The organism is Nitrososphaerales archaeon, assembly GCA_032906765.1.
Lineage (GTDB): Archaea > Thermoproteota > Nitrososphaeria > Nitrososphaerales > Gagatemarchaeaceae > DASPPF01.
This window is the reverse complement of sequence record JAJTZB010000002.1, coordinates 57,672-114,862: the sequence shown is the minus strand read 5'-3', so window position 1 is coordinate 114,862 and position 57,191 is coordinate 57,672. Positions and strand designations below refer to the sequence as shown.

Annotated in this window: 56 protein-coding genes and 1 tRNA gene (2 of these 57 cut by a window edge); 27 read left to right on the top strand and 30 right to left on the bottom strand. The window is 58.0% G+C overall.

What is annotated here, in order from left to right; all coding sequences use genetic code 11:
* Window positions 1–230, bottom strand: the 5' portion of a protein-coding gene (locus tag LYZ69_02895; GenBank protein ID MDV3277399.1) for a THUMP domain-containing protein. Its footprint begins 283 nt before the window's first position; only the first 230 of its 513 coding nucleotides appear in the window; the start codon lies at window positions 228–230; its stop codon lies beyond the left edge, outside the window.
* The gene (locus tag LYZ69_02890; protein MDV3277398.1) at window positions 227–835 is read right to left on the bottom strand and encodes a threonylcarbamoyl-AMP synthase; all 609 of its coding nucleotides are present in this window, start codon (window positions 833–835) and stop codon (window positions 227–229) included. Before LYZ69_02890 ends, LYZ69_02895 begins: the two co-directional genes overlap by 4 nt.
* Window positions 836–1,075: 240 nt before the next feature.
* Here LYZ69_02890 and tpiA point away from each other — a divergent pair, with 240 nt between their 5' ends.
* Together tpiA and LYZ69_02880 are read left to right on the top strand one after the other, a co-directional pair.
* Window positions 1,076–1,741 carry a triose-phosphate isomerase gene (gene tpiA / locus LYZ69_02885; protein ID MDV3277397.1) on the top strand — a complete coding sequence of 222 codons (666 nt, stop codon included), beginning with the start codon at window positions 1,076–1,078 and terminating at the stop codon, window positions 1,739–1,741.
* Between the two features lie 44 nt (window positions 1,742–1,785).
* A complete protein-coding gene (locus tag LYZ69_02880) occupies window positions 1,786–3,039 on the top strand; it encodes a Glu/Leu/Phe/Val dehydrogenase (protein MDV3277396.1) in 1,254 nt (417 codons plus the stop codon).
* A 7-nt stretch (window positions 3,040–3,046) separates the two neighbouring features.
* On the opposite strand, the gene LYZ69_02875 is transcribed toward LYZ69_02880, so the two are convergent.
* The gene (locus tag LYZ69_02875) at window positions 3,047–3,943 is read right to left on the bottom strand and encodes a fructose-1,6-bisphosphatase (GenBank protein ID MDV3277395.1); all 897 of its coding nucleotides are present in this window, start codon (window positions 3,941–3,943) and stop codon (window positions 3,047–3,049) included.
* Window positions 3,944–4,037: 94 nt separating this feature from the next.
* Between LYZ69_02875 and LYZ69_02870 the strand changes: the two genes are divergently transcribed.
* Window positions 4,038–4,790 carry an aldolase gene (locus LYZ69_02870; protein MDV3277394.1) on the top strand — a complete coding sequence of 251 codons (753 nt, stop codon included), beginning with the start codon at window positions 4,038–4,040 and terminating at the stop codon, window positions 4,788–4,790.
* Between the two features lie 77 nt (window positions 4,791–4,867).
* On the opposite strand, the gene LYZ69_02865 is transcribed toward LYZ69_02870, so the two are convergent.
* From LYZ69_02865 to argS, 8 genes are all read right to left on the bottom strand, one after another.
* Window positions 4,868–5,827 (bottom strand): ABC transporter permease, encoded by a 960-nt coding sequence (locus LYZ69_02865; protein MDV3277393.1) that lies wholly within the window; start codon window positions 5,825–5,827, stop codon window positions 4,868–4,870.
* Window positions 5,827–6,837, bottom strand: coding sequence for an ATP-binding cassette domain-containing protein (locus LYZ69_02860; GenBank protein MDV3277392.1), 1,011 nt, complete (start codon window positions 6,835–6,837; stop codon window positions 5,827–5,829). Before LYZ69_02860 ends, LYZ69_02865 begins: the two co-directional genes overlap by 1 nt.
* A 1-nt stretch (window position 6,838) precedes the next feature.
* Window positions 6,839–7,288, bottom strand: a complete 450-nt coding sequence (locus LYZ69_02855) for a PadR family transcriptional regulator (protein MDV3277391.1) — start codon at window positions 7,286–7,288, stop codon at window positions 6,839–6,841.
* A gap of 195 nt (window positions 7,289–7,483) precedes the next feature.
* Window positions 7,484–8,425, bottom strand: coding sequence for a Rieske 2Fe-2S domain-containing protein (locus tag LYZ69_02850; GenBank protein ID MDV3277390.1), 942 nt, complete (start codon window positions 8,423–8,425; stop codon window positions 7,484–7,486).
* A 117-nt stretch (window positions 8,426–8,542) separates the two neighbouring features.
* A tRNA-Gln gene (locus LYZ69_02845) sits at window positions 8,543–8,615 on the bottom strand.
* 67 nt (window positions 8,616–8,682) lie between these two features.
* Complete coding sequence (locus LYZ69_02840) at window positions 8,683–9,840, bottom strand: alanine--glyoxylate aminotransferase family protein (GenBank protein MDV3277389.1); 1,158 nt, start codon at window positions 9,838–9,840, stop codon at window positions 8,683–8,685.
* Window positions 9,841–9,859: 19 nt separating this feature from the next.
* Window positions 9,860–10,495, bottom strand: a complete 636-nt coding sequence (locus LYZ69_02835; protein MDV3277388.1) for an HAD-IB family phosphatase — start codon at window positions 10,493–10,495, stop codon at window positions 9,860–9,862.
* The gene (gene argS, locus LYZ69_02830) at window positions 10,492–12,396 is read right to left on the bottom strand and encodes an arginine--tRNA ligase (protein MDV3277387.1); all 1,905 of its coding nucleotides are present in this window, start codon (window positions 12,394–12,396) and stop codon (window positions 10,492–10,494) included. The genes LYZ69_02835 and argS overlap by 4 nt, the downstream gene beginning before the upstream one ends.
* Before the next feature lie 928 nt (window positions 12,397–13,324).
* On the opposite strand from argS, the gene LYZ69_02825 reads away from it, so the two are divergent.
* From LYZ69_02825 to LYZ69_02815, 3 genes are all read left to right on the top strand, one after another.
* The gene (locus tag LYZ69_02825; GenBank protein MDV3277386.1) at window positions 13,325–15,151 is read left to right on the top strand and encodes a hypothetical protein; all 1,827 of its coding nucleotides are present in this window, start codon (window positions 13,325–13,327) and stop codon (window positions 15,149–15,151) included.
* 37 nt (window positions 15,152–15,188) lie between these two features.
* Complete coding sequence (locus tag LYZ69_02820) at window positions 15,189–16,493, top strand: MBL fold metallo-hydrolase (GenBank protein MDV3277385.1); 1,305 nt, start codon at window positions 15,189–15,191, stop codon at window positions 16,491–16,493.
* 565 nt (window positions 16,494–17,058) lie between these two features.
* Entirely contained in the window at window positions 17,059–19,386 is a 2,328-nt protein-coding gene (locus LYZ69_02815; GenBank protein MDV3277384.1) for a hypothetical protein, read from the top strand.
* Here the strand turns inward: LYZ69_02815 and LYZ69_02810 are convergent.
* The 5 genes from LYZ69_02810 to LYZ69_02790 form a co-directional block, all read right to left on the bottom strand.
* Window positions 19,383–19,592 (bottom strand): hypothetical protein, encoded by a 210-nt coding sequence (locus tag LYZ69_02810; protein ID MDV3277383.1) that lies wholly within the window; start codon window positions 19,590–19,592, stop codon window positions 19,383–19,385. The two genes, LYZ69_02815 and LYZ69_02810, sit on opposite strands and share 4 nt — an antisense overlap.
* 17 nt (window positions 19,593–19,609) lie before the next feature.
* A complete protein-coding gene (locus LYZ69_02805) occupies window positions 19,610–19,975 on the bottom strand; it encodes a hypothetical protein (protein ID MDV3277382.1) in 366 nt (121 codons plus the stop codon).
* Between the two features lie 77 nt (window positions 19,976–20,052).
* Window positions 20,053–20,412 (bottom strand): hypothetical protein, encoded by a 360-nt coding sequence (locus tag LYZ69_02800; GenBank protein ID MDV3277381.1) that lies wholly within the window; start codon window positions 20,410–20,412, stop codon window positions 20,053–20,055.
* The gene (locus LYZ69_02795; GenBank protein MDV3277380.1) at window positions 20,396–22,435 is read right to left on the bottom strand and encodes a GMC family oxidoreductase N-terminal domain-containing protein; all 2,040 of its coding nucleotides are present in this window, start codon (window positions 22,433–22,435) and stop codon (window positions 20,396–20,398) included. The genes LYZ69_02800 and LYZ69_02795 overlap by 17 nt, the downstream gene beginning before the upstream one ends.
* 33 nt (window positions 22,436–22,468) lie before the next feature.
* Complete coding sequence (locus LYZ69_02790) at window positions 22,469–23,131, bottom strand: HAD family hydrolase (GenBank protein ID MDV3277379.1); 663 nt, start codon at window positions 23,129–23,131, stop codon at window positions 22,469–22,471.
* A gap of 218 nt (window positions 23,132–23,349) precedes the next feature.
* Here LYZ69_02790 and LYZ69_02785 point away from each other — a divergent pair, with 218 nt between their 5' ends.
* The 5 genes from LYZ69_02785 (at window position 23,350) to LYZ69_02765 (ending at window position 28,094) form a co-directional block, all read left to right on the top strand.
* Window positions 23,350–24,711, top strand: coding sequence for an MBL fold metallo-hydrolase (locus LYZ69_02785; protein ID MDV3277378.1), 1,362 nt, complete (start codon window positions 23,350–23,352; stop codon window positions 24,709–24,711).
* A gap of 68 nt (window positions 24,712–24,779) precedes the next feature.
* On the top strand, window positions 24,780–26,219 hold the full coding sequence (locus LYZ69_02780) for a TldD/PmbA family protein (GenBank protein MDV3277377.1): 1,440 nt from the start codon (window positions 24,780–24,782) through the stop codon (window positions 26,217–26,219).
* A 2-nt stretch (window positions 26,220–26,221) separates the two neighbouring features.
* On the top strand, window positions 26,222–27,553 hold the full coding sequence (locus LYZ69_02775) for a TldD/PmbA family protein (protein MDV3277376.1): 1,332 nt from the start codon (window positions 26,222–26,224) through the stop codon (window positions 27,551–27,553).
* Between the two features lie 31 nt (window positions 27,554–27,584).
* Window positions 27,585–27,827 (top strand): DUF2683 family protein, encoded by a 243-nt coding sequence (locus tag LYZ69_02770; GenBank protein ID MDV3277375.1) that lies wholly within the window; start codon window positions 27,585–27,587, stop codon window positions 27,825–27,827.
* A complete protein-coding gene (locus LYZ69_02765) occupies window positions 27,828–28,094 on the top strand; it encodes a type II toxin-antitoxin system RelE/ParE family toxin (GenBank protein MDV3277374.1) in 267 nt (88 codons plus the stop codon).
* Window positions 28,095–28,384: 290 nt separating this feature from the next.
* Here LYZ69_02765 and LYZ69_02760 read toward each other — a convergent pair whose 3' ends face one another.
* From LYZ69_02760 to LYZ69_02750, 3 genes are all read right to left on the bottom strand, one after another.
* Window positions 28,385–29,752 (bottom strand): TrpB-like pyridoxal phosphate-dependent enzyme, encoded by a 1,368-nt coding sequence (locus LYZ69_02760; GenBank protein MDV3277373.1) that lies wholly within the window; start codon window positions 29,750–29,752, stop codon window positions 28,385–28,387.
* Window positions 29,753–30,254: 502 nt separating this feature from the next.
* Window positions 30,255–31,997, bottom strand: coding sequence for a group II intron reverse transcriptase/maturase (gene ltrA / locus LYZ69_02755; protein MDV3277372.1), 1,743 nt, complete (start codon window positions 31,995–31,997; stop codon window positions 30,255–30,257).
* Between the two features lie 230 nt (window positions 31,998–32,227).
* Window positions 32,228–32,548, bottom strand: coding sequence for a hypothetical protein (locus tag LYZ69_02750; protein ID MDV3277371.1), 321 nt, complete (start codon window positions 32,546–32,548; stop codon window positions 32,228–32,230).
* A gap of 734 nt (window positions 32,549–33,282) precedes the next feature.
* Here LYZ69_02750 and LYZ69_02745 point away from each other — a divergent pair.
* The 3 genes from LYZ69_02745 (at window position 33,283) to LYZ69_02735 (ending at window position 35,763) form a co-directional block, all read left to right on the top strand.
* Window positions 33,283–34,038 carry a hypothetical protein gene (locus LYZ69_02745; protein ID MDV3277370.1) on the top strand — a complete coding sequence of 252 codons (756 nt, stop codon included), beginning with the start codon at window positions 33,283–33,285 and terminating at the stop codon, window positions 34,036–34,038.
* 245 nt (window positions 34,039–34,283) lie between these two features.
* Window positions 34,284–34,796: a hypothetical protein gene (locus LYZ69_02740; GenBank protein MDV3277369.1), complete on the top strand. Its 513-nt coding sequence runs from the start codon at window positions 34,284–34,286 to the stop codon at window positions 34,794–34,796.
* Window position 34,797: 1 nt separating this feature from the next.
* Entirely contained in the window at window positions 34,798–35,763 is a 966-nt protein-coding gene (locus LYZ69_02735; GenBank protein MDV3277368.1) for a carbohydrate kinase family protein, read from the top strand.
* On the opposite strand, the gene LYZ69_02730 is transcribed toward LYZ69_02735, so the two are convergent.
* Window positions 35,764–36,294: a hypothetical protein gene (locus LYZ69_02730; GenBank protein ID MDV3277367.1), complete on the bottom strand. Its 531-nt coding sequence runs from the start codon at window positions 36,292–36,294 to the stop codon at window positions 35,764–35,766. It abuts the gene before it with no gap.
* A 103-nt stretch (window positions 36,295–36,397) separates the two neighbouring features.
* Between LYZ69_02730 and LYZ69_02725 the strand changes: the two genes are divergently transcribed.
* Window positions 36,398–37,132, top strand: coding sequence for a hypothetical protein (locus tag LYZ69_02725; GenBank protein ID MDV3277366.1), 735 nt, complete (start codon window positions 36,398–36,400; stop codon window positions 37,130–37,132).
* A gap of 42 nt (window positions 37,133–37,174) precedes the next feature.
* Here the strand turns inward: LYZ69_02725 and LYZ69_02720 are convergent, their stop codons facing one another.
* From LYZ69_02720 to LYZ69_02710, 3 genes are read right to left on the bottom strand one after another with little or no spacing between them, the layout of a single operon-like run.
* Window positions 37,175–38,389 carry a hypothetical protein gene (locus tag LYZ69_02720; GenBank protein ID MDV3277365.1) on the bottom strand — a complete coding sequence of 405 codons (1,215 nt, stop codon included), beginning with the start codon at window positions 38,387–38,389 and terminating at the stop codon, window positions 37,175–37,177.
* Between the two features lie 60 nt (window positions 38,390–38,449).
* Entirely contained in the window at window positions 38,450–38,731 is a 282-nt protein-coding gene (locus LYZ69_02715) for an acylphosphatase (GenBank protein MDV3277364.1), read from the bottom strand.
* Window positions 38,728–39,348: a MarC family protein gene (locus LYZ69_02710; GenBank protein ID MDV3277363.1), complete on the bottom strand. Its 621-nt coding sequence runs from the start codon at window positions 39,346–39,348 to the stop codon at window positions 38,728–38,730. The genes LYZ69_02715 and LYZ69_02710 overlap by 4 nt, the downstream gene beginning before the upstream one ends.
* A gap of 60 nt (window positions 39,349–39,408) precedes the next feature.
* On the opposite strand from LYZ69_02710, the gene LYZ69_02705 reads away from it, so the two are divergent.
* From LYZ69_02705 to LYZ69_02695, 3 genes are read left to right on the top strand one after another with little or no spacing between them, the layout of a single operon-like run.
* A complete protein-coding gene (locus tag LYZ69_02705; GenBank protein ID MDV3277362.1) occupies window positions 39,409–39,723 on the top strand; it encodes an iron-sulfur cluster assembly protein in 315 nt (104 codons plus the stop codon).
* 15 nt (window positions 39,724–39,738) lie between these two features.
* Window positions 39,739–40,215, top strand: coding sequence for a YbaK/EbsC family protein (locus LYZ69_02700; protein MDV3277361.1), 477 nt, complete (start codon window positions 39,739–39,741; stop codon window positions 40,213–40,215).
* Window positions 40,216–40,239: 24 nt separating this feature from the next.
* Window positions 40,240–41,250, top strand: a complete 1,011-nt coding sequence (locus tag LYZ69_02695; protein ID MDV3277360.1) for a phosphate uptake regulator PhoU — start codon at window positions 40,240–40,242, stop codon at window positions 41,248–41,250.
* 9 nt (window positions 41,251–41,259) lie between these two features.
* Here LYZ69_02695 and LYZ69_02690 read toward each other — a convergent pair whose 3' ends face one another.
* A complete protein-coding gene (locus LYZ69_02690; GenBank protein MDV3277359.1) occupies window positions 41,260–41,679 on the bottom strand; it encodes a ferredoxin in 420 nt (139 codons plus the stop codon).
* 146 nt (window positions 41,680–41,825) lie between these two features.
* Here LYZ69_02690 and LYZ69_02685 point away from each other — a divergent pair, with 146 nt between their 5' ends.
* On the top strand, window positions 41,826–43,469 hold the full coding sequence (locus LYZ69_02685) for a CTP synthase (GenBank protein MDV3277358.1): 1,644 nt from the start codon (window positions 41,826–41,828) through the stop codon (window positions 43,467–43,469).
* Here LYZ69_02685 and LYZ69_02680 read toward each other — a convergent pair.
* A complete protein-coding gene (locus LYZ69_02680; protein ID MDV3277357.1) occupies window positions 43,458–44,393 on the bottom strand; it encodes a hypothetical protein in 936 nt (311 codons plus the stop codon). The genes LYZ69_02685 and LYZ69_02680 overlap by 12 nt on opposite strands.
* 53 nt (window positions 44,394–44,446) lie before the next feature.
* On the opposite strand from LYZ69_02680, the gene thiT reads away from it, so the two are divergent.
* Window positions 44,447–44,998, top strand: a complete 552-nt coding sequence (gene thiT / locus LYZ69_02675; GenBank protein ID MDV3277356.1) for an energy-coupled thiamine transporter ThiT — start codon at window positions 44,447–44,449, stop codon at window positions 44,996–44,998.
* 42 nt (window positions 44,999–45,040) lie between these two features.
* On the top strand, window positions 45,041–46,072 hold the full coding sequence (locus LYZ69_02670) for an AIR synthase related protein (GenBank protein MDV3277355.1): 1,032 nt from the start codon (window positions 45,041–45,043) through the stop codon (window positions 46,070–46,072).
* A 1-nt stretch (window position 46,073) separates the two neighbouring features.
* On the opposite strand, the gene LYZ69_02665 is transcribed toward LYZ69_02670, so the two are convergent.
* Complete coding sequence (locus LYZ69_02665) at window positions 46,074–47,018, bottom strand: nucleoside hydrolase (protein MDV3277354.1); 945 nt, start codon at window positions 47,016–47,018, stop codon at window positions 46,074–46,076.
* A gap of 43 nt (window positions 47,019–47,061) precedes the next feature.
* On the opposite strand from LYZ69_02665, the gene LYZ69_02660 reads away from it, so the two are divergent.
* On the top strand, window positions 47,062–48,003 hold the full coding sequence (locus LYZ69_02660; protein ID MDV3277353.1) for a hypothetical protein: 942 nt from the start codon (window positions 47,062–47,064) through the stop codon (window positions 48,001–48,003).
* Here the strand turns inward: LYZ69_02660 and LYZ69_02655 are convergent.
* Both LYZ69_02655 and LYZ69_02650 read right to left on the bottom strand, forming a co-directional pair.
* A complete protein-coding gene (locus LYZ69_02655; protein MDV3277352.1) occupies window positions 47,995–49,203 on the bottom strand; it encodes a methionine adenosyltransferase in 1,209 nt (402 codons plus the stop codon). The two genes, LYZ69_02660 and LYZ69_02655, sit on opposite strands and share 9 nt — an antisense overlap.
* Before the next feature lie 16 nt (window positions 49,204–49,219).
* Complete coding sequence (locus LYZ69_02650; GenBank protein MDV3277351.1) at window positions 49,220–49,468, bottom strand: U6 snRNA-associated Sm-like protein LSm6; 249 nt, start codon at window positions 49,466–49,468, stop codon at window positions 49,220–49,222.
* A gap of 86 nt (window positions 49,469–49,554) precedes the next feature.
* Between LYZ69_02650 and LYZ69_02645 the strand changes: the two genes are divergently transcribed.
* A complete protein-coding gene (locus LYZ69_02645; GenBank protein MDV3277350.1) occupies window positions 49,555–50,265 on the top strand; it encodes an AAA family ATPase in 711 nt (236 codons plus the stop codon).
* 518 nt (window positions 50,266–50,783) lie between these two features.
* Window positions 50,784–51,089 carry a hypothetical protein gene (locus LYZ69_02640; GenBank protein ID MDV3277349.1) on the top strand — a complete coding sequence of 102 codons (306 nt, stop codon included), beginning with the start codon at window positions 50,784–50,786 and terminating at the stop codon, window positions 51,087–51,089.
* On the opposite strand, the gene LYZ69_02635 is transcribed toward LYZ69_02640, so the two are convergent.
* Window positions 51,064–51,411: a hypothetical protein gene (locus LYZ69_02635; GenBank protein MDV3277348.1), complete on the bottom strand. Its 348-nt coding sequence runs from the start codon at window positions 51,409–51,411 to the stop codon at window positions 51,064–51,066. The two genes, LYZ69_02640 and LYZ69_02635, sit on opposite strands and share 26 nt — an antisense overlap.
* 204 nt (window positions 51,412–51,615) lie before the next feature.
* Here LYZ69_02635 and LYZ69_02630 point away from each other — a divergent pair, with 204 nt between their 5' ends.
* From LYZ69_02630 to LYZ69_02620, 3 genes are read left to right on the top strand one after another with little or no spacing between them, the layout of a single operon-like run.
* Entirely contained in the window at window positions 51,616–53,490 is a 1,875-nt protein-coding gene (locus LYZ69_02630) for an NFACT family protein (GenBank protein MDV3277347.1), read from the top strand.
* A gap of 23 nt (window positions 53,491–53,513) precedes the next feature.
* Complete coding sequence (locus LYZ69_02625; GenBank protein ID MDV3277346.1) at window positions 53,514–55,529, top strand: respiratory nitrate reductase subunit gamma; 2,016 nt, start codon at window positions 53,514–53,516, stop codon at window positions 55,527–55,529.
* A complete protein-coding gene (locus LYZ69_02620) occupies window positions 55,526–56,278 on the top strand; it encodes an aldolase/citrate lyase family protein (GenBank protein MDV3277345.1) in 753 nt (250 codons plus the stop codon). Before LYZ69_02625 ends, LYZ69_02620 begins: the two co-directional genes overlap by 4 nt.
* 39 nt (window positions 56,279–56,317) lie before the next feature.
* Here the strand turns inward: LYZ69_02620 and LYZ69_02615 are convergent, their stop codons facing one another.
* Window positions 56,318–57,191: the 3' portion of an electron transfer flavoprotein subunit alpha/FixB family protein gene (locus LYZ69_02615; GenBank protein MDV3277344.1), read on the bottom strand. The gene runs 62 nt beyond the window's last position; the window shows 874 of its 936 coding nt (coding positions 63–936); its start codon lies off the right edge, out of view; its stop codon occupies window positions 56,318–56,320.

Genomic DNA, 57,191 nt, shown 5'->3' with positions numbered 1-57,191 from the left:
TCGACGGGAAGCACACGCATGATGTACCTAACCTTGAATGGCTCCGACTTCACGAAATCCGCAAGAAAGGCGAGCAAGGTCTTTGAGTTCTCAGCGTCTACTTCGACTACGCCGTCGTAGGGTGAGCGTTCGATGGTCACCTTCCTGATGCCTGAAAGGAGAGCAATCTCCTTGAACTCGGCCGAGGCCTTTGCTTCCAGACCTTTGGCAGAGGTGACAACCAGGTTCATCTCGTCTTGACCTCGTCGTTGACCCCGACTGGTCCCTTCCTTAAAACCTCAATACCCTCCCCCAGCACGCGGACCACCGTGGAGGCCTTTCCTTCGAGGCAGCCTCCGTCGAGAATCAGGTCGACCGCGCCACCCAGCTCCTTCATAGCCTCCCCGGCAGACCTGCACGGCGGCCTCCCCGAGATGTTGGCGCTGGTGCCCGTCAGGTAACCTCCGCAGAGCCTGATCAGCTGTGCACACAGCTTCGAAGCAGGGACTCTCACGCCGACCGTCCCGCTCCCTTGGTGTACTTGGAAGGGAAGCTCCTCCTTCAGGGGGGCCACAATCGTCAGCGCGCCAGGCCAATGCCTCTTAGCAAGGTCGACTGACCGGGAGTTCAACCAGACTAGCCTGAGGGCTGACTCGAGGCTGTCACAGAGGATTGGTATCGGTCTCGCCTCCCTCCTCTTGACAGCGAAGAGACGCCTTACCGCATCACTGTCCATAGGATCTACCCCGAGCCCATAGACGGTGTCCGTGGGGTACACAACGAGTCCTGCAGCCTTCACAACTGCTGCAGCATCTTCCACGCCAGAGCGCGTGAACAGAACCAGTCGGGCGGTCAACTCCAATTTCGTCACGTCACCGAGAGCTTTAATAGGTTAACAGAAATCGCGCTGGCCGTCAAAATGTCCGAAGAGGACCAAGAACTCGACGAAGAACTCGACGAAGACCTCGACGAAGACGGTTGGGAAGAGGACTCGGACGAAGAAACTCTCTAGAAGTCGCCACTGACGCTTCTTCGCCGGAGACAAGTCCAGCCCACTCTTTAAGTCAGTTACGCGCCTCCCCTACGCGCACTACCCATGAGGACTCTGATAATCAACTTCAAGAACTATCCCCAAGCGCTCGGCGCCGGCTCCGTGAAGCTTGCGAAGACTGCCGCAAAGGTGGCCGCTGACCTCGATGTTGAGGTCATCGTGGCTCCGCCAAACCCGATGCTCGCGCTAGTAGCCTCGAAAGTCGAGATAGGAGTGTTCAGTCAATCGGTCGCAAGCGTTGTCGGAGACAAGACCACTGGGTCAGTCCTGCCCGAGGCCGTGAAGGGGGCGGGCGCGACAGGAACGATACTCAACCACAGTGAATCTCGGCTGCCGCGTATAGCGATAGAGACTCTCGTCCCTCGACTAAAGAAACTGCGCCTCGATGTTTGCCTCTGCGCGAGGAGCAGCACTGAGGCCGCGTCGCTTGCGGGGCTGAAGACGGAGTACATTGCAGTTGAACCGCCCGCCCTCATCGGGTCAGGAGTGGCGGTCTCGACAGCGAAGCCCCGGCTAGTAAGCAACACGGTCGCAGCCGCCAGGAGCGCTGGCTACAGGGGGAAGATCCTGTGTGGCGCCGGGATAGTGAGCGGGGACGATGTGAGGAGGGCCGTGGAACTCGGAGCCGACGGTGTCCTCGTCGCAAGCAGCGTCGTGAAGGACCTCAACTGGGCGGCCAAGATTCGAGAACTTGCTCGTTCTCTATGTTGAGAAATACGGAAACCCGTAAATAAACTACGAAAGCGGGCGGTCACATGAGTCACTTGGAGACTAGCGCGTTCGATAATGCTCTCGAGCAGCTTAGGATTGCTGCCGAGTATCTGAAGCTTGAAGACGGAATCCATCAGATGCTCGCGCACCCGAAGCGCGAGGTCACCGTTTCCTTACCCGTTAGGATGGACGGCGGCGAAACGAAGGTCTTCACTGGGTACAGAGTGCAGTACAGCGACGCCAGGGGGCCATCGAAGGGCGGAATCAGGTACCACCCGAACGTCTCGCTCGACGAGGTCAAGGCGCTAGCCGCCTGGATGACCTGGAAGTGCAGCATCGCTGACATACCATTCGGCGGCGCAAAGGGCGGAATCATTTGCGACCCGAAGCACATGTCACAGGGAGAGATCGAGAGGATGACCAGGCGCTACACGGCCGCGATCGCGGACTTCATCGGACCCTACAGGGACATCCCGGCTCCTGACGTCTACACGAACGCTCAGATCATGGCCTGGATAGTCGACACCTACAGCGCTTTGAAGGGATACATGGTGCCCGAAGTGGTCACGGGCAAGCCAGTTGCCATCGGAGGGTCTCTGGGGAGGGACACAGCCACCGGCAGGGGGGCAGTGTTCTGCACCGTGGAGGCCGCCAAGGTGAAGAAGATGGACCTCAAGAGGTCAACATTCGCGGTGGAAGGGTACGGGAACGCAGGCGCCAACTACGCAGACATCCTGCAAGGATACGGGGCAAAGATGGTCGCCGCTAGCGACTCCAGGGGGGGAGTCATGAGCAAGGCGGGGATTGACGCGAAGAAACTCCTGCAGTTCAAGGAGAAGAACGGCTCCGTGGTCGGGATGCCGGGAACGCAGCAGATCTCCGACCGCGAGCTACTGCAGTTCGACGTGGACATCCTCTGCCCAGCCGCTCTCGAGAACACCATCACGCCGGACGTGGCGAAGGGCATCAAGGCGAAGATGATAGCGGAGTGCGCAAACGGCCCAACCACCCCGGAGGCAGACAAGGTCTTCGAGAAGAACGGCGTCTTCCTCATCCCGGACGTGCTCGCGAACTCGGGCGGAGTGATCGTGAGCTACCTGGAGTGGGTCCAGAACTTGGACAGAGTCAGGTGGACCGAGGAGGAGGTCAACACGAAGCTAGAGGCCAAGATTACAGGAGCCTTCAGAGACGTCCATGCCACGGCCAACAAGCACAGCACAACCATGAGGACGGGCGCGCTTGTCGTCGGCGTTGGCAGAGTGGCAGACGCGATAAGGACTCTCGGCATCTGGCCGTAGGGCGCATTCACATCGCGGCCGACAACATGCGTTCCACCTCACGTGCCAGTGGGGCACTTCCGAGGTAGACAGGAGAGGGCTCTGAAAGGGACTTGGGCTCGACGTCAAGGAGGTCCCTTCGGCCGTCCGTCGCATAACCCCCCGCTTGCTGGGTGATGAAGGCCATAGGCGCGGTTTCGTAGAGGACCCTCAGCTTGCCCTGCGGCCTACCTCTGAGGGCAGGGTAAGCGAAGATACCGCCGTGGGCGAGGACCTGATTGTAGTCGCCGACGAAGGTCCCGCAGTATCTCATCTTCAGGCCCCTTTCTTCGAGCGAGTCGACGAATCTCTGGACAGAAGGGACCCAATCCCTCCGTCGGCCGCCGAACCCGTAAACGCCACCCTCCTCTGGGATGCGAATCTTCGAGTCAAGAAGCTCGTAAGAGAATGCCGACCCGTGTCTGACCGCAACGAATCTGTGGGTTCCCTTCCCGAAGGACAGAGTGAGAGTCAGCATCCCTCCGTAGGTCACGAACAACGCTCCCAGGAGGAACCGACCGGAGCAGGGTAGAGCGCGCGAGTAGAAACCGAAGATGCTGCCGACTGGGTTGTTCGTCCCCACGTTCGAGCTGCCGTCGAGTGGGTCCATCGCAACGCTCACCTCCCCGTCCCCCTTCGCGGGCTCAGCCATCTCCTCGGACGCAACCTCGGAGACTGCGCCCGAGGCGAGGAGTGATTCCGTGAAGACGCCGTTTGAGAAGACGTCTATTTCTTTCTGCTTCTCGCCCGACGGGTTGACCGCCGCGAGCAACCCCAAGTTGGACGGGATGCCCTCCCAGACCTTGACGCTTGAAGCTGCCACGGCAGATGTGATCTTCGAGAGCGGTTCAGACGCGTTCAACAGAAGGAATTCCTCGAGCTTCAATGGCGCCGAGTTTCGGTTGCAGATGGGCAGCTTTTAGGCGTGATGCTCAGGAACGGGACACCGTTAAATACGGAAGGGCTTCGTTGCGCCGCAGATGAAACAGGACAGGATGGCCCCATTCCTCAAGGGAGGGAAGAGCATCCTACTCGCGTACGACCAAGGCCTCGAACATGGTCCCTCGACAGACTTCGACGACAGGAACGTGGACCCCTCCTCCATCATGGAGATCGCGGCGAAGGGCGGGTTCAACGGTGTCGTCTTCCAGAAGGGAGTCGCCGAAAGGTTCTACGACGGAAAGGTCCCGCTGATAGTCAAGGTGAACGGCAAGACGAGTCTCCCGAAGGGAGAACCGATTTCAAGGCAGGTCTGCTCTGTGGAGCACGCCGTTTCCCTCGGGGCCAAGGCTGTCGGCTATACCATCTATCTCGGGAGCGGATTTGAGGCTGAGATGCTCTCAGAGTTCGGCAGGATTCAGGAGGATGCCCACAAGAGGGGCATCGCAGCTATCGCTTGGATTTATCCCAGGGGAGCGGCTGTGCAGAACGACACGTCGAAGGAGATAGTTGCTTACGCCGCCAGGACGGGGTTGGAGCTCGGTGCAGACGCTGTGAAGATCAAGTACACCGGGGAAAGCGCCACATTCGCATGGGCCGTGAAGTCCGCGGCCGGGGTGCATGTCTTCATGTCAGGGGGCCCCAAGGCGCCCACGGACGATGCGTTCCTGCAGCAGGTGAAGGGTGTAATGGAAGCTGGTGCGACCGGACTTGCAGTGGGAAGGAACGTCTGGCAGAACAGCGATCCGCTGAAGATGGCGGAACAACTGAAGCGCATAATCTTCCAAAAGTGACTCGGTCGCGTCCGCGCCGCCTGCGCAAAGAGTTGCCTTGAATGAAATGACCCCTGCTTCACGGGATAAGAGAGCTACTACTTTGTCAGAAGCTTCCAGGATAGGAACACGCCTAGTGCTGACAACAGGATGGCGAAGCCAGCGAGGTAGGCGAAGTCGAAACCTAGAGAAGCGAATCCTGTTGTGCCGAGGAGCAGCTGCCTCCCGGCATCCGTGGCGTAACTGATTGGGTTGATGCTTACGAACGCCTGCAACCAGTCGGGCATGAGCTTGGAAGGGAAGAGTGCGTTGCTCCCGAACAGGAGAGGCAGGTTCAGTAGGTTCATGATTGCCATCTGTGACTGCCAGTCGGTCGACCTCAGCGCGAGAGTGAGGAAGAGAGCGGAGAAGCCGAGGGTCATGAGGAACATGGCTGCGAAGGTTCCCAGAACACCGAAGAGTGTGATCTTGCCGAGGTCCAGTCCCAGAGGGATTGCTATCAGAAGCACGACAGCCGCCTGCGCGAGAGAGCGGACGACGCTCGAGAGCACCTTGCCCATGATGATGGTTCCTCGGGACACAGGAGTGCTGAGTACCTTGTCTAGAAAGCCAAGCCTCCTGTCCCAGAGTATTGACATTCCGCTGAACATTGCAGTGAAGAGACACACGAAGGCTAGCATTCCAACGGCCAGGAACGAGAAGTAGTCGGTCGTCCCGAAAGTGCTCTGCATGATTGTGCTGGAGAGGCTGTCGAGGACCTGCTTCGGGATGTTGAGCCCGGGTATGTTGAAGGACCCGCCTGAGAAGATGGCGCCGAAGTTCATCGCCTTGCCGAATAGCCCAAGCCAGATGATCGGCTGGATGAGAGACATGAGGAGCAGCACCGGAACCTTGTACCACTTCTGGAGCTCCCTGTTTGTGAGCGCCCAGAGACCGTGCATCGTGCTTCGGTTGACGCGCTCGCTGCCCCATTGGGTCGGCTGCGACCCTTCAGTGCCCGCGGCGGTCGCCCTCGAGCGACGCTCGGCGGCTGTCTTCTCACCCAGCTCGTCCGCCACTATGACCTCGCCCTCCGCATGGTTACCCGCTGGGTGAACATCTCTGCCCTGCTGGCTTCCTCGTCCCTTATTGACTTGCCTGTGTACTCGAGATAGACTTGGTCCATGCTCGGCTTGGTGACGGAAATCTTCGACACGTGGTATCCCTTCGCCCTGATGGCGTCGATTATCCTCGGTGCGGTCTCCTCGCCAAGCTTGGCCTTGATCCTGTAGTCGCTATTCGTTTTCTTGACCTCCTTGACTCCGCTGGTCTGCATTATCATCGGTGTCAGATCCTCACCTGCCTCTTTGATTCCGAGCTCGATGACGTCTCCACCGAGGCTCGCCTTCAATTCCACGGGGGTCCCGATCTTGATTATCTTGCCGTGGTCGATTATCGCGATCCTATCGCAGACGCCGTCAGCCTCCTCCAAGTAGTGCGTTGTCATGAATAGCGTCATCCCGTAGTCTTTCTTCAGCTTCTGAATGTACTCCCATACAGCAGTCCTGGTCTGCACATCGAGCCCCAGCGTAGGCTCGTCCAGGAAGAGCAGCTTCGGATGGTTGACCAGCCCGGTGGCGATCTCCAGCCTTCTCCTCATGCCTCCAGAGTAGGTCATGACCTTTCTGTCGGCCGCTTCGGTCAGTCCGACCATAGTCAGCAGCTCCACCGCCCGGTCCTTGGAGACACCCTTCGGAATGCCGTAGAGGTCGGCCGCGAAGGTGATGTTCTGCCTCCCGGTCATGTCCTCGTCGGCGGTGTACTCTTGGGGAACAATCCCGACAGAGGCCCTGACGTCGCTCGAGTGGTGGGAGACGTCGTAACCGCAGACTGTCGCAGTGCCGGATGTAGGCTTGAGCAACGTTGTGAGCATTTTGATTGTCGTTGTCTTGCCCGCGCCGTTGGGGCCGAGGAATCCGAAGATTTCCCTCTCCTTGACTTCGAACGAGACGCCGTCCACTGCCTTCAGGTGCTCGTTGAACACCCTAGTCAGGTCTTTGACCTCTATGATTGAACCGTTGCCGCTCATCCTAGTCCACTCCTAGCTTCGCCAGGCGAGAGCCGAGCTGCCTGATTCTGTCCGCGTTCTGCTCCAGCTTCGCCTTCTGTGAACCTGAAAGGTCTTCGAGATATGAGACGTAGCTCGACATCGTAGTAAGGACCTCCTCCACCGTCCTCGGCTCGCTTCTGCGGAAGTGCGACGGCCACTCTGTCTCTTGACTCCCAGCTTCGGTGAGCTCGTATTTCTTCTCAGCACTCTTCTTCTCGCCAGCCTTCTCGGCCGCTTCTTTGATTAGGCCTTCCTTGGCCATCGACTCGAGCATTGGGTAGACCGAGCCCGGTGACGGCCTCCACCATCCTTGACTCATCGCTTCCATCGAGTCCATTATCTCTGCGCCGCTCTTGGGGGAGTCCTTCAGGATGTAGAGTATCCACGTCCGAAGGCCTCTGTGTGCCCGCTTCGACCAATCAAGCCACATCGATATCTATTCTCCGATAATCGAAAACCCGATATGAACCACTATTTGAATATTTCTCTCCCGTTCCCTACCGAAGGGGAAGCTCACGGACCTAGACGAGATTGCCCGTCAGACAACCAGCCTGTGCCGAGTTCATTGATTGACCCTAGAAGGAATTTCGCCTCAGACTAGCGAAAGGGTCTCGTCAGGTCCGCGTCACACCTGGCAGGGCCCGGCCGAGCTCACGCCGGTCGGGAACACGTTTCCGCTCCCGTCCGTCCTCAAGCTTATGGATGGTAGCGGCACGATCGCGGGGCCGGTCAGTACGTTCCCATCCAGGTCGAAGACAGAGCCGTGGCATGGACACGCTATGACGCTGTTGGACTGGACGTATTCGCACTCGCAGCACACGTGCGTGCAGAGGATGCTGAGAGCCGCGAGCGAGCCGTCAGCCTTGATCGTCAAGATGTTCGGGTAACCCGCGGGGTACTCAAAGTAGACGGGCGAGCCAGGCTTCATCGCGTTGACGTTGGCGATTGCGCCGCTCGGAAGACCGGACTGCGTTTGAGAGGTTGTTGGAGTGCCGGTGGCCGTAGGGAGCTTGACCGACCCGAGCACAACCCCGACACCGATTAGTCCGGCAAGGGCGACGACGGATTTCAAGAAGCCGCGCCGGCTGTAGTCAAGTTCCCTGCCGCGCCTGGACTTGCGCCTTGCAAGGTAGACCGCGTACGGTCTCCCCACTGCGCCAAGAACTAGAATCGCCGCCTGCAGACCCAAGAGAAGGTCGAATGCCCAGAGTCCAAAGAGGTAGGAGGCGAAGTATGCAACGGTCATGTTGTACTGGGGGGCTGTCGCGATATCGCCCAGTTGGAGGACGATTGCGAGCACAGCCGCAGCGATCGTCGGAAGGTAGACGCGCCTCGAAGAAAGGAGATTCATGAGGCCAAGGACGGCGTCAATAGCCACAATCAAGACGAGCCCCAGGGCGTGCGAGACAGCAAGGAGCCAGAGAGAGCCATCAGTGTAGAGGAGGTACGCCCCAGACAGCGTGGAAGCCAAAAGGAGTACGCCTGTGAAAGCCTGCAGCCTGCTGAGGCCCGACCTCGCGCGTTCCTTGTTCATGCCGGTAGACGGGCGCGGAGCGCCGTTTGACATTGCGACGCGGACTCTCAAATGGGATTTAAGCGTTGGAGAACAGGAGCATGTTTGAGATGTGGGATAATGTCTCATGGAAGAGCAATGAGAGTGAACGGGGATTGGCGACAGAAAAGGTAGCCCGGCTAGGATTCGAACCTAGGTCGAAGGCTCCAGAGGCCCCCATCCTTGACCACTAGACGACCGGGCTTCAGCGGGCTGGGGCGCACCAGCCATCGACTGGTTAAAAGTGTTTAAGGGAAATCGGTCGTTTGCGGCTATCGCTGCTTAGCAAGCGGGGCGCCCCTCAACTTGGCTGCATCATGCTCGACAAGCACCTCCTCAACCGAGTCGAGCGCAGCCTTCAGCCTCTGGACCGTGAGGATGCCGAAGTGACCGATGCGAATCATCTTGTCGCGGGCTTCGGATATGCCCCTTGCGACGACAATACTGTGCCGTTCCTCGAGATCTTTCTGAATCCCACCGGCAGTCCCTTCTTTGACCCAGAACGAGGTGACCGTATCGGACCTGAATCCCTCTTCAGCGACTAGGTTGAGCCCGAGTGCCGAAAGCCTCTGCCTCGTCTCCCGACCGAGAGCCCTGTGGCGCTCCCAACGGTTCTCCAACCCTTCCTCCTTCGTCTCCTTCAGAGCCTCCCTCAGGGCGAGCAGGACCTGCACAGCAGGGGTGGCGAGGTACATCCGGGGGTCGTCCATGATGGGCTTCCACCTGAGGAGGTTCATGTAGTAAGCCTCGATCGAATCCTTTCTCTTCTCGAGGTGGTCAAGGACGCGGCCCGACACTGCGACCATCACCGCCCCAGGTGGCCCAGCCAGCGCCTTCTGGGACGCCGTGAAAGCGATGTCCGCGCCCAGCCTGTCGAAGTCGAGCTCCTCGCCGCCCACTCCGCAAACGGAGTCAACCACGGAGAAGATCCCCGCTTTCTTGCATTCACCAACGAGCTCTCCGATTGGGTTGACGACGGAGGTTGAAGTGTCGACGTGGGTTACGAAGACAGCTTTGTACTTGGCCGCCTTGAGCTGCTTCCTGAGGTCGTCAGGGTCGGCGGGACGGCCGTCGGCGTAGTCCAGCACGTCCGCCTTCGCACCGTGGACCTGGTTCAGCATCAACATTCGCTTGCCGAAGTAGCCGTTGCTCACGGTGAGGGTCCTGTCGCCGTGGCCGACCAGGCTGACGACAGAGGACTCCATGCCTACTGTCCCGGAGCCGGTGAAGACGAATTGGAACCCTTTCTCGTTCTTGAACGCATACCGCGCGAGCGCCACAGTCTCCTTGAAGGCTGAATAGAATTCCGGCCCTATGTGGGATATCTGCGGTCTGGCCATGGCCTCCCTCACGCGCCGGGAAAGGTTGGTAGGCCCTGGAATAAGCAGGAGGCTCTCGCTGGACGAGTCCACGGCGGCGCGAGCTGGCAAGCGAAATTAAAAGTTCTCCCTATATGTGTTCGAAGATGTCAGAGAGCTTTTCGATGTGGATTATCTTCGGGTCGTCGACTCTTGTTGTGTGCGCAAGCATGAACCCCAGCCTGGCAGTCCTTAGGAACGCAAGGTCGTAGATTGTGTCGCCCACGGCTATCGTGGCTTCGCGTGGGATTCGGAGAGATCGAAGCATGGCCAGATAGGCCACATCCTTCCTCGTCGGGTCCACCCTAGGGATGCCTTCAGGCAGGATTCGCCCCTGGCCGTCGAATCGCAGGCCGTTTGCCACCCAGTGTTTGATGCCCAGCTCTTCGGCCACCTTCTTGGCCAGGATGTCTATGCCTGACGTGACGAGCGCAAGCTCGATTCCCCTCCTGCGCAACTCGCGGAGGGTCGCTGGCGCCTCCCTCCTGACCTTGTATCCTGAGAGGATGGCTTCTACCTCTGCCTGCGTCACCCCCTTGGGCCACGCTGCTATGTCTCGACGCATGAACTCCTGGTAGTCAATCTTGCCTTCGGTGTACAGCTTCAGCGACTCCTTGCCCATGTGTGAAGTTCCGAAGAACTTGTGGAGCGCCACCCAGCTGCTGTCCTCCTCCAGGACTGTGCCGTCCATGTCAAATGATGCGAGCCTCAGCCCGTGTTCAGTCATATCCTCGCCTTGTAGGGCAGACCCATGAGCTGAAGTGACTGCGCGAGCACCCTGCTCGCGGACTCCACCAGCGCCACCCTTGCGTCCCTGAGACTGGAATCCTCCTCCCTGTTCACCTGGACCTTCTCATAGAACTCGTTGAAGGCGACCGCGAGGTCGTGGGAGTATCGGGCTACCTCCTTGGGCGACAGGTACTCGCCCGCTGAAACAACGGCCTTGTCTAGCATCGATAGTCGCTTCACCAGCGCCCTTTCCACAGGTTTCGAGAGCTTGGCTGCAGACTCTGCGTCAATCTTCGGATGTCCCGCTGTCTTGTCGAGGATGCGCCTTGCTCTTGCGTATGTGTACAGTAGGTACGGACCTGTGTCTCCCTCGAAGCGGAGCGACTCCTCGATGTCAAAGACTATCATCTTGTCAGGGTCTTGCTTCAGCAGCTCGTACCGAAGCGCTGCGACAGCAACGGCCTCCGCCACGTCTTCCACCCATCCGTCGCTCTCTGTCGGGTTCCGCTTCCTTGTCTCTTCCCTCGCCTTCTTCTTGAGCGCCTCCAGCATGGCGTCCACGTTCACGTAGAGCCCCTTCCTCCCCGACATGTGCGCGAACTCTCCCTCTATCTCGAAGCCGAGCTGTTTCGCAGTCTTCTTCGAGACAGCGACTACCTCATAGCCCCTGTGGAGGTACCTCTTCGCTGAACCGGGTTCCATCCCCTCCAAGACCTTGGCCACGATTCTCTGCAGGTAGCTCTGCCTCGCGTCGATGACAGAGACGGCGAGGTCAACCGCCCCGAACCTTGGCTCCTTGCTCCCACCCTTCAGAGTGGTGGTGTAGAGAGTCCTCCCTCCAGGCTGTGCCCCGCCGTACTTCACATACCCGAAGGGGTCGTCCACCAGGCCTATCTTCCAAGCGGCATACGGTATGTCCTTCGCAATGTAGACCACAGTCCCATCGGAGCGCACCACGACCTTCTGCTCACCTGTCTCGGGGTCAGGAATCACCCAGCAGCCCTTGTTCTCTCCCTCTGACTCGTACCTGACCGTTCCTTTCTTCTTGAGAGTCTCGAAGAGCTTCGACCACATCCCAGAGTGGACGATCTGAGACTCCCAGTTCAGGAGGTCGTAGGTCGCGCCCAAGCGCCAGCAGGTGAGCAGTTGGGCTGCGAGGATCCTGTCCACGATCGAGCGGGCGTACTGGGCCATCTCGCCTTCGCCTTTCTCTATCTCGCGCAGGACAAGAGATTGCTTTTCCTTCAGGGCCGGGTTCGAGGAGTACTCCTGGGTGACCCTGATGTAGACGCTTTCTCCACTGTAGGAGTCGAACTTCGAGCCGGGGGGTGCAACGTCGCTCATCCCCAAGAACTTGTACCCCACTATCATGTCGGCGACCTGCGCGCCGGAGTCGTCGATGTAGTTCAGGGCCTGCACGTCGTAACCTAGGTGGCGCATCACCCGGACGAGCGAGTCACCGAGCACCAAGTTCCTGGCGTGTCCGATGTGGAGGGCCTTGTTCGGGTTCACGTTGGTATGCTCTATTGCTACCCTCTTCCCACTTCCAGACTCGGACCCCCCGATCGGACCCTCGGCCATCCCCTCCGTGATTGCGTCGAGCGTGAACTTCGGGTAGTTGAGGGTGAAGTTCAGGTACCCTCCTGGGTGAGCGGTGACAGACGCGACATACGTGTAACTCTTGGACTGTCTCATTACCCAGTCTGCCATCCTGATGGCCACCTCGCCTGGCTTCTGCCCTAGCGCCTTTGCCAGCCTGAGCGGAGCTGCGCTCGCGAGGTCTCCGTAGGACTGGTTGGGAGGTCCCGAGAGGTCCGGTTCGACCTCTGGGTGGCCGAGGGACTTGCACGCGCCGACCACTAGCTTTCCGACCTCCTCTTCGAACTCGCGGAACTTCAATCGGGTCGCTTCTCGTGAGAGCTGATAAAAGCTGTTGTGTTGCCCCTGCGATGGAGAGCGGCTCCAGAGCAACTTAGGGAAGCCAGTGGGGATGTCGAGCCGTCATATCCGCCAACGCAGTACACGTAGTCGTCCTGCATCGAGGAGCGACGTAAAGCATTATCTACCGAAGCCTGCAGGACGAAAACGGGCCCGTAGCCTAGACATTCGTAGGGGAAACGAGCGTCGTCTCCTCGTAGCGTGCTCACGCCAGACACGGATCAGGGCATCAGCCTCCGAAGCTGAAGATCGAGGGTTCGAGTCCCTCCGGGCCCGCATCCTTTCGGGTTCAATTCCCCTGTCCCCCTTCGGACCTGCCTCCGTCCGCTCGTTAATACAATCTTGTATTGTCGCCACACGACATAGACACTAACGAGAACAATGTTGGACTTGGGTTCGTCTTGGCTCGACAGCGCTTCATAGATCTACGCCCTACAAGTCCACGAAGGGTAAGCGGGTATGGACCGGGGGAGTCGGAACTCGGGGGCGTCTCGACCCTAGCATCAGCAGATTCATTGGGTTCCATTGTAACAGGCCTAACGTTGGCCTGCAAGTACGCCCCGTTTCTAGTCCCCAAACCACGGACGAGGCCGTGGGTGCGGGCGGAAGGGATTCGAACCCCTAGGGGTATCTTCTTGTTTTGAAATGGTCATCCGAGTCTCGCCTGATTGACATGGGATCAGATGCCGTCCCCTCCGGCTTCCCTCCTGAAGTGTGGCCCAAGTTGGCCGCAGCCCGAAACGGGTTCGAACTCGAAGGTTTTGGGTGGGCGACTTGAGCCCCCTGCACGAACGGGCCAGCGAAGACGACAATCGTTGGGCGGGAAGTCAGAATTCGCATAATTCTATTGCTTAAATATTACAAATATGCTTAACAATCTAGACAAGGCTTGAGAAGCCAGGGCAGAGTGTCGAGATCCGACCAGCCGTTGTACAGGCCCCTCAGAGTCTATGCCTTCGACCCAACTCTAGGTCGCACCCTGGGAAACTACATGACTGTCAATGTTCCCTTCGAAGATCTGGACAAAGGGCCGATCGGCCAATACCTGGAGATCATCGACTACGACGCTAGCAACGATTGCTACTATCCACCCGTCGACTTGAATCAGCGGAGCATTCTGCTCGAGGACGGCCTAGCCCCGGACGAGTCGAACCCGCAGTTCCATCAGCAAATGGTCTACGCAGTGGCAAGCGAGACAATAAGGCGCTTTGAACATGCGCTTGGTCGTCGAGTTAGGTGGGCCTTCGGCAGACACTCCAAGCACAAGCGACTGCGAATCCTCCCGCACGCGATGCTGGAAGCGAACGCATTTTACTCCGAAGAGCTGGCCGCCCTCGTCTTCGGCTATTTCGCAGCGACAGAGGAGGACGAAGGACTCAACCTCCCTGGTCAGACCGTGTTCACCTGCCTGTCTCACGACATAATTGCTCACGAAACGACGCATGCACTTGTTCACAGTCAGCGTAGTTTCTTGACCGAGCCAACAGGGCCCGACGCCCCCGCGTTTCACGAGGCGTTCGCTGACATGGTCGCTCTCTTCCAGCATTTTTCCTACAAAGACGCTCTTCTCGAGACGATCCAGCGGACAGGCGGGAGGATTTATCGAACGGACCTCCCCGCGGAAAGCACGTCTGGTCCCGGAGGACCTCTGCTACAGTCCGAACTTACGGGTGATAATCCAATCGTAGGACTCGCACGACAATTCGGCTACGCAGTGGGCCTCAGGAAGAGCTTGCGCGCCGCTCTAGGTACGCCACCGAACACGAGGGAGCTTGAAAAGTACTCCGAACCTCACAGACGAGGGTCCATCCTTGTGGCAGCGATCTTCGACGCGTATTTCAGCGCCTATGTTCGACGAATCTCGGACTTGATGCGAATCTCGCAGGCGGCCGGAATGCAGCTGTCGTCGGGTAATTTGCACCCTGACTTGGCGAACAGACTGGCGGAAACGGCGGCGAAGACCGCCGGGCACTTCCTCAACATCTGCATTAGAGCACTGGACTATTGTCCGCCAGTGGATATCACGTTCGGAGACTTCCTCCGCGCCATGATCACGGCTGACTACGACATGGTACCTGATGATGAGCACGAGTATCGAACCGCCGTTATCCATGCATTCCGCTCCCGAGGGATTGTTCCTGGAGGAGCCGCCTCGTACTCAGAGGAATCATTGCTGTGGCAGCCTCCAGAAGTAGGCGCTAATCGAGTCCCCCCCGTGTGCTCGGGCTTGGATTTCGACGTCTGGAAATCCGAAAGCGCAGGTCAAGAGCAGGCTCGCGAAGAGAACAACGCCAAAGTGCTCCACTCGTTTGCAGATGACAACCGCACCCTGCTCCATCTCTCGCCAAGCTTACCGATTGAAACACACACTTTCCACGTGGTGAATCGCGTCAGTGTCGATGGCAAGATTCTCGCTGATGTTGTGACGGAGCTGATACAGCGAAGAGCCGTCCTGACCGACCCAGATGACCCGGACTCGCCGAAGTTCAATTTCCTTGGTGGCACGACGCTAATCTTGGCCAAGAGTGGCGAACTACGTTACGCGGTCTACAAACCTGTGGGCGAAGAAAAAGACGATGCCGATAACGCGCGGCTCAAGCGACAACGTGATTATCTAACTAGTAGCGAGGCCGACATCAGCTCGGCCGCCTATGCAACTCCCGAGGAATTGCAGCAGCGTCTAAAGAATTTCGCTGCGATTCACAGAGGGTATTAGCATGGCAGGCAGTAGTACGGCTCTGAAAACTTCCCCGGTGGCCACGGGATCCGTTTCCTCTCTCGCCCTCAAGGGAAGCATCGTCGGGACGAGCAGGGGGACCCTCAGAATCAGGATGTACCGCGTAGGTTTCGGCGACTGCTTCCTGATTTCTTTTCCCCTGACCAAGGGAAGCATGGCCGGAGAGCCATACGCGCACGTTCTGGTGGACTGCGGAGTCCATTCAAGCGGCGATATCGGAACCCTAGGCAAGGTTGTGGATGACGTTGCCACTGTCACGAACAAGAAGCTAGAGCTAGTCGTCGTCACCCATGCGCATCAAGACCATGTCGCGGGCTTCGACAGGTTCGCGAGCAAATTCAAGGCATTCGACGTGCGTAGTGTCTGGCTGCCGTGGACCTGGGATCCGAACAACCCTCAGGCGGCAGGTCTCCAGGAAAAGCACCAAGCGCTGACAGCGCGACTAGCTCAGGACTTGCAAGCTGCTGCCGCCGCCGACCCGAACGCAGTAAACGCAGTCGAGAACTTGAAGGGGAACGAGCACGCGATCGCGCTGCTGAAGTCCGGATTTGAAGGTAAGGCGAAAGTTTCGTACATGAAAGCCGGCCAAGCACTGACTGGTCCCAAAGACGTCCCAATTCCCGACCTTTCAGTCAAGATCTTAGGACCGCCCCAATCGGAAGAGTTCCTGGCGAAGATGGACCCTCCAGCAAGCGAGCACTACTTGCGATTGGGCCCCGACCAACAGACCTCTGGCGCCCTCCAACCCTTCACGAAAAAATGGAGGCTCGAAAAGCCCCCGGACGAGCTGATTCGATCACTATTCGCCGAAGACGACAGAGAGCTGCTCCAAAGGGTCGCCACCTCGCCCCTCAACGAGTTGGCGTTTGCCCTCGACCAGGTGAGGAACAACGAGAGCCTGGTCGTCCTGTTTGTCTTCCGAGGTCAGTATCTCCTCTTTCCCGGCGACGCCCAATACGGCAACTGGTTGTGGTGGTTGGAGAACTTGCACCCGGAAAGCATCTTGCCTGGAATTACCTTCTTCAAGGTTGCCCACCATGGCAGTGTCAACGCGACACCCAAGAAAGCCCTTGAGAATATGAGCGCCGGGAAGTTCGCCTCGATGGTCTCTACCCAAAGCGTGCCATGGCCATCGATTCCTTGCGTTCCACTGATGACGGCAATTGGCAAGAAATCCAAGTCGAATATTGTGCGGAGCGATTGGGTCAAACCCAGTGGTCTCCCCAAGCCCATGGCTGACGCTACCCCGCCTATTCCCCCTAAACTTCCCAAAGGATTCAGCAAGGGTGACTTCTGGTTCGACTATCTGGTTCAAGTCTGACCGACTGGCGCGCTCCTTCGGCTGCCGGGGAGTGAACTGGCTTCACACGGGGTGTGGTCAGCCTATCTTCACTGCAGTTCGTGGCTCGGCATTGATCACGGACGCCTCGCTTCTTCTGAGGCCGACCGTTGAGAGTGACTAGCGGGCTCTGGGGGCCTCGAACAGGGTGCGATCGCCGGGATCATGGCACAATAAGCTGCGTTGAGGAATTCGAAGTCGGAGTGGAGGCAGCGGCTTTTCCATCCCATCCGGGGGCCGATCCCTCTGGGCCGGCACTCCGTGCGCGATACACTGGCCCAGCGTGGGATTCAGGATTCTTGGCACTCATCGAGGCTGCTTCCTCTGTACAAGGTCCGCGATTCATGCTGCATGGCCTCCCAGCCGAATCGGAGGAGTGATGATCATCTTCAACCCATCCTCAAGACGTCCTTCATCTTGGATTTGCTCGCTACGCGATGGAGGACCCATCTCTGTTGTTCAGCAAACAACCGGATTCATTTCGTCCACGGAACGCGCTTTACACGAGATTTGCGAATGATTAATAAGTCGTGAAAATCATTTTTCGATGAAGATGAAGTTCCTCTTCGTAACGTACGAAGCTCTCTCTGCGGACCTTGCATGGCAATTGAAGAAGGAAGGGCACGATGTGAAGTTCTACTGCCACGACCTACCGGAGAAGGATGTCGGCAATGGTTTCTTCGACAAGGTGGACGAATGGGAACCTCACAAGGACTGGGCGGACGTGATAGTCCTCGACGACATCGGCTTCGGCTCGAAGGCGGAGCAGCTCAGGAACGAGGGGAGGCACGTCATTGGAGGTTCCGCCTACACAGACAAGCTCGAGCTCGACAGGGAGTTCGGCCAGGCTGAATTGAAGCAGGCAGGGGTCAACACGCTCCCGAGCTGGGACTTCACGTCGTTCGACGAGGCCGTGGCGTTCGTGAAGGCAAACCCCGAGAGGTACGTCATCAAGCCGAGCGGCAGTGCCCAGGACGAGAAGGAGCTGCTCTTCATCGGCCAGGAGGAGGACGGAAAGGACGTGATTCAGGTGCTCGAGCATTACGAGGCGAACTGGTCGAAGAAGATCAAAGAGTTTCAGATCCAGAAGTTCGCCGAGGGCGTGGAGGTAGCGGTGGGGGCTTTCTTCAACGGGAAGGACTTCGTCCGGCCAATCAACGTGAACTTCGAGCACAAGAGGCTCTTCCCGACGGAGCTCGGGCCGAGCACCGGAGAGATGGGATGCTACGACGACGAGACCGAGGTTCTTACGAACAATGGCTGGAAACTCTTTAGGGACCTTTCGGCATCGGACGAGATCTGCACACTGAACCCATCAACGCATGTCATCGAATACCAGAGGCCTTCTGCCATCGTTTCATTCAACCATCACAAAAGGCTAGTCTCAATCAGCAATAGGTCCATAGACATAATGGTCACGCTCGACCACAACATGTACGTAGAATCTCAGCAAGATGCCAAGAAGAAGAGAAACAGATTCAAGTTTGTCAAGGCGAGGGACCTCCAGTCACAATCCCTCATCAAGAGAACGGGAACGTGGGTCGGCGTGGAACGTGCGACTTTCACCCTCCCGTCAGTAGCTTTGGGCCATTACGAGGGAAGGCAGGTGGTTCTCCAAGAGACGGGACCCCTCGAAATCCCCATGGACACGTGGCTGGCGTTCTTCGGCGTATGGCTGGCTGACGGGTATGCTTCGGACAGGACTGGAAGCTTCAGAATAGGAATCGCTCAGAAGCAAGGCTACAAGTCCGAGAAGATTGCTCGTTTGCTGACCCGTTTCCCGTTGGATTTCGCCGCTAGGAAGGGTGAATTCCTGTGTTACAGCAAACAACTCGGTTCCTACCTCGCGCAATTCGGCGGCGCACTGGAGAAGTTCGTCCCCGATTTCATCAAGCAACTGAGCCCGCGACAGATTGCTACCTTCCTCGAATGGTTCTCACTGGGAGATGGCACGAATATGAGAAACGGCTATCGGATCTTCTACACGTCGTCAAAGCGGCTCGCTGACGATATCCAAGAGACATTATTGAAAGTCGGGAGGCTTGGCATCGTCAAGACACGACAGCGACCCGGAAGGAGATGGATTGTTGACCACTATGCGGATGCGTCGCGAGCCCAGTATGAGGTCATTGAAAGAGTCAAGAAAGCTAATTCCTGGATAGACGCGAGGGATGTCACAGTCGTTAGCTACGCCGGAACCGTCCACTGTGCAACTGTTGAGAATCATGTGATGTACGTGCGAAGGAACGGGAAGCCCTACTGGTGCGGCAACACCTCGATCTACTGGGCGCGGAGCAACCCAGTCTTCGAGAGCACGCTCCTCAAGATGAAGGACAAGCTCGCAGCGAGCAGGTATGTAGGTTACATCGACATCAACTGCATAGTGAACACCAAGGGAATCTGGCCCCTCGAATTTACATCGAGGTTCGGGTACCCTACCATCAGCATCCACATGGAAGGCATCACGAGCGAATGGGGGGCGTTCCTGTTTGACCTGGCACAAGGCAAGGAGGCACAGCTGAAGACGAAGAAGGGTTACCAGGTCGGGGTGGTGGTCTGCATTCCCCCCTGGCCTTTCCAGGACGACAAGGCGTTCAGGAAGTACTCTGAGGGCGCGACGATACTCTTCCGCAGACAGAGTCTTGACGGCATCCACATCGGAGAGGTGAAGCTGGAGGAAGGGGACTGGCACATAGCAGGAAACTCGGGGTATGCCTTGGTTGTCACCGGGTCTGGCGCGACGATGTCGGACGCGATCAGGCAGGCGTATCAGAACGTGAGGAATGTGATGATACCGAACATGTTCTACAGGACGGACATAGGCCAACGCTGGACACACGACAGCGACAAGCTGCTGAGCTGGGGCTATCTCTAGCCTTGGACTTCGAGCCAAGCTTCGAGGTCTTTCATGACGTCACGTAGGTCGTTGTACGTCCTGCGTCCCAGAGCCTGGTCGAGGAAGAATGACAGCTCCCATCCCTCGACTTTCTTTCCGTTTACAGCAGAAAGGATCCTCGACCTGCTCGCCGGATAGGCAACCTCATTCAGGGAGCTCGAGACCGCGGCTGTGAGGCTGCTCACCTTGCACCAAGCCAAAGCTATCTGGCAGTCCTCCGTTCTTTGATGAAGTGATAGGGGACGAAGATGAGCAGCAGGACCTGGGCGAGCGTGCCAAGGATGAAAGTCGCTGAGGGCAGCAGGACTCCGTTCTCGATGAAAGTGTAGTGGGCTGATTCGGGGAGCGAGGAAAATAGGGCGAGGATTGCGAGCACGAAGGCCATGTAGTAGGAAACCTTCGGGTTCGTGAATGTCAGAATGCTGTCGATAACGAAGAGGACCCATCCTATCGCAACGAAGTCGAAGACGTTCGCGGGAAGGACTCCGTAGACCTGCGCCAAGAACACAACCCCGAGGACTGTCGAGAAGATGACAAGGTACTGGACAATACGGCCCGTGGCGGGCATGAAACTGCGCCAGTTCATGTCCTATATGAGAGTATTCGACAGGCTGTCGCTGCCGACAGTTTCGGATTGTGAGTCCCCTAGTCGTGCTTCCTTCTGCTGCCGCCAGATGAAGCTGTGACCCTGGACTGCTTGGAGGAGAGCATCCTCTTCATCTTTGGGCCCATTGCGTCGGAGACAGAAGCGAGGTTGTAGCCAGTCTCGGTGAATGAGTGCCTGTCCTTGGGAGTGTAGACCTCCACGGAGACTTCGTAGCGGGCGTGGGACTTTGCGGGCTTCTTGGACTTCACGACAGCCCTGATCTCCTCAACGTAGGGGAATGCCTTGGCCAGCTCGCCCGAGAGCCTCTCGAACTTCAGCTTTGCCTCGGATGCCTCGATTGGCTCTTCGGGAAGCCCAACGATGTAGAAAGGAGGGGTCTCCCTATCTTTGGGTGCCAACTCGACTAGAGTCGGGCCCGTTGAGCGCGGTTATTATGGATTCTGCGGTCCTTCGCGCCATCGCCATTATCGTGATCATGGGGTTGACTGCAGGGGTCGTGGGGAAGACGCACGCGTCTCCGATGTAGAGGCTCTTGACGGAATGCAACTCCCCGCTGGGGGATGTCGGTCCTTTAGAAGGGTCGGAGCTCATCCTGCATGACCCCATCAGGTGGGCGCTGAATAGCATCAGTCTGTTGGAATCGATTCCCTCCGCCTTGACCCCGTCGCAGAACCTGTCCAGCTCCTGGGGGGTGACCGGCTTCGTCCCGTTTCCTGCAGTCACAGGCTTGTTGTGCGTCGTCCAGACCTGCAGCGCGCCAGCAGCAGCGAGTATCCTCGCCGTCTCTTCCATGCCGCGCACAAGCATGTCCTTGTCCTTCTGCTCGAGCTGGTAGTCCACGACCGGATACCCTGCACCGTCCACAGACACGACGCCCCAGCTTCGCTCCCTCAGAAGGACGATCGAGTCCGCGGACCTGGCGTAGTACTGCCTCATGAAGTCCTTGTGCTGCCTGCCGTCGACCCAAGGGGTCCCCAGTGCGAAGAGGCCGGGGTGTGCTGGGGCGGCCTCCACCCAGAAACCATGGTACGCCCCGTCCAGGTTGATGAACCTCCACACAGCGACGGTCTGGGGGGGACCAGCCCAAGCGGAGACCGCCTTCGGATACAGCCCTGACACCGCGACGGTCGGGTCGAGCCGCAGGTACTTGCCAACGTTCCCGTCCTTCACCCCCGAACGAAGGAGCAGGGCGGGCGTCTCTATTCCGCCACACGCCGCCACGACCGCTCTGGCATTCACTTCGACGTTCAAGCTCTTCCCGCCCGATGTGCACGTCGCGACGACGCCTTTCGCCGCCCCTGCCTCGACTACCACGCGGTCGACCCGGGTGTCGAAGAGGAACCTCGCCCCTCTCCTGAAGGCGGACGGCAGGTAGTTCATGGAGGTCGACTGCTTGCATGCGTATGTGCAACCGTAGGTGCAGTAGTCGCACCTTTGCTGGCAGCCGACAGCGTTTCTCTGGATGACCTCGTAATCAACCCCCTCCCTGAATCCCAACGCCTTGCATCCGTCCCAGAGGGCTTGGTTGTTCCCGTTCCTTTGACTCTCCGCATCGTTGACCTTGAGAGCTGACCAGACGTCGGAGACATAGGCCGCGAAGCGCTTGCCCATCAGCCCGTGAATCCCGAATGCCGATTCCCACTCCTGAAGGACGGTCCAGGGGGGCTTCAGGCATGTGTTCCAGTTGACGGCCGTGCCACCTCCTACGCCCCGACCCGCCAGCAGCACGAACGAGAGGTCCTTGGTCGCGGCAGTGCCGCTCTGCTGGAACAGCTTCTGCATCATCGTGAACTCGCTCCGCTTGTACGTCTCCGAAGTCTCGTAGGGCCCCTGTTCGATGACAAGTACGGACAAGCCCGCCTCGGATAGTCTGTCGGCGATTACGCTTCCACCCGCACCCGACCCGACGATGCAGACATCGCACTCCAACCTCGTTTCGTCCTCAAGCCTCAGGGGCGTGATCCGAAGATCGTCGGGCGTAGGAACAGCGGGTGAGTCGCTCGGCAAAGGATAACCGATGTCTGCCCAATTGGGATTGACCCCGTTCGCGTCTGACATGCTGTATGCGAGGAAGCAGGTTAGGCGCTTGAGCGCTTGAAATGCCGTCCTCTTCAGCCCGATGCGGCTATCCCTCCATGACTGGAGGTAGCTCTGCCGTTCTGCTGCGTCCAACTCCGAGAACTTTGACCTCGACCCCGTGAGGAAGAGGTTGTTCACTGTGCTTTCAAACGTCCTCAGCATCCTCGCGAAGTCTTCTGCGTTGCCAGGCTGAAGGGTGTGTTCGATGGTGTCGGCGAGGACCTGGTCGATGCCAAGGTCAGATGCCTTTCGCCTGTAGAACGGGTCAGGGTCGTCTATCTGAGGGAAGATCGTGTCGCAGACCGCGCGGAGGGTCGTGCGCTCTTCCGGTGTCAGCTTCATCGGTGCCAGTTTGGCTATGGTTCTAATTAAGGCCTACAAGCGAAGGACTCTTGGCAGCGACGGGAGCGAGTCTATCACGATGTCGGCACCCTCTTCCCTGAGCTTCTGGGCCGTGTAGTTGCCAGTTGCCACGGACACAACCTTGAGGCCCGCCTCCTTCGCTGCAATGATGTCGTACAAGCTGTCGCCAACATAGTACAGGCTCTCCTTGGGCAACGAGAACATGGAGACGGCCCTGTGTATGCCTTCAGGACTCGGCTTCATTTCGTCGACGTCCTCCCTAGTGAGGACGAAGTCGAAGAACTCTGCTAGGGAGTATCGATTCAGGACCTCCTCGGCTGACTTCCTTCCGCTGTTTGTGAGAACACCGAGCTTCGCAGATCGGCTCCTCAGAAACCTAAGCGTCTCAACCGTGCCCGGAAAAAGGGAAGCATTCATGCTGCTCTCCATCTCGAACCTGTCGAGGATGGAGTAGAGCCTCTGCTTGAGGGACGGGTAGTCGGTCCTGACCTTCCCCGCGACGACCTGGCCCCTTGCCGCGTCCATTATTCGCTGAGTGGGAGAGGACAGCGTGAGGTCCGAAGTATCGAACCCATCCTTGGTGAGCTCTGCAATCAGCTCCCGCCTCGTGCCTCGGACGTCGAACCTGAACGTCACTAGCGTACCATCGATGTCGAAGATGAGGCCGAGGGACATTTCGGTCTAGACCTTTCTCTTCGAGAAGAGAATCAGAATGGCGACGCCCGCTATCCCGACGGCAACAGCGAGGATTGCGAATGCGTCGAGAGTATCTGGTGGGAGCATCAGGATGGACAAGTTTGGAATGCCGGGCTTCGCCTTCGTATTTATCCATTGTAGCGAAAAGTCATGGCAATTGAAACCGTTAAGTAAGTTGACCAGCTTCTTTCATATGGATGGCTGTCCGAATAACTTGCTACGGCGGGGTGGCCGAAATCGGCGGCAACAAGTTCCTGCTTGAGGACAAGGACACCAAGGTCCTGCTCGACTTCGGCACGGGTTTCTCCGAGGGCTCCGAATACTTCAACGGCATGATCAAGCCTAGAGGTGTGAACGGGGCGGGGGACCTCTTCGAGTTCGGGCTCTTACCCGAGATTCAGGGCCTTTACTCCGAGGAAGCGCTCCAGAACACTGAGCTGAAGCACAAGGAACCCGACGTGGCCGCGGTAATCCTCAGTCACTACCACTGGGACCACATGGGCAGAATACCGCACATTGACCGGGAGATACCTGTTTACTGCGGCGAGACCACTGAACTCATCGCGGAGGCGTACAGCAGGGCCGGAGGTTCTCCGCTCGACGGACACAAGCTGAAGACATTCAGAACGGGCGACAGGTTCCGAGTAGGGCCGATGGAGTTCGTCCCAGTCCATGTGGACCACTCGATACCAGGCGCGTATGGGTTCGTGATTCATACATCCGAGGGCGCCGTCGCCTACACCGGCGACTTCCGATTTCACGGCCGCGCAGGCTCAATGACAGGTGACTTCGTGAAGGCGGCAAAGGAGGCCGAGCCCCAAGTGCTGCTCAGCGAGGGGACGAGGGTCAACGAAGACGACACTAAGAGAGCGATGAGCGAGGAGGACGTGCTGAACGAGACGCTGAATGTGGTCGGGTCGAGCAGGAGGCTCGTCCTCTCCTCGTTCAAGGGGAACGACGTCGACAGGATAAACACGTTCAGCGAGGCTGCAGAGAAGACGGGCAGGCGACTGTTGGTCTCGATGAAGACTGCTCTCCTCTTGGAGATGCTGAGCAGAGACAGCGGCATAGAAGTGCCGAAGGTGGGAAAGGACGTGCTGGTCTACGTTAAGAGGAAGAGGAGCGGAAAGATAGACGATAAGGACTACTTGAAGTGGGAGAGGCCCTTCCTCAACCACGGCTCCACGGCGGAGGACGTCCACCGCGAGCAAGGGAAGCTCTTCCTTCATCTCGAAACGTGGAACCTTCCTGAGGTAATCGATATCAAGCCAGAGAGGGGAGGCGTCTATGTCCATTCTTCGACTGAAGCCTTCAACGAGGAAGGAGAAAGGGAGGAAGACCTGGTCAAGAACTGGGTGGACCATCTCGGCTTCAGCTACCATCAGATTCACGCGTCGGGACACGCGCCGATGACCGGAGTCAAGGAGCTGGTGGTCGAAATCGGAGCCAGGAAGGTGGTCCCGATCCACACAGAGCACCCCGAGATGTTCCGAGGCTTCCGCGGTGGCAGGGTTGAGCTTCCAGTACTCGGGAAACCCCTAGCAGTCAGCGGGAACTAACGCGCCAAAGAAGCCGAGGCCCGGGGAGGGGAAAACGCAGAAATAACTACCGACGAGCACACGCCGCGTTGAAGCTCGAAGAAGCGAAGCAGCTGGCCGAGAAGGCTGTCTCGCGTGCCGCGTCGGCAGGCGCGTCCTACGCAGAGGCGAGGGTCCAAGAGACCCGTGGGCGGGAGTTCCTACTCAAGAACGGAGAGCCTCAGCCTTCTTACTTCGCTGAAAGCTTCGGCATTGGCCTGAGGGTGCTGTGCAAGGGCGCACTCGGCTTCACGGCCACGAACAGGTTCGACAGGGCATCCGTGAACGAGATGAGCCTGAAGGCGGTGAAGCTGGCGCGCGCCTCCGCCTCAATCCTGAAGAAGCCGATAGTCTTCGACTCATCCAAGGCAGTCAAGAGAAAGTGGGCTGCGGAGGAGAAAGAAAAGGTGGAGAACGGAAACGCAGCGTGGCTCAGGGGGGTCCTCGAGGAGATAGAGTCAAGGATCGCAGACGGCAGGGCAGGAGTGGCGATTCCCGGGAGAATTCTCGGGCTCGGCGTCGACCTAGAAGAGAGGTACTACGTGAACAGCGACGGCGCGAGGGTCCAGAGCAGACTGCCGCGAGTCTCGTTCTTCGGTTCGCTCACGGCCTCGGAAGGAGGCGAGATGGCCCAGAGGTCCATCCAGGAAGGTGAGAGCGGTGGCCTCGAGGTGGTGAAACGGGTCGGGTTGGTGGAGAGGGTCGAGGAGGAGGCGAAGGTCCTGGGCAAGGTCATCAGGACTACCGCGAAGCCTCCGACCGACACGATAGACGTGATACTGAGCTCCGAACTGTCCGGGATTGCGGCTCACGAATCGGTGGGTCATCCCCAGGAAGCGGACCGGGTCCTGGGCAGGGAGGGTGCGCAGGCGGGAGAGTCGTACCTGAAGCGGGACAGCCTAGGAATGAGGGTCGGCAGCAAGGAGGCGAACATCAGCGACGACCCGACGCTCCTGCACTCTAACGGGTTCACGCCGGTCGACGACGAGGGAGTGGAGGCGAAGAAGCGGATGCTAATCAAGGATGGAGTGATCAACGAGTACCTTCACAACAGGTACACTGCGGCCGAGTTCGGATTGAGCAGCAACGGAGCGTCTAGGTCCGTGGCCTTCGACAGGGAGCCGATAATCAGGATGTCGAATACCTTCGTGGAACCCGGGAACTACTCGTTTGAGGAGCTTGTCAAGGAGGTGAAGCACGGCATCTTCTTCAAGTCGTTCACCGAATGGAACATAGACGACAAGAGGCTCAACCAGAGATACGTGGCGCTGGAGGCGTACCTCATAGTGGCTGGCGAGATGAAGGGCTTGGTGAAGGCGCCTGTCCTTGAGATAACCACTCCAAGACTGTGGAGTAGCGTGAAAGCACGGAGCAGGAACATGGACTTCGAGGCAGCAACCTGTGGCAAGGGAGACCCACAGCAGGGAGCACCGGTATGGACTGGTGGCCCGGAGACGCTGCTAGCCGGAATCAAGCTGGGGGCGAGGTAGGAATGGACCCTGCAAGGCTGAACGAGGTCGCCGTCGCGGCGGCGAAGAGGCTGGGCGCTGACGACGCCGTGGCCCTCACGGTCAACAACTTGGAGAAGATGGTGAGGTTCGCGAACAACTCAGCCACGGTGATCAAGGGGATAGACGAAATGGAGCTGACGGTCTACCTGGCGAAGGGAAAGAGGAGGGCGATAGCCTCCACCTCCAACCCCCTAGAGTCCAACGTCAAGAGGTTCGTGGGAGACCTGTTCGCCTCCCTGAAGGGGCTAACGGTCTCCGACTACGTCCCGCTGCCGAGCAAGGCAATGAAGTACAGGCCGAACCGCGAGAGGTACGACAGGAAGATACAGAACCTGGGCGAGAAGCTGCCCGACCTCGCAGCGCGCGCGATCAATGCCTCCCTCAAGGCAGGGGCGAAGAGGTCAGCTGGAGTGATAGAGGCTTCGGCAGTGGCCTATCACATTCTGACATCTACGGGGACCCAAGGTGCAGACGCCAGGACTTCGATCACCCTGAACATCAGGTCATTCTCTGAGAACGACGCAAGTGGACACGGCCTTTCGTGCTCCGCAGACATGGCGGGGTTCGACCCAGAGGAGGCGGGCAAGAGGGCTGGCGAGGCGGCCAAGGAGATGGTCGACGCCTCCGAGCCAGAGCCGGGAACGTACGACGTGCTCCTGAGCCCCGCAGTGGCGTCCAACCTCATCGAGTCTGTCGCCTCGGCTGCGTCCGCCTTCTCCGTTGACGCGGGAATCTCGTATCTTGCGGACAAGGTCGGCAAGACGGTCGCATCGGAGCATCTCTCTCTGACGGACCACGGGCACACCAGGGGAGCTCTCGGAGGAAGGTCGTTCGACGACGAGGGTATGCCGACGCGGTCGACGAAACTGATCGACTCGGGCGTGCTCAAAGGCTACCTCCACAACCTGACGACAGCGAAGAAGTGGAAGACCGAGACGACGGGGAACGCCGGATTCGTGACCCCCCACGCCTGGAACCTCGAGGTCGGAAGGGGTGACGCCAAGTACGCCGAGATGGTGAGGGAGATGAAGAGGGGGATAGTACTGACGAGCAACTGGTACACCAGGTTCAAGAACTACAGGACTGGAGAGTTCTCCACCGTCCCTAGAGACGGAGCCTACCTTGTTGAAGGTGGTGAGGTGGTGAAGTCGCTAAAGGGGATGCGGCTCAGCGACGACCTGCTGAGGATGTTCTCCTCTGCCAGGATGCTCTCGCGCAACAGGGAATGGGTGGAGTGGTGGGAGGTAGGCACGCCTACGCTCTGCCCGTGGATACTCGTCGAAGGGACGAAGATCACAAGGGCGTACGAGTAGCCTTATATGTCAATATTAACACGGTATTAATATGGTCAAGGCTATAGTCGAGATAGACATTGAAGCGAACAAAGTGATCAACGTTCTCAAGGCTCAGTACGGCTTGAAGGACAAGTCCCAGGCGATAAACGAGATGGCCAAGCAATACAAGGAGCTCGTGCTTGAATCCGGAGTCAGGCCGGAGTACCTCAAGAGGCTGAAGAAGATCCGAGAAGAACCGATAATAAGAGTCGGCGGCATCGACGATTTCAAGAAGAGATACGGTTCGAAGTGAATGTATGCTCTCGAGACGAGGGAGCACGTTGACAGGGTTTTCAGAAAGTTAGCCAGAAAAAATCCGGAGCAGATGGGGATGATAACAAAGAAGATTCAGGAGATACTGGAAGACCCACACAGGTTCAAGCCGATGCATTTTCCTCTAGCGGGCATGAGAAGGGTGCATTTCGGCAACTTCGTCCTCCTGTTTTCAATCGACGAGCAGAGAATGACGGTCATTCTTGAAGACTACGAGCACCACGACAAGATATACAGGACAAAGTGAATTCTCTTTTTGTTCACACCCAATGAATCTTGTTGACTGAGGTACTCACTCGTCTGAGGACTGTTCGTTCGGAATCTATTCGAGTGCAACCAAGTATCAATGTCGGCAAGCGAGACACAAGTCCGGGACTCCCAACTGGCTTCTAGAGTAGAGCAAGAATCATGGCCAGAATAGAACGTGCAGACGAAAGCCAACCAGTTGAGAAGTCTTTGACAAGCTTTTGGCCGAGGAGAGTAGGCAAGGAAGCGAGGTCAGCGAGTGGATGAGGGGAAACGAAGGCGCGTGAATGGCTACTTCACGAGCGGAACAGACTGCAGCGCACTCCTGATTGTGGCAGGGTCGGGCTCGTAGTCCGACAGGCTGTTGCTCAGCTTGTCGTCGTACGCCTTCAGGTCGAGAAGGCCGTGGCCGCTCAGGTTGAAGAGGATGACCTTCTCCTCGTTCCTATGCTTGCACTGCAACGCCAAGTCTATGGTCGCCTTCACGGCGTGATTGGTCTCGGGTGCTGGCACTATGCCTTCAGTCTGGGCGAACAGCATTCCCGCCTCCATTATTTCGTTTTGGGAGTATGCAACGCTCCTCATGTAGCCCTTGTCGATTAGCATGCACATCGACGGGGCCTTCCCATGGTACCTGAGACCGCCGGCGTGGATGGGTGGGCACTGATAGCTGTGGCCAACGGTGTACATCTTGATCAGCGGTGTCATCTCCCCGGTGTCTGCGTAGTCGTACCTGTACTCCCCCTTCGTTGTGGAGGGCACGGCCTTCGGCTCCACAGCCACGAACTCGGCTTCGCTCTTCCCGCGGAGCTTGTCGCGCATGAACGGATAGGAGAGGCCCGCGTAGTTACTCCCGCCCCCAATGCATCCGACGATATAGTCCGGCTCGAGGTCGAAGTCCTCGAGTTGCACCTTCGCCTCCTGGCCGATGACCGACTGGTGGGTCAGGACGTGGTTGAGGACGCTGCCCAGAGAGTACTTTGTGTTATCGTGGGTGACGCAGTCCTCGATTGCCTCGCTAATCGCTATCCCGAGACTCCCAGGGTGTCGCTTGTCCTTTGCGAGGAAGCCCTTGCCGACGTTCGTCTTGTCGCTCGGAGACGAGTGGACCTCGGCCCCGTACACTTCCATCAGGATGCGCCTGTAGGGTTTCTGGTCGAAGCTGCTTCGCGTCATGTAGACCGTGAGGTCGATGTCGAAGAGCGCGCACGCGAGCGCGAGGGCGCTCCCCCACTGTCCTGCGCCTGTCTCGGTCGTGAGTCGCTCCGTGCCCTCCTTCTTGTGATAGTACGCCTGAGCTATGGCGGTGTTGGGCTTGTGACTGCCGACGGGGTTGAGGTCCTCTCGCTTGAAGAAGATCTTCGCCGGCGTCTTGAGCTTCTGCTCGAGCCTTGTCGCACGGTAGAGCGGGGTGGGCCTGCCGAGCCTGATGTAGGCCTCGCGGACCTCCTCGGGGATGGGGATGAACTCCTCCGAGGAAACCTCCTGCATCACGCACTCCTTGGCGAAGAGGCGGAGCAAGGCCTCCGGAGAAACGGGTTTCAGCGTCTTGGGGTCGAGGGGAGGCGCAAGGGGCTCTGGCAAGTCGTGTTGAATGTTGTAGTAGCTTTTCGGGAGGTTGTCGGCGGAGAGGATGGACCTCAGTTGCTGCTGGCTCATGACACAAACCTACACTCTCTAGGGTAGATAGACATTCCTAGCCACTTCTGTACATTGACATCGACCTGCGGTTCGCGCTCGCGACACTGCTGTTGAGCAGCAGGTCCTCGTGGAGATGGCCACTTTCTGCTCATCTCTGTACACTTTGCCCTTGATTGGGAGTCAGGATCAGTTTGGACGCCCCTTGTTCCGCAAGCTGGTCCACGTTCCGCATCCTTGGTCCCAAAGCTCAATAATGGACACGTTCCGCCGAACCCCGTGGCCAATCCAAAGTCGCAGCCGTCGCACTTCGCAGGGAAGGGATACTGACGAAATGGAAGTGAATGCACCTTGGCTGGTACTTGGGCTCTGAGGTAAGGGTGCGCTGCCACGCCCGAATCACTTCGGACAGGAAACACGCACTCTCCCTCCCAAACCCAGCGTGATACTTTCGCATCACTGGGCTTTCACTCCTACGTCCTCCGTCCTCTTCTTGTGCATTGGATGGATTGATTTCGGCCGCCTAGTTTCTAGGCAGCTTACTGTGGCATGTCGCGCACAATGTCTGAAGGTTTTCGACTCGGTGCACGACGGTCGGGTCGAAGACCGTTCCTACGGGGACAGGTTCGATATGATGCGCCTGAAGGTTATCCTGACCGCCGCACCAAACACACCTCCATCCATCCCTCTCGAACGCCAAAAGGCGATTGGACAGATAGGTTTCGTCGTTGTATTCGGGCGCAATCGGTCGGACATTGGGCGCATCTATGATTGGGCCATTCTCCTCTGAGGCACTGGTTGCATGAGTGCCGCCGATGTATGGATTGCTGATTGACCTGTATCTCCAGACAAGTCGATGGTTCAACGTGGAGTGCATGCTTCCGAGGGAGGACATCCTGAAGAGTTCGGCCTTTACAGGCCCCCTCTGGAGGACTACCTCACCATTCGGACGCACTTGCGATAGGTATTTCCTGACACCTATCTGGTATTTCCTGCAATACCATTTACGAAATAGGCGTTCTGCCAGAAAGTCTCCTGTCTCGAATTGCTGGACTGAGTTGACCGCCCTGTAATAGTTGCCCCATCCTCTCAGAACACGGTTCATTGCTGCAATTTTCATTTGAGGGTCATCGTGGCGTGCGCTTGACCCTAGCATCGATTGCAGCTTGCCTTTGAGGCGGAGCAGGTTCTTTTGTGTTGGTCGTATCCTGACGCAGTTGTAGTGCTCGAATCGAACCCGACGGATATAGAATCCGAGGAAGTTGAATCCATCTTCCAGCCGCACTACGCGTGTCTTGTCTGTGGACAGGTTTAGCCTGAGCTTCTCCAAGAAGAAGCTCCGTATGCTGTCCATGATGGCGGTGGCCTGCTCCTGCGTGCCTTTCACGCTCAGGATGAAGTCATCCGCATACCTGAACAGCACACATCTGGCCTGTTCGTGTTTTCGTTGGTGCTCTCGCTTTGTAGGTTTGCCCCAGTTCTCATACCAGAACTGGTCGAACCCATTGAGATAGATATTGGCTAGTAATGGCGAAAGGACACCGCCCTGAGGCGTTCCCTTCTGGATTTGAAGTCGAATGCCCTTATCGATGACGGGTGCCTTGAGGAACCGACGAATCAGCCACAGAATTTTTGGGTCGGCTATCCTTTTCTGGATAGCTTCCATTAGGATTCCGTGGTCGATGTTGTCGAAACACCCTTCAATGTCTCCCTCTATGACCCACTCATACAGACGACTATCGTCCCCATACCGATACATGGGCAATATGCACTCCAGCGTGCTCCTCTCAGGTCTGAAGCCGTTGGAATTGGGTAGGAAGTCGGCCTCGAAGATTGGTTCTAATGCCATCTTCAAGACCATCTGCACCACCCTGTCCCTTATCGTCGGAATGCCTATCGGTCGCTCCCCTCCGCTTGCCTTCGGAATACATTTCCTAAGCACCGGTGAGGGGTGGTAGGTCAGTTGTTTCAGCCCCGCCCGCGGTTCATCGATAAATCTGGCTCTCGCGGATGGTTCGCGCAGGTCTGCCCCGCACATCCCGTCCACGCCTGAGGTCTTCGCGCCAGAGTTGTCTAGGACTGCATCAAGAGCCGAGTTGAGCCACTCTCGCTTCCAGAGTAGCGAATGCAGATTATGGAATTGCTTGTTCGGTCGTCTTGTTGCTGCTATGGCGAGCCCACTCTGGATGCGGAGAATGGCTCTGCCTTCGTCCTTGCGGACTACTGGATTCGGTGATTGCTCACCGAGCTTATCGTTTGAGCCCATTCTCTCACCTCCTTGTGTTTCGTGGACTGCATCCATCCTTTGCACAGTTCGGACTTCGGATTTCGGACTAGAGTCCTTCCCCACAGGTCGGTCATTAGCCGACTTTCAGGGTACTATGACTCCTCGGAGCCAATCCAGTCGAATCGGGCGCAGCTGCCCTAGTCATCTAGTAACTGGGAGTAGCAAGGTGGGCCTCAATGCTGTTGGATGGTTTGGGTTGGGCCTTGGGCCTATGTCGTTGCGTTGACCGTGATTTGCCAGTTCGCACCTACGGAGAGGACGGAAAGATAGTAGTTCGTCCCGGGAGTAAGGTTGTATGCATAGAGGACGAATGTTCCAACCTTGCCGCTGACCTGACCCTCCGAGGTTAGGATTGAGGAATTGGTTGCGTATAGTATCCACGCAACGCTAGCTAATGAAGGGTCATTGGCGGAGACTCGCACAGTGACCATCACGGCAGGCGTAGTTGCAGTAAATGGAGGGGTGTTGGCGATTCCTGAACCGCTGTAGTTGACCAAGGCTGCACCAGCCCTCAAGCTCGTCACTGTCACTGTAGTTGTTGAAAGAAAGCTACTGACTTGAGTCGAAGTGACTGTCTGCGTTTGAGTCGAAGTTTCTCCACGAGAACCCCCCGACCCAGCGGCTCCTATCAGTATTCCAACGATGAGGACTACCACGAGGGCTGCAATATTTCTGAAGCGGTGCGATTGCTTCTTTATTGGTGGTGTTGGTGCTTGCAAGCCCTTTCCCTGTTGTTTTGAGGTTTGATAGTTAAGCTTGTTGGGTTAGTGTATGCTTGTTTTATTGAGTTGATGACAGACTGAATTGGGTCTCACGTTCTGTAAGGAGCACATCTGCGGACGGATTTAGGCATCCACCAGTTATCGAGAGAACCCCGACACGCTGGTCGGTTCTCGCCTTCCTCAAAGAAGGGGATTTGACACACTTCATAGGGAACAAGTGTGTTGGCTCTCTATGTCACGCGCACCTCCTATCCTAGCTCATCGCGTGACGCTCCTACTACCTGTTGTGGATTTCTTATCGTTGCCATGTCCGTCCTAAGGTCGCCGACTCGAACGACTAGGCTTCGTCCTTATCGGCTGTCTATGTCTGGGGCTAGCCCCATGCTGGGCTCTGCTCAGAACCCAACACGCCAGACGGCTTTCACCTTCGGGAGTCCCAACCTCGCGGTCGAGGACGCCCAGCCCTACCTACTGCTTGCGCAGTCCTTCGGGCATTGCTCCATACAGCGGGCCTTGGCTGCCTTTCAGCAACCGAGGCTTTCGTGACGCGCCCCTACGTAGGTACAGACGCGATAGCATTGGCGGTCGTACTTCTTGTCGTTGGATTCTTCTTCACATATCTCGGGACGAGGCTGAGGAGCACGCTCGGGACCAATAGGCCCGGAAGGACGGCTGTCGTCCTCATGATAACAATCTGGGTTCTTTCATTGGTAGCTTTCTTCGTCGACGCGATAACCTATGGTTTGGCACTGGAGCAAGCGAACCTGGTCGCCGTCTACCAATCTTATCTGGCACCCAATCCAGTCAGCCCGCTTACTGACATATCCGCAGCGATATCTTTCGTCGTCATTTTGTACCTAGCCCGGAGTCACGGACTCAAGATTGCCTTGGTCAGCGCATTCGTCGGTGCGGCCGTAGGTCCGATGATATTCGAGCTTCCTTTCGACCTGATCGTCTTGAACAGGATATACCCTCCCATTCCTCCTTCGCCGATTCTGTTCAGGCTGCTCTTCTTCTTGCCTCTGTTTCTAGTGGAAATCTCAACGATGTCGTTGGTCACACTGTCTCCTCTGGCCAAGCTCTCTAGGTACACCCTGTTTTCTTTGGCGGGCATGTTCTTCATCTTCGCTGTATGGGCTTCGCTTGGTTTCTCCTATCCGTCCGACCCGATACCTACGGTACTCAACGACGTGTCAAAGGTGTTGAGTTTCGTTGTGGCAATCACGCTCTTCCTAGGCGACTGGATAGACAGGAGGACAGGGAATCGACTGTCGTTAGTACCAGTGGAATCGAAATAATCGCTGATTTGAATGACAAAGACAAACGTGTGGGCGCGCGCCGAGTCTCGTCAGTCCCTAATCCAAACTCCACACCGCTATCAACGAACCGAAGTAGAGCACGGCCAGCAGGCTGTGTACAATAGCCTGCACCGTCACTTTCGTACGAGGTCAGGCTCAGCCTGGACGACCCCATTCATGACTCGTCCGAGCTCCCCACACCGTAGTCCCAAAGCTCAATAACGCACATCGGTACCCGCGAGAACGTGTGGCCGGCGATAAGGAAGCAGTTCGACAGGCAAATCGTCCGAGCAGACATAGTCAAGAAGATGATAGAGTGTGGGATGCGAGTCTCTGAGGGGGGCGACACGAAGATCTACGTTGGGGACGTAGAAGTGGACTACTCGGCCGTGGCAAATGCGCTCGATGTTGACAGAAGAGTGGTCAAGCAGACTGTGGAGCAGATTAAGAAGAACGCCTTCCTGTACTCGATTTTCTCCAAGACAACCCCGCTCGGCTCGAGCGTGGTCAACGCTGTCTCCGCCCTCGGCTACACTGCTATCATTATCGAGGCCGACCCGCGCTCGCCTGGGGTGATGTCAGCGGTCACAGCAGTGCTGTCAAACCATGGGCTTGTTGTGAGACAGGCGCTAGCCGACGACCCGGACATGGTGCCCGACGCGAAGATGACGCTCGTGGTCGAGGGACACTTGCCCGGAGAGGCGATGGAGGAGCTCAACCAGCTCAAGAACGTCAAGAGCATAAAGATTCTGAAGTAGCTTGGCAAAGCGAAGGTACGACGCAGCCGTCATGCACGACTTCTTTGTCGACAGGCTCGTGCATACTCGCGACCTGCCGAGGTTGTTCGAACTGGCTTGGAGGAAGTGGAAGCGTGGAGGAGGCAGCATCCACGACATTGCAGAAGAAGACGTCAGCGGAGGGAACGCCGTGAACCTGGCCCACGCACTTGGGACGCTCGGTGCGAAGGTCCTCATTGTGACTCACAGCGACGAGGAGCATCGCCCGCAACTGCAGAAGGCGTTCAGGGGTCTGAAAGTCGAAGCGAGGGTCAAACCACTGCCCGCGGGGCTCACCGTCTCGTTCGAAGAGAGGGTCAACGTTATGGTCAGCTACTCGGGAGGGGCGGCCAAGTTCTCTCCTGCGCTGTTGACCGAGGGCGACTGGCGGGCCCTGCGGTCGTCCAGAATCGTCTGCTCCGCGAACTGGGCAGCGAACGACCAAGGCACAGAACTGCTCGTCGCGCTCAGGGAGAACCTCGGAGAGCGGGCGACTGTGCATCTTGGGACAGCAGACGTGACGGACAGGGAGGCGAGGTACAGGAAGCTCGTCGACCTAATGAAGAGGAAACGGCTCGCCGACTGGCTGAGTGTCAACGAGTTTGAGGCAGGCGCCACAGCCAGGGCTCTCGGGCTGAGCCCGGGAACCACCAAAAAGATGTGCGGGATGATATCGAGAGAGCTCGGGATCATGGTGGACTTGCACACTGAGTACTCTTCCTACACTAGCACCGACGGGAGCGTTGTCGAGCGGAAGACCCACCACGTGAGACCTAGGAGGTTGACTGGAGCTGGCGATGTCTGGGACGCAGCTTCAATCTTTGCAAACCTCCGCGGGATGGACGACGGGGACAGGCTGGAGTTCGCCAACACCGCGGCCAGGCTCTACGTCCAGGCCGAGCCGCTAAGGCCCCCCACCCTGAAAGAGGTCCGCGACGCGCTCGGCTGACTACTTCTCGAGCATCCGAGAGAAGGTCCACGCAACAGTGTTCAGTATCTCGTTCAGCCTCGCCTTCTCCCTGTAGTTCTCGATGATCAGCTTGCTGATGGCGCCGTCTGCCTCTTCCACGTCGAACCTCAGCTCCTGTCCCTTGCCAAGCTTCCGCGCGGAGACAAGTTCCTCGTCCTTGGTCTTCATCCCCTGAAGAATCTTCCCGAGAAGGAACGTCTTGAAGGGCGGCGTCCCCTGACGTAGATTCATCCCCTCCTTCGGCTCGATCGTCACACTGTCAACGGTTACGGAAGCTGTTGCCACCACTTGGCCGCCCTTGTCCCTTTTGAGTTCGCGTATCTCAGGAATCTCCCTGGCCTCCTCAATCATCTCGATGGCGGGACGGAATGTCGAGGCACGGAGCGTCGTGTCGACGTAGCCCAGAGTCTCCTCCAACCGCTCCATCTCCTCCTGGAGCTCAGCAATCCTGTTCTCGAGCCAGAGCTTCAGCTCTGCCGCCTTCTTCACGCCGTCGTCTGTAGCAGCCATGAGGGCACGGTCCCCGACACTCGCTAAAAGCTTTCGTCGGACTGAACGCGCCTCCCTCGGACCAGGCTGAAACTATTAAGCCCCAACTTGCGACTGGCGCGGGTTGCTCAGCGTCAGGAGGAGGACGTACCTCGTCGCTGGTGCGTCTCTCTTCGCAGCAATCTACTCGGTCCTCGGGCTGATCCCCGTCTCGCCGTATGTGGGTGTGAGCAGTTTCCTGACGTTCAGGGAGATTCTCAGCCCGCTAGCCGGGATGCTCTTCGGGCCAGTCGTCGGAGGCTTTTCAATGATACTCGGTGGGTTCATCGACTTCGGCCTTGGGAAACCGGTCATCTTCGACTTCCTGGACTTCGTGCCGGACCTCGCGGCCGCCGTCACAGCAGGCCTCTGCTTCACCGGGAGAAGAAAGGCGGCTGTTGCGCTCCCGGTCCTCCTTATGGCAGTCTATTCAGTCGACCCTCTCTCAGCGCCGTTTGTCAGTGTGGTCGGAGTCGAGGTGCCGTTCGTCTGGATGCACGCAGCGTCTGTCTTGGTTCTCTCAGTCGCTCTTCTGCTGCAGAGGAACGGGAAGATTGGGAAGCTCGGCCTACCCTTCGTTGCCGCCACTGTCTTCGCGTCTACGATGTGCGGGCACGTGGCCGGTAGCCTGCTCTACGAGAACATCCTGGTCAGGGTGAACCACGCAATCAGCCCACAGGTGGTGCAGGCTGCTTGGCCGTTCATCTTCTACGTCTACCCGGCCGAAAGAATCCTCTTCACTGTTTTGGGAACGGCGGTGTCGGTACCAGTTCTGAGGTCGCTGTCGCGGGCGAGGAGGGCTCAGCCTACAGTTGCTTAGCGATTCCCCGTGCGAGACAAAGAAGCGCCGATTGGTGCGCCCCTAACTTCCTTTGTTGGGCCGGTATGACTTCCATCTGGATTCCAGTTTGGGGTCGGCGAGCGTGGCTATCACGTAGTCGCCAAATTCACGAGCGGTGGCACCGTCAGGCCTCCCCGTCATCTTCAACCTGCTTTCGTACTGCGAACAGACGTCCAGTGCCCAGCTGAGTCTTCGACTCTTCTCCATCCATCCTATGTGCTCCAGCATCATGGCGGCCGCTCTGAGGAGGCTCAGTGGGTCGGCATACGGACCTCTGCCTTCGGTAATCATCCTCGGGGCTGAGCCGTGTATCGCTTCGAACATGGCGTATCTTGCCCCGATGTTGGCCGACCCGGCCGTCCCGACCCCCCCTTGTATCTCTGCGGCCTCGTCGGTGACAATGTCTCCGTAGAGGTTCGGAAGAACGACCACCTCGAATTCTCCCCTCCTCTTCTCGTCGATTAGTTTGGCCGTGAACGCGTCGATATACCAGGCGTCCCACGAAATCTCAGGAAAGTCCTTGGCCACCCGCCGTGCGGTTTCCAGAAAGAGTCCGTCGGTCGTCTTGATTACGTTCGCCTTTGTGACAACAGTGACCCTTCTCCTCCTCGTCTTCCTCGCGAATTCGAAGGAAAGACGGATGATTCTTTCTGCGCCAGGCCTCGTGATGACCTTGAAATCGACGGCAAGGTCTGGCGTCACCATCAGCCCCTTGCTGCCTAGCATATACTCTCCCTCGGTGTTCTCCCTGAAGAAGACCCAGTCGATGCCCTTCTCGGTGACCCGGACCGGTCGCACGTTGGCGAACAGGTCGAAGGCCCGCCTGAGAAAGATGTTCGCGCTCTCTATGTTGGGCATCCCGCTGCCCTCCTCGGGGGTCGTAGTGGGGCCCTTCAGCAGGACATGACACTTCCGCAGTTCAGTCAGGACGTCGTCAGGCACGGCCTTCATCTGTCTGATTCTGTTCTCTATCGTTAGGCCGCTAACCTCCCTGAGCTCGATCCGGCCGGAAGCGAGTTCATCCTTCAGCAGATTCTGCAGGACCCTCGTCGTCTCCTGTGCGATGATGGGGCCTATCCCGTCCCCGCCAATGACTCCGACTACAACCTTGCTGAGTTTGGAGTAGTCCAGCCATTCAACTTGCTCTTTGAGTTTCTTGACCCTTTCAACCTGCTCATGCAACAGCTTGCTGAAATGGCTCACTGCATCATCGTAGGAGGTCTCCTGAGAGCCCATGTCATTTCGAGCGCCCTGTAAGGACATTAAAGGATACCCCCATCAGCGGAAAGAACCGGTTCATCCAGATATCCTGAAACCTCTCAGGTTCCTGACCTTCACCGGCTCGACTGCTACCGAGTCCACCCTTGCCTTCGGTGGCCCTAGTCTCGCCCATTCCACCACCTTGTTGACAGAATCCTGCTCTCCCTCGAGGATTGCCTCCACCGACCCGTCGGTCATGTTCGTGACCCAGCCGTTGACCCCGGAAAGCTTGGCGACTTCGGCCATCGAGGCCCTGAAGAAGACGCCGTGGACGAGGCCACTAATCCTAACCTTGACCGCGACCTTCGACTGTCTCACCCCGGCACGAATATGTTGATGATTCCCTGCCTTATGAAGGAGACTGCGAGTGCAGCGATGAGGAGCGCCGTTATCCTCGTAAGCGCTCTGCTGCCGTTGTCTCCGAGGATCTTTAGGATCCACTCGCTTCTTGAGAGTATGAAATACGCGAGAACTATGTTGAGCGTGATGACGAGGAAGACTAGCAGCGGCCCGTAGGGTGGGTTGGCGAGTATGATCACAGTGGAGATCGCCCCCGGTCCAGCCAAGAGTGGCGTGGCAAGCGGAAACGCCGCTATTTCGGCCACGTTGGCGCTCCTCGGCTCACCGTCCTCCCTGCCTCTGAGGTGGTCGAAGGCAACAGCGAAGAGGACTACGCCTCCAGCTATGCGGAAGTCGTTGATGGTTATTCCGAGCGCCTGAAAGATTAACCATCCCACATAGGCGAAGACGTAGAGGATTATCGCAGCGAAGATGACCGACTGTCTCACTATCTGCCTCCTCTGGCCGGAGGTTTGGTTAGTTAGAGCGAAGAAGATGGGCACGGTGCCAATCGGGTCTAGGATAGCGAAGAGGAGGACGACCGACTGTGCGAACAGTACGATGTCGAAGGCAAAGAAGGATGAGATGAGGGACATTCCTTCCCGCCTGCACGTTGGCGACAAAGGGATAAATACGCTCCGAGCACCAAAACTCCTGTGGCCCAGGCGCAGGTTGACAACGCAGAGCTGCAAGAGAAGCTTTCAAAGATAATCGACCCAGAGCTCGGCAGGCCCATAACCGAGATGAAGCTGATTGACAGGCTGGGCGTCAACGGCGGGTCGGTCGAGATTGATTTTCACCTGACCACCCCGTTCTGCCCTCCAGTTTTCGCTCTGAAGATAGCAAGCGACATCAAATCAGCCGCCCTTACGACTAAGGGGGTCACTGAGGCGAAGGTCACGCTGAGGGGACACTATCTTGCCGAAGCGGTGAACAAGCAGGTAAACAAACCGCCTCAGCCCGTCGGCTGATTTAGGGAGAACCACATGGGCGGGAGCGTCGAGAGGGTCAGGCTCCACCTGGAATCCTTGGGCATCGACGTAGAGTTCAGGGAATTGAGCATGAGCACCAAGAGCTCTGCATTGGCAGCTCAGGCGTTGGGGTGCACAGTCGCAGAGATTGCGAAGAGCGTAGTATTCAAGGGCAGAGGAACGGTCGTAGTCGTCATTTCTGGAGACAGAAGAGTTGACGCAGTGAAACTCTCGCAACTAAAGGGCGGTGATGTTGCTGTGGCCACGCCGGACGAAGTCAGGGAGGAGACAGGCTACCCGATTGGCGGAGTTCCTCCTTTCCCACACCGAAAGGAGATCACGGTGCTCGCAGACTCGTCCCTACTCAGGTTCGAGTGGGTGTGGACTGCGGGAGGGGCGCCAAACGCGGTCTTCCGGATACGGACAGAAGACCTCCTGAAGGCTGTGGGTGGGACCTCTGTGGCGGTTGCGGCAGTTCCCGAACACATATAGAACCTGTAGTCTCTCTATAGAGGTATGGATGCAAGGAAGGTGCTGGAAATGGGGGGAGGGACTCTACTCATCTCTCTGCCGAAGGCGTGGGCGAGGAAGAACGGCGTCGTAAAGGGTTCCACCGTAGCGGTGGACGAGCTCTCCGGCCGCAAGCTGATTGTCAGGCCGATCGAAGACGTAGCTGAGAAACCGAAGGAAGTGGACGTGGAGTATCCCAAGGAAGACCTGACGCTCGTGGCAAATGACATCACCGGAGCCTACCTCCTCGGCTACGACGTAATTCGCGTTTTGGGGAAGAAGGTGATAGCTAGGGAGGACAGGGACAGGCTCAAGTCGACGATCAGCAGGCTCATCGGCCTTGAGATAATGGGCGAGGATTCGAGACAGATTACAATTCAGTTCCTCCTCGAACCTTCTGCCATAGACCCTGAAAAGATTGTAAGGAGGATGTCGAACATTCTGGAAGGGATGATCAAGGACACGGCCGAAGGCCTGTCGGATGCCGACGGCAGGCTCCTCTCGCTTGTCGGGGAGCGCGACGACGAGGTCGACAGGCTCTACTTTCTGCTAGTCAGGACAATAAGGACCGCAATAATACACCAGGAGGTGGCTGAGAGGTACAGGCTGGCCCCTGTGGACGTCCTTGATTTCAGAGTGCTTGCGAGCTTCCTGGAGAGCGCGGGCGACGCGATGGCAGAACTCTCCAAGAAGCTGCACGCAATCAAGCCGACGAAGCAACTCGCCAGGAAGTTCTCGAACTGCATTCTGAAGCTGCGGGAGATGGAAGGACTCTCGATCCAGTCGTTCCTTACCAGGGGCGGCACACGCGCGAGAGGAGCATACACCAGGGTCAGCGAGCTGTCGAGGGGCGTAAGCGCTGACCTCCTGGAGATAGCACGGACGGCGGGAGCTAATAGCCCGGCCTTCGTGGAGTCGCTCGGCGCAGTCGACAGGGTCAACAAGCTACTTGTGGATATCTCAGACCTGGCCGTCCCCACCAGGATTCTTCAGGGAGAGCCTGCGGGCGACAGATGAGGGCCGCGGTTACGGGAACAGAACCTCGCCTGTCTCCGCGTCCCTCATTTTGATTGCCTGATACGGGCAGGACTCCGCAGCTCGCGAAAGCGTTTCGCTGTTCACTTCGCCTTCGCCGACCTCCTTCATCCCCAGCGGTTCTGCATGCTTTCGCCAATGACCTTGTTGCGTCGTGTCATAGGAGAAGACAGACGGAGCTTCGGAGACGCAACTCATTGCGCCCAGACACTTGTCCTGGTCGATGGATAGAATGAGCCTGCGGCCATCTGAGGTCAACACCTCCTGCTCCCCCCTGCGCTGCAGTCCCTCAAGGGTAGCCGCTGAAAGCCTGATTATGACGTCCGAGAAGTCTTCTCCTTCACGCTTCGCTCGGGACAGCCTCTGGAAAGCCTTGCCGCTGACCCTGATCTCCCTCTCTTCGCCGCTCATGAGACTGCTGCATCCGAGCGCACACTTAAGCGGATTGGCGATTCTCACGCATGAAAACCGCCCTCAGCGCAGGCGGACGGGGCTTCCACGCAAGGCGCGCGGAGTCAGTCCCAAATCCTTAATTACGGAATGCTCGTAACTCGAATGTGCCGAAGTATCTTTTCGTGACCGGAGGCGTGATGTCGGGCCTCGGGAAAGGAATCACGACTGCGTCCGTGGCGAAGCTCCTCCAACTCTCTGGATGCACAGTCAGCTGCCTCAAGATAGACCCGTACCTGAACTTCGACGCTGGAACAATGAACCCGGTCATCCACGGCGAGGTGTTCGTGACGGACGACGGGGGGGAGACGGACATGGACCTGGGGACATACGAGAGGTTCCTTAACCGCGACCTCACGAAGGAGAACAACATCACCACGGGCCAGGTCTACAAGAAGGTGATTGAGGATGAAAGGAAGGGGAGGTTCCTGGGCAAGTCGGTCCAGATAATCCCACACGTGACTGACGAGATTAAGAGAAGGATAAGGCAGGTCGCGAAGGATTCGGCTGCAGAGGTCCTTGTGGTAGAGTGCGGAGGGACTGTAGGGGACATCGAGAGCCTCCCCTTCCTGGAGGCGTTCAGGCAGATGAGGATGGAGGAGGGGCTGGGCAAGACTCTCTTCATGCATGTCAGCCTTGCGCCGGAACTCGCAGTGGTCGGGGAGATGAAGACCAAGCCAACACAGCACAGCGTACAGGAGATGAGGCGGATAGGGCTGCAACCGGACATCATCGTGGTCAGGGGGACGAGAAGGCTGCCCGAAGAAGCCAAGGCGAAGATGTCTCTCTTCACGAGCGTACCAGTCGAGAGCGTCATCTCGAACCCTGACGTGGACTCGATCTACCAAGTCCCAAGGGTGCTGCAGAGGGAGGGCCTGCTCAACCCTGTCATGAAACAGCTGCATTTGAAGTCAAGGCTGAAGATGGGCGAATGGAACCGCGTGGCCGAGAGGTTCACAGACGCCCGCGGAGAGGTCAGGATAGCCCTGGTCGGGAAGTACGCCTCCCTCGCGGACAGCTACGTCAGCGTGAACCAGGCGCTGATGCAGGCGGCTGCAGCGAATAGAGTCAGGGCGCGGATCTCGTGGATAGAGTCGGAGGAGATAGAGGCGGACCAGGACAGGCTTAGGCTCCTCGATTCTTACGACGGAGTGATAGTCCCCCAGGGATTCGGAAGCAGGGGAAGCGAGGGAAAGATAGCGGCCGCAAATTACGCTAGGATCACCGGGCTGCCATACCTGGGTCTATGCTTCGGGTTCCAACTCGCCAGCATCTCGTTCGCAAGGCATGTCCTCGGGCTGAAAGGGGCGAACAGCGTAGAGATTGACCCCAGCACCCCGCACCCGGTCATCGACCTCTTACCGGAGCAGCGGAGTGTCACGGAAATGGGCGGGACTATGAGGCTCGGCGGACATGACGTCTTCGTCAAGAGGCCGAGCCGCGCTTTCGAGATATACGGACGGACCAAGATCAGGGAGAGGCACAGGCACAGGTTCGAGCTCAACCAGAAGTACCTGCCCATGCTTGAGAAGAAGGGCCTAAAGTACACGGCATTCAGCGACGGCGGCAGGAGGGCAGAGATCCTGGAGCTGGAGGGGCACCCCTTCTACATGGGTACGCAGTTCCATCCAGAGTACATCAGCAGGCCGGAGAGGCCCGAGCCGATCTACGTCGCCTTCGTGGCCGCGTGTACAAAACGGGCCCATAAGACTGGACAAGAGAAGGAAGAGGTTAGGAGCCTAGCGCGCTGAGTAGAGCTCTGCCGCTTTGACCGCCATGCGCGCAACCTCTACGGCGTCACGGCCGAACATGTAGACGTCGGGTTCCGTTCCCCTTCCACCAGAATCCACGACTGCATCAAAGGGCTTCCTGTCCTTGAGAAAGACTGAAGCGAGCGCCCCGACGGTCGGGTCCTCCCGCCCGGAAGGCGAGTAGCCACCGATCTGGAAGCACTTCAGGCCCATCCTCTTCAGCACCCTTGCCATCTTCTCGTCATATCTCAGGTTTATCGCAGCTCGGACCTCCTTTCTCCTCTGCCTTACGAGCAGAAGCATGCGGGCCATGTGCCCTGATGCGCCGAACTCGGGTTGCAGAAGCGCCTTGGCGGAATTCCGTACCTTCACTATCCTGCCCGGGACTGCGACGACGTCACTCGTCGTTGCCGAGTCGCCAGCGAGGTAAGCAATATTCACTGAGACCTCGGGCATCACGGAGACGAATCCCGGCGTAGACTCCACTATCCTGACCGCCTCTGCCACGTGCGCGAGGGCGCCAGACCTGTCATCGTGCCTCTGGCCGTACTCCTTGATGCAGACATCACACTCGGAAAGGGAAGGGTACAGCTTCCTGTGGGCGTCGCAGACAAGGCCCCTGCCGAGCAGGCTTGTCCACAACGAGCTCAGTGTGTCGACGCCGTAGACAGGGCTACGCTTTACGTCCTCTGCGAGGAGAGCCGCGTACCTTTCCGCATCCTCGCTCGTGAGCGAGAGGGAAGCAAGCGAGGCGTGTGCCTTTGACGGAGACGATGAGAGGTATAGGCTGACTGAGGCCTGGGTGATTCCGATCATCGAAGATATCCTGTTCTGCGAGTAGCCCTGGGAACGAAGTACGCGCGAGACAAGCAGCCTCATGGCGGGGAGGAAGGTCCCCACCATCAGCTCGTCGGGTGGGTGCATCATATAAGTCAGTTATTGAGTCATTTATAAGAATGTTGACGAATGGGAACGCCATGGCGAGTGCGCAACCCCAGAAGGTCGGGAGAAACCGAGTTGCCATTATCGCAGAGATGTCCGTAATGATTGCTCTTGCAGCAGTATTGAACACGGTAAAGGTCCTCACTTTGCCTGAAGGCGGCTCCGTGACCTTGGGGGCGATGGTGCCACTCCTGCTCTTTGCCTTGAGAAGGGGGACGAAGGCCGGGGTCGTTGCGGGGATGATATTCGGAGTGATTGACTTGTACTTCGAGCCCTTCGTCTACAACCCAATCCAGTTCCTCCTCGATTACCCGCTCGCCTTCGGAGCTCTTGGATTGGCAGGCAACTTTAGGGCAAGACCTCTGCTCGCCGTCGCTGCCGGCATCGCGGGACGATTCACCTGCCACTTCCTTTCTGGCCTCATCTTCTTCGCGAGCTTCGCTCCTGCAGGAGAGAGCCCAGCGGTGTACTCGGCGCTCTACAACGGGAGCTACCTATTACCAGAGTTCGTGATAAGCGCAGTTGTCATCTTGGTTCTGGCAAACAGGGGAGCTCTGAAGGCAGGAATCCACTCTATGGCGAGTTAGGTGGAGTGCGCCACGCGTCGAAGAGGAGGAGGACTGGGCAAGGTGAGTCCTTCGTTCCTTGAGAAGGTCATCCTGAGGAACCTGGGTGCGGTCTCGGCGCGGGTCCTACTCGGGCCGGGGAGAGGCCTCGACAATGCGGTAATTTCCATCGGGAAGACGAGAAGGATGATTCTTACTTCGGACCCAGTCTCTATAATCCCATCGCTGGGAATGGAGACGTCTGCTTGGCTCAGCGTCCACCTGGTCGCATCTGATTACGCTACATCCGGCCTCAGGCCTCAATTCGCCACATTCACCTTCAACCTTCCTGGAGAGCTGAAGAATGAGGATGCCGCAGTCTATCTGAGGGCTATCGGAAAGGAGTGCCGTAAGCTACGGATGTCGATAGTGGCGGGGCACACCGGAACCTACCCAGGAGGCGCGTTCACTGTCGTGGGCGGGGGGACGATGTTCGGGTTCTGCAGGGAGGGCGATTACGTGGACCCTTCCATGGCACGCACAGGAGACGCCATACTGATGACCAAGGGGGCTGCAATAGAAGCGACCGCATATCTCGCCCTCTCATTCCCGAAGTATATCGAGAGGAAAGTGGGTAGTGCAATTGCGGGCAGGGCGAAGGCCCTCGTCCGCAGATGTTCGACTGTCGCCGACGCCCTCACTGCGAGTTCCATCGGGTTGGGGAGGGACGGCGTGACATCGATGCACGATGCAACCGAGGGCGGAGTCCTCGGCGGGCTGGACGAGATGATGTCGGCTTGCGGTAAGGCGGCTGTCATCGAGAGGGAGATGATACACGTCCCAGAAGAGTGCGAGGCGGTCTGCGGTGCGTTCGGAATCGACCCGCTAAACGCGTTGAGCGAAGGGACGCTCTTGATCACGTGCAATCCATCAAGGGCGGACGACCTGTTGAAGGCGATGAGGAGGGAAGGAATCGCCACTTACGGGATTGGTCACGTGACGGACGGGAATGGGTTATGGGTCTCCGAACACGGAGGATCTGCGAGGAGGACAAAACCCAGAGGCGACGGCTACTGGAAAGCCTACCGAAAGTCTGTGGAGTCGGAACTGGAGTAGGTCACACCCTCTCTCCCCTGAGCATCCTGAAGAGCATCTCCCTGAAGAGCCCTTGCGAAGCTGCGTAGACAACGCTCGCGTTTGCCTTTCTGCCCAAGACGTTCAGTTCGTCGACTATGGTCGCCCCCCTCGTGAGTTCGCCCGTCATCTCAACGTCCACGAACTTCCTCCTCACATCAGTTGCCACTTTCGAGTTCAGTACGATTGACATGGTCATGCTGTCCGGGCAGCTGGTCGCGTCGATCCCTCTCTCGCGCTTCATGAACCTCCTCACCTGCCTGTTCACTGCAACGAAGAAGGTCGACTCCCTCGTGGCCATCCCCTCAATCTCCGCGTATTCACGAGGGCCAATGAGGCCGTGGCGCATACAGATCTCCCAGCCGACCATCGTCGTCGGCAACCCAGAGTGCAAGACCACCTTCGCAGCTTCTGGGTCGACCCAGATGTTGAACTCTGCTGCAGGGGTGACATTGCCCAGGTACTGGTTAGTGCCGCCCATGAAGTAGAATGCCTTCACCTTCTTGACTATTGAAGGGTCCTTCCGAATCGCGAGTGCAAGGTTTGTCATGGGCGCTATCTCGACGAGCGTTATCTCGCCGGGATTGGAGTTGATTGTGTCGACTATCCCGTCCGCGGCGTACGTCCGCTCGGGCCTCTGCTTCGCCCTCGGAAACTGCGAGTTGCCCATGCCGTCCCTGCCGTGGATATTCTCGACCGTGCGCCAGTCCCTCACGAGCGGGTGCCTCGCGCCCGGGTAGACGGGAACCTTGCCCGACATCCCGGCGACCTGAACCGTGTAGAGAGCGTTCTCGACCTCCTGGTCGAAGTCGACATTGCCGCAGTTGATTGTTATGCCCTCCAGTCTGGCATTCGTGGCCTTCAACGCCATCATGATGGCTATCGTGTCGTCGCCCGCCGTGTCTGTGTCGAGGAGTATCCTGAGCACAGTAGCGACGGGATGACGCCTCGTAATAAGCAGAGTAGGGGCCGTGCGTTCATTTCAAATAAGCGCCCAAGCCGAATGTGGTCGGAGGTGCCAGGCAGCGTCATCAACAGAGACGGCGGCGAGGGCCCTGAAGTCCCTGAAGGACGAGGAGTGGAGGACCCTCTTCGCACTCGAGAAGGCGTCGCTTGGACACGGGGCGCCTGAAGACGGGAAGGTTGGAAGGCTTGCCAGGCTCCCGGTGGATAGGGTAACATTCGCATTCGACCAGCTCGGCAAGAAGGGGTTTGTCGTGCGCAGAGGCGGGACCCACGCCCTGACTACTCGGGCAGTGGAGGCCATGGCTCTGAGGGAGTACGTGAGCAAGGACCTGATCTCAGCGCTTGGGGCGGTGATAGCGAAGGGGAAGGAGTCGGACGTCTACGAGGTCTTCAACGACGAGGGGGAACTCTACGCCCTCAAGTTCTTCAAGCTCGGGAGGACGAGCTTCACGCGTGTAAGAAAGAAGAGGTTCCTAGACAAGTCGGAGATGAAGACTTGGATGACTGTCAATTACGAGGCGGCCAAGAGGGAGTTCACAGCCCTGAAGAAGCTCCAGGGCCTGTCGCCGTCTTTCCCGAGGGCAATAGCGTGGCACAGGAGCACAGTCCTGCTTGAAGAGCTGTCTGGGGTAAGGCTCTCCGGGCGGCCCGAGCTCGTCGATGCTCGGACGGGCCTGTTCTCAATACTCGAGGCTGCGAGAACAGCCTTCAAGGAAGCAGGCCTGGTCAACGGAGACCTGAGCGAGTACAACATACTCACCGACGGCAGCAGATTCTGGCTGATAGACTGGCCGCAGGCGGTGGACCGCACGCACCCCAACGCCCTCGAGCTTCTGGCCCACGACGTCCTCACAGTGGTCAGGTTCTTTTGGAAAGCATACAATGTCGAGCTCTCTGGGGCAGTGGCGCTCGCGTATGTTTCAGGTGGCAGAGACTCGCTAGAATAGGACCACTTTCTTCTGTAGGATGAGCTTGGTCACTCGCCTGATGTCTCTGAGAGACTCGTCCAGTATCGACACAACGTCCCCTCTCACACCCGACAGCGTCGCACCCTTGTCGAGTACGAGGGCAGCGCTGGCTATCAACGGCTCGTCGATCGGTGCGCCGATGCGGCTCAGCACGCGTACGTAGCATTCCTTCACCGCAGGTACCTCGTCAACAATCCGCTCCGCAGCCAGAATCGCAAGCGCGTTGTAGAGCTTCCCAGTGTGGTTGACGGGGTTCTTGCCCGCCGTCGCCTCCATTGAGTATTGTCTCATGGGCGAGATTAGGCCGTTCACCCTGTTGCCCCTGCCTGTGTTGCCATCGTCGCCCTGTTCGGCCGATGTGCCGGTGACGGTCAGGTAGTAGCTGCCCCTCTTGAGGTCGTCAGCTGCGTTGAGCTTGACCGTCACGTCGAGCGGCGATTTCGCGGTCCGCCTTTCTATCTCCTCGGTGACATCATGGACGACGCTGGCGTAATGGCTTGCGTCAGGTATCTTGCCGCACGCCATTGCAGCAGCCACGGTGATGTTCAGCTTCTTCCCCCTCCTCATTGACATCACCTTCACGTCCTCTCCCACCTCAGGATATTTCTTCTTGAACGACTTGGAGTTCAGGAGCGTCTCGATGCCGAGCGTCTCGCGCTCCGTGGGCGTGAGTGGAGCGTATCCCACACCGATGGAGGTGTCGTTGGATCTCGGCATCCCCTTCCTCATGAAGACGGAGATGAGGTCGGGCGAGCCTTGCTTGATCATGGTATCCACCCTGACGTGTTTCACTGGGTCGAGGAAGCGCATCGTCTCCCTGATGAAGCCCCTGATCGATTGAACCGCAATCTTCTCGACCGGAACCTTGACGTTCCTTCCCTTGAAAGGGACAAGCTCCGTGGCTCTCCCGGCGACCATCAGGTAGATTGGCTTGATTACGCGGCCACCTCCGAATTTCGCCTCGGCCTTCCCTCCAACCAATATCCCCTTGTCTACGTTGTGGTGCAGAATGGCCCCGAACTTCTCTATGTAGTACTCGCTCAGGCCCTGAGAGACCGCCTCTGCTGCCCCGTCGATGAGGCTGTCCGGGTGGCCTTTCCCCTTCCTCTCTACTATCTCCACCTCGAAATCTTGGACCCCGTAGCCTTTGATCTGCTCTACGTGAAGAGAGCGTCGCAAGACTGGAGGGTCCTCCCTAGAGTCTGTCCTCTATCCTGATGTAGAGGACGTTGTTCCCCCTGATGACGACCTTTCCGTAGTTCGCCTTCTTCGAACCGTTCTCCGACTCCTCAGCGTCGACGAGAATGACGTTCATGTACGGGTCGACGTTGGACATCTTCCCCTTGTACTCGAGTTCACTTTTCAGCCTGACGGAGACTTGCTTGTTGGTGGCCTTCTGAAGTACGTTGAGAGGTCTCTTTGCCTGCGGTGGTGGGGAACTCACTTCGTAACTTTCTCGCGGGCTTTCTCTCACAGTTAAAAGGATATGGGTGTTTGTAATAAAACAATAGCAAAGGAATAGTGACTCGATTGGATGAGAAGGTGACAGGTGAGGAAATTGCGGCCAGGCTCGCGTCGTTTCGCACGTTCGGCTCTGGCTCGAACTCCGTCGATACCCTGCTGGGAGGCGGGTACAAGGCAGGGAAGCTGGTGGAGGTCTTTGGCAAGAGCAACACAGGGAAGACTCAGCTGGCGATGCAGGCTGCGCTAGTCGCTGCAAGGAGCGGAGAGCGCGCTCTCTTCATCGACACGGAGGGGACCTTCAGGCCAGAGCGCATCGAGAGGATGGCTGGAGCAAGGGGATGGGAGACCCGGGGTCTGCTCCGCCGAATCGTCTACGTGAGGGTCACGACTGCAGCCCAACAGATGGACATCGTGCGGGCCATCAGGGGAAAGGCCGCGACGTCTGATTGTAGAATGGTTGTGGTGGATACGCTCACGAGGAACTTCACTCTCGACTACCCGGGGGGCTCGAATCTGATCAAGAGGCAAGGCGCGTTGGACGTCCACCTGAGCGACATGGCGCGCGACGCCGTGCTGCACGGGAGGGCCTACCTGCTCACCAACAGGGTCACCTTTGCCCAGGCAGGCGGCGACATCAGAATAGGAGGCAGCACCCTGGAACAGTTGGTTCACACCTCCCTTCATCTGACCAGGGAAGGAGATGCGGTAAGGGCCTCGAGAACGGACAAGCCCCGGGAAAGGGTGACCTGTAGGCTCACCGACAGCGGATTCGAATGATTGGCTCTGGTGCGTCTTAGGGAGATAGCGTGGTCAGACTTGGGATTGGATAGAATAAGATGGAAGGCCCTCATCAAGCAGGCCATTTCAAAAACCTAAGTAATGCTACGCGCGTCCCAGATAATCGAGAGATTGGCTGAATCAAGGGTTTCAGTCCTGATCATTGGGGTGCTAGGGTCGTTGCTTCTGGCTTTTGCGGGCTTACTTGTTGGCGCTTGGCTTTCCCAATTCTTCCCACGACCCACACCGTTTTTGCTTATCCTCATTCCGCTGGCCATAAACATTGGCCTCGGGTTGTTGCTCATAAGGAAAGGAGGGAGAGCAGAGACGGGGAAGATCATACTATTTGGTGGGACTATCGCTTCGCTTGCCTTACCATTCATTCTCCTGTAATCACCACACGTATCTCCAGAGATGCACCACCTAATCTCCCAAACGGCCTATCTCCCTAAGACGCACCAGAACCGAATGATTGGAGGCTTAAATATCGTAGGGGTCTCCAGTCGGCGAACTGAGAATTGAAAGAAAAGATGGCTTCTGTCCTCGAGTCCCTCATAGCCTCCGACATGGAAGGAGCCAAGAAACAGGTAGAGAGCCTGGCTCAGACGGTCAAGTCTGACAGAGACAAGGGGAGCCTCATGGCACTTACCGGGATCCTTGCGAGCATCTCGAAAGGGAAGGAGGGGACGATGCAGACCTGGGAGCGCGAGAAGATCGCCAGAGCAGCGACGACGATAAGGAAGAGCCAGATGGCGGACGAGTGGGATATCGGCTACGCTGACGTACTTTCGAACTACGCTAAATTGAACCAGAAAGGAAAGTGAAGAGCAGTATCCAAGTGAAGAGGAAGAGCATTATGTACCCTCCGATGCCCGTGGTGTAGAGCTTCGAGAAGAACTGGCTGTCTATCTTCCTGTACCAGACGTATCGCGCCAAGTAGTAAGTGAGAAGGTAGACGACGATGCCCACGAGTACTCCGTTCGAGGTGCTGTCGAAACGCACAGGCGTCTGGGAGAAGAAGACGTACGCGACGAGCCCAGCAAGGACGCCAGTCCCATTCCTCAGCCAATACAGCTTCCCGAATGACGGCTGAGCCTGTGCCGGTTGTTTCGCCTGTGTTTTGCCTGTCGGCTTACCCGAAGCCATTCGCTTCTCTGGTCTGCCTCTTGCCTCAGTTTATAAGCCTGATTTGAAAAATCTGTCAATCCACGGACGGCAGGTCGGGAGAACAGGGGGCTGGAACGGCACTTCGAGGGTGTGACCGCATGCCGGCCGAAAGTCGCTCAAGCGATGCGACTCTAGCCCGATTGGTTGGGCTAGTCTGGAAAACGTATACTTACTTGGAGGACGATGACGCGCGCAGGGGTCGCGATGACGGAGCTCTCTGGGCTTGAGGTCATGATACTTGCCCGCGAAATAGGGTCAAAGCTCAGCGGAACCTATGTCGCAGGCGTCTACTCTGTCGGCGGCAACCAAGTCCTGCGGTTCAGGCATCCTGGGGGCGCAGATGAGTGGCTTGTCGTCTCACCTCGCCATGGAGTCTGGGTCTCCCAGAAGGTTGCAGAAAGGGCAGTCACGACCGATTTCACTTCCAAGCTCAGGGGGGAGGTTGAGAGGGCTCGTTTCGTTGTCGCCGGTCAGGCCGACATTGACAGGGTGTTCGACCTGGAACTTGGCGAAGGGGAGTTTCTGAGACACCTGATTGTCGAGATGATGCCGCCAGGGAACATCGCGGTGACGGAAAGGGACGGGAGGATACGGTTGCTCATGCACGAAGTCAAGTCTGAGAGGAGGAGGCTGGTGAAAGGAGGTTCCTACGCACCACCGCCCCAGACGAGGAAGAGCCCGGCCGAGGTCACAGCGGAAGACGTGGAGGTGATGCTCGGCAAGGAGAAGACTGTCGGCAAAGCGATAGGCAGAAACGTGGCCCTGCCGAGGAAGTACGTGCAGGAGGTCCTCGCGAGACTCGGGCTGGATGAGTCGACGCCTTCGGCGGACCTGAAGGGCAGAGAGAGCGAAGCGGCCTCGAAACTGCGCGGCCTAGTCGAGGAGGCGAGAGAGAGGCCGAGGCTGTCTGTCTTGGGTACGCCCGAGGGCGACGAGATCTTCGTTGTGTCATCCTCAGTCGACACGACCAGCAAGGAGGTGTCATCTCTCTGCGACATCTGCGACGACCTGTTGCTGCCGCTGGTGATGGGTGAAGGCGGGGAGCAGGAGAGCCCTGAGGACGCGAAGCGCAGAGAGGTCGAGGCAACAGTGCAGAAGCTTAGGGCACAGGAGCAGGAGCTGAAACAGATGGCGAAGCAGTTTCGGGACCTGGCTGCGAGAGTCAAGACGGCCTCGTCCCTGGAGGAGGCGCTCGACCTAGTCGAGACGATTCCAAGGGACGGGCGCCGGCAACGGGAAGCTCCCACCTCGAGAGAAGCAGCAGCTTCCGCAGTCTTCGAGAGGGCAAAAGCGTTCGAAAAGAAGGCCATGGACGCAGGCGCGGCGGCAGAGAAGCTCTCGGCCCGGCTGGCGTCGCACAAGCAGGCTACGAAGAGACAGACAAAGGTGCTCGCGAGGAGAAGCAAGGAATGGTACGAGAGGTTCAGATGGTTCTACACGAGCGAGGGGAAGCTTGCGGTGGGCGGAAGGGACGCGCAGTCGAACGCGATGCTGGTGAGGCGCCACCTCGAGGACAGCGACACAGTCTACCATGCCGACCTGTTCGGATCGCCGTTCTTCGTGCTGAAGGCGGGGAGGGGGCAGACAGACGAAGAGATCCTTGAGTTGGCGCAGGCCACAGTGAGCTTCAGCAGTGCGTGGAAGACTGGGCTCGGCGCAGCAGATGCATACTGGGTCTTCAAGGAACAGGTGAGTACCTCGGCACCCAGCGGTGAGTACCTTCCCAAGGGCAGCTTCCTGATCAAAGGCAAGAAGAACTTCGTGGAACACAACCTGGTCCAGGTCGCGGCTGGCCTCGATGGACAGGGTAGGGTCGTCTGTGGGCCGGAAAGCGCAGTGGCTAAGGTCGCACGCTGCTATGTCATCCTCACGCCACACAGGGAGAAGTCTTCTGAGACAGCGAAGAAGGTTGTAAAGGAGCTGGGCCGCCTCTCTGTTTCCAAGCTGGAGCTTTCGGTTGACGAAGCCCTCAGAGTTCTACCTGCCGGTGGGGGGAAGATTCTGAGGAGCAAGGCAGAAGCGATAGGAGGAGACGTCAGGCGGCAATCTGTAATATAGGGATGGGACGGGACTAGAGCAGGTTGGCCGTACCGACAAGGGAAGTTCTGATCCTGAGCCACTCCCCCTACGCCTACGACGTGATGTATCTGGCCTTCTTCGTGAGCGGCATCGTCATGCTCTACGGCCTCCACAGGCACCTGCGGAGCTACGGCATCGGGCTGGGACAGTTCCTGTCGCTCGCGACCAAGGACTTCCGCTCCAAGCTCGGCCGGTTTCTCGAGTTCGGAGTCGGCCAGAGGAAAGTCCTGGAGGATAGGGGTGGAGGCTCGATGCACGGAGCGCTCTTCTTCGGGTTTCTGATGCTCTTCGCGTACACCTCGCTGGTCTTCCTGCAGACCGACATCCTGCCACTCTTCACCCCCTATGTCTTCATGCAAGGGGACACCTACCTGACGCTGGAGTTCCTCGGGGACACACTCGGGTTAGCTTTCATTGTCGGGCTGATGATAGCGATCTACAGGCGGTTCGTCGAGAAGCTGGACAAGCTCGAGACGAGGAGGGACGATTACCTCATCGTCGGGATGCTCGTCTGGATCGGAGTGTCTGGCTTCGTCATAGAGTCATTCAGGTTCATTATCTCACCAGTAGGATGGGCCGGTTTCTCACCAGTGGGAGACGCGTTGTCGAATCTGCTTGCAGCGACGACGCTCCGATTCGACGCGCCTACCTTCTACCAGTTCTTCTGGTGGGCGCACATGCTGTCTGTGATGACACTGATCGCGGTTACGCCCTACACAAAGCTCGTACACGTGTTCACGTCGGGCGCCAACGTGGCTCTTGCCCCGGTGAAATCGATGGGCAGGCTGAGCACTCCGTTCAACCTCCAGCAGATGCTAGCGAGCGGACAGGTCGAGGCACCGCCGAACGTGGAGAGGACCCGGGACTTCGGCCCGCTACAGCTCCTAGCGCTCGACGCATGCACGAACTGCGGGAGGTGCCAGGAGGTCTGCCCTGCCTACGCAAGCGGACGCGACCTCTCGCCAAGAATCGTTGTCCAGGACTTGGGCCGTGACATGATGGTCGGGGGAGACGGCGACGTCTTCGCGAGGGGCGTCATCAGAGAGTCCGAGCTCTGGGCATGCACGATGTGCAACGCATGCGTCTCTGTCTGCCCGGTCTTCATCGACCAGGTTGACTACATCGCGGAATTCAGGAGGACGCTCGTGAGCGAGAACAAGCTAGACGGCAAGAAGAGGATATTCCTCGAGAACATCGCCAGGAGCGGGAACCCGTTCGGGCTCCCTCAGGGGGAGAGACTGAGGTGGCTCACGGAGATGGGAGTCCCGACCTTGAAGGAGAACCCGGGCGCGGAGTACCTGTACTGGGTGGGGTGTCAATCAAGCTACGACCCAAGAGCGAGAAACGTGACGAAGTCGATGGTCAAGATACTGAAGGCGGCGGGCGTTAGCTTCGCGATACTCGGGAACGAGGAGACTTGCACTGGGGAGCCTGTAAGGAGGATGGGCGAGGAAGGGAGGTTCCAGGAGCTGGTGATGGCAAACAGTGACACGTTCAAGAGATACGGAGTGAAGAAAGTCGTAGTGCACTGCGCCCACTGTTTCAACACGTTCAAAAACGAGTACCCCGAGTTCGGCACCAAGATCGAGGTCATTCACCATTCGCAGCTGATCGATCGCCTGGTGAAGGCCGGGAAGCTAAGGCCGGGAGCCTTCGGCGGGAAGGTCACGTTTCACGATCCGTGTAACGTGGGAAGGATCAACGGCGTCTTCGATGAGCCGAGGGGCGCACTCGCGTCGATGGAGGGGCTGGAGCTGACCGAGATGGAAAGGTCGAAGATGAACAGCTTTTGCTGCGGAGGAGGGGGTGCGAACGTGTGGTACGAAGTTCCCGAAAAGAAGAAGGTTGGGGTGATCAGGGCGGAAGAGGCCAGGGCGACTGGCGCAGGAACGCTGGCAGTAGCGTGCCCGTTCTGTATAACGATGTTCGAGGATGCAACGAAGGCGATTGGAGACGAAGCGCTAAAAGTAAAGGACATAGCTGAACTCGTCGCGGAGTCGTTGGAGAAGAGAGAATGAAGTGCGACCTGAAGAAGAAGTTCGCGGACGGGAAGGTCACGCTCGGAACATGGGTGACGATCGGCCACCCAGACGTCCCCGACATGATGGAGGCGCTCGGGTTCGACTGGCTCGTCTTCGACACGGAGCACGCGCCCCTAGGACGGGAGACGCTCGGGAGAATGATCCAAGCGATCGACGGCGAGAGGGTCTGTCCCATTGTCAGGGTCGGCGCGATCGACCAGTACTTGGTGAAGTCAGCGCTCGATATGGGAGCGCACGGGGTCGTCTGTCCCCTCGTCAACTCAGAGAAAGAAGCAAAGGAGGCGGCGAGTTTCGTAAAGTACCCTCCCCTCGGCATAAGGGGAGTGGCACCCCGCAAGGCAGCGGACTACGGCCTCTCGTTCGCTGAGTACGTCAGAAACGCCAACGACATCACAATCCTCGTGGCCCAGATAGAGACGAAGAAGGCTCTTGACCAGCTGGACAGGATACTATCTGTCAAGGAGGTTGACGTTGCTTTCGTCGGACCTTCCGACCTCACTATGTCGCTGGGTCTAGTCGACGACAGGTCAAACCCCAAGGTGATCGACGCCATGAAGCAAGTGGTATGGGGCTGCGAGTCGCGAGGGAAGGTCCCGGGAGTTCTGGCGGCAACGCCCGAGGAGGCCAAGCGAGCGGTCTCCCTCGGCTTCCGCTTCATAGGCCTCGGCTCTGACACTCGGTTCATGATGGGCGGCGCTAGGCCGTTCCTGGACTCTGCGCGCTAGGCGGGAACAGGCTGCGTTGCGACACCGTTCATGATTCTGCTAAGAGCGGCGCGCCCTCAACAGCTTCTGGAGAGCAGGAATCAACTGGTAGAGGTCAGCGACAACACCGTAGTCTGAAGCCTGGAAGATCGGAGCGTCCTTGTCGGTGTTGACCGCGGCGATGATCCTGGAGTCCTTGATGCCTGCGATGTGCTGGAGCTGCCCAGAAATCCCGACCGCGAGGTAGAGGTCCGGACGGACGGAGACACCAGTCAAGCCGATGTGGTGTTCCTCCGGCAGCCAACCAAGGTCTGACGACAGCGGCCTTGAACAGCCTAGGGCACCGCCAAGCAGCTTGGCTAGCTCCTCAACCATTCCAAGGTCTTCCTTCTTCTTCACACCTCTGCCTGCTGACACTATGACCTTGGCGCTCTTCAGGTCGACGGTTCCGACCTGTTTCCTCGTCGTATGCAGCCGCTTGACTTTCGGCACGAGCTCCCCCACGTCCATCTCTTCCACCTTGGCTTCTGACCCCTTGAGCTGCGGGTAGGAACCGACCTTCACAGTTGCAACGCAAGGCATCGGGGTGGACATCCGAGCCACGAGCTTGCCCGAGTACACGCTGCGCTCACCGACGAGGGTTCGGTCCGAGGCTGACAGCTTGAAGGCCTCGCTTATGCAACCTGCGCCGAGTTTCGCCGCCAATCTTGCGGCGACCTCTCGCCCTTGCCTGGTGGCTGCGACGAGTATCACCGACGGGTTCGATGCCTTTGCAGCCCTGGACATCGCCTCTGCTGCAAGCTCGGGAGAGTCGACAGGGGCCGACATGCTCTTGAGAACAAGTTTCTCCCCAGCCGAGGAGACGCCTGCCCTCGTGCGATCCATCTCCAAGGTAACCGCCTGGCCCCCGACTGCGTTTGCGATCTCGTTTGCC

Excerpts from the sequence above, each read along its gene's own strand:
- LYZ69_02785 (MDV3277378.1), top strand. The coding sequence starts at position 23,350 with ATGGCTGTCCGAATAACTTGCTACGGCGGGGTGGCCGAAATCGGCGGC.
- LYZ69_02770 (MDV3277375.1), top strand. The coding sequence starts at position 27,585 with ATGGTCAAGGCTATAGTCGAGATAGACATTGAAGCGAACAAAGTGATC.
- tpiA (MDV3277397.1), top strand. The coding sequence starts at position 1,076 with ATGAGGACTCTGATAATCAACTTCAAGAACTATCCCCAAGCGCTCGGC.
- LYZ69_02870 (MDV3277394.1), top strand. The coding sequence starts at position 4,038 with ATGAAACAGGACAGGATGGCCCCATTCCTCAAGGGAGGGAAGAGCATC.
- LYZ69_02760 (MDV3277373.1), bottom strand. The coding sequence starts at position 29,752 with ATGAGCCAGCAGCAACTGAGGTCCATCCTCTCCGCCGACAACCTCCCG.
- LYZ69_02635 (MDV3277348.1), bottom strand. The coding sequence starts at position 51,411 with ATGGCTTCGGGTAAGCCGACAGGCAAAACACAGGCGAAACAACCGGCA.
- thiT (MDV3277356.1), top strand. The coding sequence starts at position 44,447 with ATGGCGAGTGCGCAACCCCAGAAGGTCGGGAGAAACCGAGTTGCCATT.
- LYZ69_02680 (MDV3277357.1), bottom strand. The coding sequence starts at position 44,393 with ATGCACCCACCCGACGAGCTGATGGTGGGGACCTTCCTCCCCGCCATG.
- LYZ69_02815 (MDV3277384.1), top strand. The coding sequence starts at position 17,059 with ATGAAGATGAAGTTCCTCTTCGTAACGTACGAAGCTCTCTCTGCGGAC.
- LYZ69_02835 (MDV3277388.1), bottom strand. The coding sequence starts at position 10,495 with ATGACTGAACACGGGCTGAGGCTCGCATCATTTGACATGGACGGCACA.
- LYZ69_02720 (MDV3277365.1), bottom strand. The coding sequence starts at position 38,389 with ATGGGCTCTCAGGAGACCTCCTACGATGATGCAGTGAGCCATTTCAGC.
- LYZ69_02765 (MDV3277374.1), top strand. The coding sequence starts at position 27,828 with ATGTATGCTCTCGAGACGAGGGAGCACGTTGACAGGGTTTTCAGAAAG.
- LYZ69_02795 (MDV3277380.1), bottom strand. The coding sequence starts at position 22,435 with ATGAAGCTGACACCGGAAGAGCGCACGACCCTCCGCGCGGTCTGCGAC.
- LYZ69_02860 (MDV3277392.1), bottom strand. The coding sequence starts at position 6,837 with ATGAGCGGCAACGGTTCAATCATAGAGGTCAAAGACCTGACTAGGGTG.
- LYZ69_02700 (MDV3277361.1), top strand. The coding sequence starts at position 39,739 with ATGGGCGGGAGCGTCGAGAGGGTCAGGCTCCACCTGGAATCCTTGGGC.
- LYZ69_02880 (MDV3277396.1), top strand. The coding sequence starts at position 1,786 with ATGAGTCACTTGGAGACTAGCGCGTTCGATAATGCTCTCGAGCAGCTT.
- LYZ69_02805 (MDV3277382.1), bottom strand. The coding sequence starts at position 19,975 with ATGCCCGCCACGGGCCGTATTGTCCAGTACCTTGTCATCTTCTCGACA.
- LYZ69_02855 (MDV3277391.1), bottom strand. The coding sequence starts at position 7,288 with ATGTGGCTTGATTGGTCGAAGCGGGCACACAGAGGCCTTCGGACGTGG.
- LYZ69_02695 (MDV3277360.1), top strand. The coding sequence starts at position 40,240 with ATGGATGCAAGGAAGGTGCTGGAAATGGGGGGAGGGACTCTACTCATC.
- LYZ69_02730 (MDV3277367.1), bottom strand. The coding sequence starts at position 36,294 with ATGGCTGCTACAGACGACGGCGTGAAGAAGGCGGCAGAGCTGAAGCTC.
- LYZ69_02850 (MDV3277390.1), bottom strand. The coding sequence starts at position 8,425 with ATGTCAAACGGCGCTCCGCGCCCGTCTACCGGCATGAACAAGGAACGC.
- LYZ69_02775 (MDV3277376.1), top strand. The coding sequence starts at position 26,222 with ATGGACCCTGCAAGGCTGAACGAGGTCGCCGTCGCGGCGGCGAAGAGG.
- LYZ69_02620 (MDV3277345.1), top strand. The coding sequence starts at position 55,526 with ATGAAGTGCGACCTGAAGAAGAAGTTCGCGGACGGGAAGGTCACGCTC.
- LYZ69_02710 (MDV3277363.1), bottom strand. The coding sequence starts at position 39,348 with ATGTCCCTCATCTCATCCTTCTTTGCCTTCGACATCGTACTGTTCGCA.
- ltrA (MDV3277372.1), bottom strand. The coding sequence starts at position 31,997 with ATGGGCTCAAACGATAAGCTCGGTGAGCAATCACCGAATCCAGTAGTC.
- LYZ69_02690 (MDV3277359.1), bottom strand. The coding sequence starts at position 41,679 with ATGAGCGGCGAAGAGAGGGAGATCAGGGTCAGCGGCAAGGCTTTCCAG.
- LYZ69_02790 (MDV3277379.1), bottom strand. The coding sequence starts at position 23,131 with ATGTCCCTCGGCCTCATCTTCGACATCGATGGTACGCTAGTGACGTTC.
- LYZ69_02630 (MDV3277347.1), top strand. The coding sequence starts at position 51,616 with ATGACGCGCGCAGGGGTCGCGATGACGGAGCTCTCTGGGCTTGAGGTC.